Origin of the sequence: Yersinia canariae (assembly GCF_009831415.1) — a bacterium.
Taxonomy (GTDB): domain Bacteria; phylum Pseudomonadota; class Gammaproteobacteria; order Enterobacterales; family Enterobacteriaceae; genus Yersinia; species Yersinia canariae.
Genome location: NZ_CP043727.1, coordinates 4,206,279 through 4,263,949, shown reverse-complemented (window position 1 = coordinate 4,263,949; position 57,671 = coordinate 4,206,279). Strand labels below are relative to the sequence as shown.

The window sequence follows — 57,671 nt, the reverse complement described above, 5'->3', positions numbered from 1 at the left end:
ATTTGGTGGCAACAATTTAACCCGGGATTATATTCAAGTTGGGCGACAGGATGAACTTTGGGCGCGCCGCTCGTTGCTGCGCTTGTCAGGTAAGCCTCTGTTATTGACTGAAGTTTTTTTACCGGCCTCGCCGCTTTATGTAATTTAAGGGGGGGGGAGATTTTGGAGAGTGAGAAATTGAAGGGAAGTCATATTCAGAGCAAATGGCGGGTTTATTGCCGTTTGATGCGGGTCGATAAACCCATTGGCTCATTGTTGCTGTTGTGGCCAACACTGTGGGCATTATGGTTGGCAGGGCAAGGTATTCCTGACACCAAAATACTGATTGTTTTTGTCTTGGGTGTCTTTTTCATGCGCGCCGCCGGTTGTGTTGTCAATGATTACGCTGACCGGCGTATTGATGGTTTTGTGAAACGCACGGCTTCACGACCTTTACCCAGTGGCCTCGTCAGTGAGAAAGAAAGCAAAATTCTGTTTATCGTCTTGGTATTGCTCTCGTTTGGGTTGGTATTAACACTCAATAGCATGACCATATGGCTGTCACTGGCGGCGCTGGCATTGGCTTGGGTTTACCCCTTTATGAAGCGGGTAACACATTTGCCGCAGGTGGTGTTGGGCGCGGCGTTTGGCTGGTCAATTCCGATGGGATTTGCCGCCGTGAGTGAAAGCTTACCTTTGGTTTGCTGGTTGTTATTACTCGCCAATATCTGCTGGACGGTAGCTTATGATACCCAATATGCCATGGTTGACCGCGATGATGATCTGAAGATTGGTATTAAGTCGACTGCCATTTTATTTGGCCAGCATGACAAATTGATTATCGGTTTGCTGCAACTGGCGACATTAGTATTAATGGTGGCGATTGGTTGGTTAATGCATTTAGGTGGCGCATTTTATTGGGCAATCCTGCTGGCTGGCGCACTGTTTGTCCACCAACAGAAGATGATTGCCGGACGTGAACGAGACCCCTGTTTTCGCGCATTTTTGAATAATAATTACGTGGGATTGGTGCTGTTCTTAGGAATTTTTATCAGCTATTTGTAATCAACGCACCGCTAGCAAACAGTCAAAAAAATGGCCAGATTCGTCATCCGGCCATTTTATTTATTACTTTTGCTTAGTGCTGCGAGGCATTAATTCTCTTCTTTATCCTCTGCCTCGGGTTCAGGCAGTAGATTATTGGTTTCAGCCGGCATACTGACACTTTCAATCGTCAGCTTCACTTCCGGTGTCATCAACGCACTCAGCATGTTGTAAACTTCCAGCGTATGTTCTTGAATGGCATCACCGCTATCACTGATATAGCCCTCTTCGCGCAATGTGCCCACCAAGGTTGAGAACACAGCTTTATCGAAGAATTCCGGTGCGTTAATCCCATGCAGAACAGACAAGCGCTGCGCCATAATACGGCTCTCTTTCTCCAGCGCCCCCCGGTTGATGCTGGGGTTTGCACTGAGTAACGACAACGTAATGGCATAGCGTTGCAGAGTTTCGCGTACACCGGCGGCCAGTAATTGCAGTGGGCGAATGCGGGCCGGATTCAGCACCAACTCATTCCCTTTATCGCAAATCAACTGCTGGCGAGCCAGTTCATCCACCAATGTATCCAGTGTTTGTGGTAATTGTTCTTTACTGTAATGCAGGAACAATTCGGCTTTCAACATTGGATAAATCATGCCGATTTGGCGCAATAATTCTGCGCGCGTAATACGGCGATGGTACATCACCATACTGGCAATCAATGATGGCAGCATCAGTAAGTGCTGGATATTATTGCGATAATAGGTCATCAGCACGGCTTGTTCCCGTGGCAGAATGATAATGTCACCGATAGTGTCTTTCTCCACCTCAAACTTATTCATATTCAAGGCGTGATTAAGTAACTCTTCCGGCGTTTTGTCCGGCACAGTGACATCTTTCGCATAAGGCACATTGCGCATCAGTTGCAGGTAGCAATCGAGTTGCTCCAGTAACTGCTCGCGGGTTAGTGAGCGCTGACGTGAGGCTAACAATGCGGTGGAACACAGATTCATAGCATTGGCGGCTGCCGCATTGTTAATTCGGACCATAATCTTACCGGCCAAATCATTCACAGCTGGAGTCAACCAACTTGGGCGCTGTGCTTCAATAGGGTCGATAGCATCACGCCACTGCGGCACAGTAGTGTTGAGATAGGTGGTCAACGGGATTGGTTCACCAAAGTTGACATAGCCCTGACCGAGATTGCGCAGCTTGCGCAAACCACGCAGCATCTGCAATAGACTCTCTTTCTCTTTGGTCGCGCCCCGTAACTCTTTGGCGTAAGTTCCTACTTCCATCACATGCTCGTAGCCGATGTAAATGGGCACTAACGTGATTGGGCGTGAGCCGCCGCGCAACATGGCCTGTATTGTCATCGACAGGGTGCCAGTTTTGGGTTCCAGCAGACGGCCAGTTCGTGAGCGCCCGCCTTCAACAAAGTATTCTACTGAATAGCCTCGGGTGAATAATTCACCCAGATATTCACGGAACACTGTTGAGTAGAGTTTGTTGCCTTTAAAGGTCCGGCGGATAAAGAAAGCACCTAAACGGCGGAAAATCGGGCCAGCAGGCCAGAAATTAAGGTTAATACCAGCAGCAATATGCGGCGGTACCAGCCCTTGGTGATAAAGCACATAGGAGAGCAGCAGGTAGTCCATATGGCTGCGATGACAAGGCACATAGACAATTTCATGACCATCCTGCGCCAACTGCCGCACGCGCTCTGCATTATGGACATTAATCCCTTGATACAAGCGGTTCCATGTCCAACTCAACACTCGGTCGGACAGACGCACTGCTTCGTACGAGAAGTCGGCGGCAATTTCTTCCATCAGTGTAATGGCGTTTTGTTGCGCTTTCTCATGGGAGATTTTCTTGGTACGGGCTTCATCTGCGACCGCTTTTTCAATCGCTTTGGATGTTAACAGCTTTTTGAATAGGTCTTGACGGGCCGGCAGACTCGGGCCAACCGCGGCCAGGCGCTGACGTGAGAAGTGCATCCGCGCTACGCGTGCCAGTTTATGGGCGATAGTTTTGTCAGTACCATGCTCACGGGCCATCCGGCGCAGTGATACTGTGGTCGAAAAACGCACAAAGCTATCGCGCCCCAGCCACAATACGGCAAAGAATTTTTCTACGCCGTTTAGTACGCGCAGATGTGGCGTTCCATGGCCTTCACGGCCCGGAGAGCGACCAAACATCACCGAAACCGGCAGCATTTGGATATCCAGCTCCGGGTTATTGCGATGCAGATCCAAATAATCGTGGAATAGCTTTACTGATTCCTGTTTAGGGGCGTAATAGCGAAACACCCGTGGGCCGTTATCGATAAAGACATGGCTGGGAAGTTGCACGCCATCGATTTCCAATGGAATCAATGGGTCGGGCAAATCCTGCGCCTGACACTGCGCTCGCAAAGTCAGCAAATCAGCCTTAGAATTGTAAGGTAAAACGTACAGAATAGGACGAGACGGGTCTAACCCTAACTCAGTCACAGGATCTGCCGGAATAACCTTACTTTTTACCAGCATTTTTAGCGGTAAATTCAGTAACTTGTAATATATTTTACGCCAACCTGACATAACTACATGAAGCCTCTTGTTAGCAATTCGTCGCAAGGATACCAGAAACTGGTTTTGAGATCTGTGGTGATGAGACAACAGAAAGCGGCAAAAATCATCATTAACTTAAGATAAAGGCAATAAAATATGGCAAATCAATCAACAGGATTAACCCGAGTTTATAAAGCAGCCGGTTATTCTGTGAAAGGCTTAGTTGCAGCCTGGAGAAATGAAGCCGCATTTCGCCAAGAATCTGTGGCTGCCATACTCGCTATCATACTGGCCTTCTGGCTGGATGTAGATGCTATCGCGCGCATTTTATTGATCGCGAGCGTGGTGTTAGTGATCATTATTGAAGTCATTAATAGTGCGATTGAAGCTGTGGTGGACCGCATCGGCAGTGAATTCCATGAATTGTCGGGCCGAGCCAAAGATATGGGGTCTGCCGCTGTGTTTTTGGCCATCATGTTGGCGCTCTTTATATGGATAACCGTGCTCTGGCAATATGTCGGTTAAAAATACGGCTAACAACGCTGTTGATGTAAACAGTGATTAATCCCTGTTTTTATTCACTCTTTGGTTCCCAACACCCGCATAGCTGTATATACTCACAGCAAGACTGTATAAACAAACAGGGGGCGGAATGAAAGCACTTACTACCAGGCAGCAAGAGGTTTACGACCTTGTGCGCGATCACTTATCGCAAACAGGTATGCCACCGACCCGTGCCGAAATTGCGCAGCGTCTGGGGTTCCGCTCTCCTAACGCCGCTGAAGAGCATTTAAAAGCACTGGCCCGTAAGGGTGTTATTGAGATTGTCTCCGGCGCGTCCCGTGGCATCCGTCTGTTGATGGAAGAGGAAGACGGCTTACCACTGATTGGCCGAGTCGCGGCAGGTGAGCCACTGTTAGCGCAGCAGCATATCGAAGGGCATTATAAAGTCGACCCTGCCATGTTTAAGCCGAGTGCAGATTTTCTGCTGCGGGTTAATGGGATGTCGATGAGAGATATTGGTATTCTGGATGGTGACTTGTTGGCGGTGCATAAAACTCAGGATGTGCGTAATGGGCAAGTGGTCGTTGCGCGTATTGATGATGAAGTGACGGTAAAACGCCTGAAAAAACAGGGTAATATCGTACAGCTTCTGCCAGAAAACAGTGAGTTCCAGCCAATTGTCGTCGATCTGCGTGAGCAAAATTTCACTATTGAAGGGCTAGCTGTTGGTGTTATCCGCAATGGCGACTGGATCTGATTTTAATGCTACACATATACCCTTCGACAAGAAGGGTATATGACTCTTTTAACCCTCATAATATTTAGCCTATTTAGTTTGAGAGCATTCCGATAATAAGCTATTACCTACTGTTTTAACTGCATATTATTTATTTTTATTTTTAATTTATTGCCCTAATAGCAGTGATTAATATCAATTAGACTTTAATTGTCAGCATCCTCTGCTATAGTTATTCATACGGTAAGCGAAGCAATAATATTTAAATTATGTCTGAGAATGACTAATATAAATAAAATATTTATAAATTGAAATTACTTGCCGTATTAAATTAAACATATCCAAAAACCAAGTTGACGGAGATATTATGAATAAAGATCAAGCCGACGGTAACTGGAAGCAGTTTAAAGGTAAAGTGAAAGAGAAATGGGGTAAGCTGACTGATGATGACCTGACGGTTATTGAAGGTAAGCGTGACCAGCTGGTGGGTAAAATCCAGGAGAAATACGGCTATCAAAAAGAGCAAGCCGAGAAAGAAGTTAAAGCTTGGGAAGACCACAGCAAATATCGCTGGTAGCAGCGTTAAATGGAATTAACCTAATATCGATATAAATTAATCGAACCTTTCAACTTATAGAATGTGAAGTATTAATATACTTTTTCACATGGTTGTTACGATGAAATAAAAGAGAGTGTTAATGATAAAAACATTCTGTTTATTTATAATTTTATATCGATGTGACACATGGATGTGTCGTATTTAATATGCGTTACTTTTTAAGTATTCTAATTTTTCATATCTTCAGACAATGTATAACCCACCGACTTTCTACCGGTAGTCAGATTATTATCCGCCAGAGTTATTTCTTTTTTATTACAATAGAATGGTCATGATCACAATGATCGTGACTTTCACATGCTTCGACCTTCCCGCATTCAGTACATAAACCATGGGCTTCTACCACGCTATGGCGTAGGGTAAAACCAGATTGTTGTGCTAACAGCGCCAGAGCTTCTTCAATGCCGATCGTGGGGCGTTCAGTCACAATCTTGCAGCGATCACAGATAAATAGCGCAGAGGTATGAGTTGGCTCTTCAAAATGATGACACAATACGTAACTATTGGCTGATTCGACGCGGTGAATAAACCCTTGCTCCAGCAAAAAATCTAATGCGCGGTAAACAGTGGGCGGCTTAGCTTGTGGCTCGGAAACTCGGAGCAGGTCCAATAAATCATAAGCACTGATTGCGCCAGGTTGTTCTGCCATTAAGCGTAATACTTCAAGACGCTGCGGTGTCAGCCGGACGTTACGTTGTTGGCACAGACTTTCAGCCTGAGCAAGCAGCTTTTCCAGGTTGGTTGGCTTCATGATTTCATCCCGCAGTATTTGAATGGAACAGATTTTATCATATTAACCTGTTGCTCAATATCCCTTTATTGACATATTCTGAGATTAAACCACTGGCGTCTGTTTTGAGGTTAAATTAATTAAAAGTAAAACTTTCAAGCAGTGTTAATGCCCACGCCAATAAAAAATCAGGATGTATAAATGACTCAAAGTAATGGTATTTTACAATCTACGTTTGTTAGGATATTGTAAAAGGGCTTTTGCTATGGGAAAATAAATAAACTATTTTTTGTAGAGATGAGAATGTCTTCTGATATCACAAAGTACAGGGCGGAGTTAGATGGTTTAAGGGCTGTTGCAGTGATATCCGTGCTTTTATATCACGTTAAATTTTCACTTTTCGGTTATGAGGTATTCAAGGGCGGTTTCCTTGGTGTAGATATGTTTTTTGTATTATCTGGCTACCTGATCACAACAATAATTTTTTCACAAATGAATACTGGTGTTTTTTCTTTAAAAGATTTTTTTATTAGAAGAATAAAAAGAATACTGCCAGCAATGATTATTGTGTTGTTATTATCTTCTGTTTTGGCCTTTTATTTTTTATTGCCTGATAGTCTTGTTGTTTATGTGAAAACATTATTGGCATCTTTGTTCTTTGTGTCTAATTTATATTTTTTTGGTGAGGATACTTATGTATCAGATTCCAGTGAATATAAACCATTGCTGCATACTTGGAGTTTGTCTGTCGAGTGGCAATTTTATCTTATTTTCCCTTTTTTATGCATCTGGTTATTTAAGAGATTTAAAGATAAAAAACTAACTATAATATGTTTCATTTTTTTGCTCTCATTAGTATTGTCTAACATTTTAGCCTACCGCCAGCCCAACTTTGCATTCTATATGTTACCGAGTAGAATGTGGGAACTGATGGCGGGAAGTATTGTTGCTATTATTATTTTAGAAAACAAGCTTAATATTAGTAAGTTTTATTATAAAACACTCCCTATAGTGGGGTTTATCTTAATAATTTTGTCTATTGTATTTATTGATGATGGAATGCTGCATCCATCCGTCATTACATTAATACCTGTGTTAGGGACTTGCCTAATAGTATTATTCTCTCGTGAGAAAGATGCCGCCTCTTATTTTTTATCACTTAAACCAATGATTTTTATCGGGGCGATATCTTATTCTATTTATCTTTGGCATCAACCATTATTTGTTTTTTATAGAATTAAAATAGGCGAAATTAGCACTTTCATATCCATCATATTGATTTTATTATCAATAGCTCTATCCATATTATCTTTTTATGTCATTGAAAAACCATTTAGGAAAAAACAACTCTCCCGCTGGAAATTGATCTCGATGACCGTATCAGCGATAATTTTAATCGTGTTTTCAGTATTTGTATTAGTTAAGAACAGCTCTGCTGATCAGACCGACAGTTTAATGTCTCCTTTAGCCAAAAAAATGTATGAGGATTTTAAAGTCCCTGAGTTTAGGCGTCTAATGGGAAAGACTAAAGATGCAAATTATTTTTCGGGTGAGAAAACAATTGAGTGCATAAATAGAAGTCCCCTGGAAGCATGTAGGTTTGGTGATGAAAGTTGGGTTGTTCTTGGTGACAGTTATGTCGCATCATTTGAATATGCATTACAGAATAAATTAGCAGCAACAGGCCATGGCATCATATCCTTAACATATGAACAATGTTCATTTGTCTCTGAGAAATTATGGTTTGGTACTGCCCCTGAGTGCCCCGGAATTAATCGTCAACGTTGGCAGGTAATTAATAATTTCACAGATAAAAAAACATTCCTAATTGCAGCTAATTATGCTCAGTTTAAAGATGTTAATGTGGTGGAAGAGGGCGGTCAGGAATTGAATGGCAAGCCTGTTGTTGGTAAGGATTTAGTTTGGGAATCTTTTGCTGAGAATATTAACAAGTTACTTTCTTTAGGGCACCGAGTCGTTGTGATATACCCAATACCTAGCATTAGTACTGATGTAAAAATAGAGTATTTTAGATTGCTAAATATGACGAACTCCCATATTAATAAAGTATATGATAAAAGAACAAAAGGTTATTATGCTGCACTCAGCTTGGGTGAAACACTCGATAGCTATCTCACACCAAACCCTAATCTGATTATTATCAAACCGGTTGATAGTTTATGCCGTGATAACCGTTGTTTAATTATTAATAAAGATGGCGGGCTCTACAATAATGGAAACCACTTGTCTAATGCGGGCGCGAGATTAGTTCTTGAGGACGTTTACCAAAAGCTACCGCGATAAGGCCTTATTAAGGTTTTTCAGGACACAGCGCGCCGGTGGCATCGGCGCGAGGGTGTTTTTCTATGCTATAGTAGGTCATGATTTTCCCTTACCCTCTATCAGTATCCATCTATCAGGGACTGTCTAGGGCTGACATAGAACACGACAAAATGACCCAGAATGCACGAAAATAACACATTCACACATTCAGCCGTAACCGCCGCTACAAGCGAATTTAAAGGCAATTATCCCCTACAGCGTTTTTCCGTCGCGCCGATGCTCGATTGGACAGATCGCCATTGCCGTTACTTTCATCGTTTGTTAACCAAACAGACTTTGTTATATACCGAGATGGTCACCACGGGTGCAATTATCCATGGTAAAGGCGACTATCTGGCTTACAGCGAACAAGACCATCCGGTTGCATTACAGCTCGGTGGCAGTGATCCGCATGCTTTAGCTCATTGCGCCAAATTGGCGGAACTTCGCGGCTACAATGAAATAAACCTCAATGTCGGTTGCCCCTCTGATCGGGTGCAAAATGGCCGTTTTGGTGCCTGTTTGATGGCGGAAGCCAGCTTGGTCGCTGATTGTATCAAAGCTATGCGCGATGTGGTTTCTATTCCGGTAACGGTCAAAACCCGTATTGGGATTGACCAGTTGGATAGTTATGAGTTTTTGTGTGAATTCGTGCAAACCGTGGCTGAACAAGGTCAGTGTGATATTTTCACTATTCATGCCCGCAAAGCCTGGCTTTCAGGATTGAGCCCAAAAGAAAACCGCGAAGTCCCCCCGCTGGATTATGAGCGAGTTTATCAGCTAAAACGTGATTTTCCGGCCCTGACTATCGCGATTAATGGGGGTGTAAAAACACTGACCGAAGCTAAAGAACATCTCAAACATGTTGATGGGGTGATGATGGGGCGCGAAGCTTATCAAAACCCGAGTATTTTGACGCAAGTGGATCGCGAACTGTTTGATCCGAATGCGCCAGTGGTCGACAGCGTCAAAGCTATCGAAGCTCTTTATCCTTATATTGAGCAAGAACTGTCGCGCGGTGCTTATTTAGGTCATATAACCCGGCATATTCTGGGTATTTTCCAAGGGATCCCCGGCGCGCGCCAATGGCGTCGTCATCTGAGTGAGAATGCCCACAAACCCGGCGCGGATGTTTCTGTGGTCGAGCAGGCGCTGGCGTTGGTGACCCGTCCTTGAAGTAGCAGGGGGTTAGCTGCGCTAACTTACCCGAATCACTTACTTGAGTAAGTGATTCGGGATGCGCTCACTGGCTGCTGACCTGCAATTCCAATGATTTGGGTATAATAGTGTAGTAAATTAACTAAAAGTTAGTGAGATTGGCCATGTCTGCTGGTTTCCCTGACAAGATTATTTTATCTATAATTAGTAAATTCAATCTGTTAGCTATTTTATTTAAATTGGCACGTTTCTTGTAACACTCTTAATAAACTCTTTGTCTACATCATTGTATTTAATGATGTGATGGCGAGACTTAAACAATTATTAAGGAGCCAGCCATGTTCGAACTTCTCTTTGTTATTGGTTTTTTCATCATGTTGATGGCGACCGGCATCTCCTTGTTGGGCATTTTTGCCGCATTGTTGGTGGCCGCGGCCTTTATGATGCTAGGCGGCTTATTTGTGATGATGATTAAGCTGTTGCCATGGTTGATTTTGGCCGTTGTGGTGGTCTGGATATGGCGCTCAATGCAGAAACCGGCGATTCGACGTTATTAAATTTTTACTTTCTTGCGGGGGCGATCACAGGCTGAAAGTTTAGTGGCGCAAATTGTTAGAAAAACGTGTTTTTTCCTAAATTGGCTTGTTAGGATACTATCCGATACGATTTGGTATCACATTTTCATCCTCTGTTAGAGGAAAATAGCTGTATAAACGGCACGTTCATTTAAGTGAACATAACTCTGACAGAATACTCTGCTGTACCCCTACAAATGTATCAAAGAAACAGTATAATCGGAGCCTCGAATAATAGAGGCTCTGATTATTACTTTTATAGTGTAAGGCGAATGATTAAATATTCATCATTTGTAAGGCTAAATAAGGCGTTATAGAAGTAAAATAGTCAAAGATTAGATATTAGTGAAGAATCTATTATAGTTAGCAATAATATAAGCTATTTGAGCGACAAACGCTTCCTTGATGATTTTACTTTCCTCTTCGTCTTTACATTTCTTTTTTAGATCAAAAAAGCTTTGTTGCATTAATTGGACAGTAACGTCGGCAGATTTTTGAAATGCAGATAAGTTATTGTTTTTACCGAATTCATTCAGTAACAAATCAAATCGTTCGTCGGCAAAATCCCGCAGTATCTGTACTTCTTCATTGCTTATTTTATTGTCACAATAAAAAGCGTTCAAAAGTGTTTTTATATCTCTATTAGTTTCTGAATTATGCATAATTAAAACCTCAATGAATGTAATGTATGTAATGAATAACGTTGCTGAAATATTACAAATTGAGGATATATAGATAGTGTGGTGAGAGCAATCAGGATACTGCTGTCAATTGTCCTAAAGTAATAGTAAATAACTTTTTTAATAAGAATTAATTTAAATAATGGATAGCCATATTAAGCTATCCATTATTAGTATGAAAATTATGGGATCAATAAACTAGAACCGGTTGTTTGGCGGCTTTCTAATATTTCATGGGCGCGGCGCGCGTCACTCAGTGGGAACTGCTGAGCTTGAGCCACATCCACCTTAATTGCTCCACTGATAATCAATGAAAATAGCTCATGACTGGCACTTTCCAGCTCTTGTCGATTCGTGACATAGACGTTAAGGGATGGACGGGTAACATATAACGCGCCTTTTTGGTTCAGTATGGCAAGGTCGACCCCAGTCACTGGGCCGGAAGCATTGCCAAAACTGACCATTAAACCCCTGCGTTTAAGGCTATTTAATGAGTCCAGCCAGGTGCTTTTCCCCACTGAGTCATACACCACGCCCACTTTCTCGCCGTGGGTCAGCTCCACCACTCGCTCGGCGATATTTTCTTTGCGATAGTTGATGGTGGCCCAAGCCCCGTTAGCTTTGGCTAATTCGGCTTTTTCATCGGAGCCGACGGTACCAATCAGTTTCGCCCCCAGTGCTTTTGCCCATTGGCAGGCAATCAACCCGACCCCTCCCGCGGCGGCATGGAATAAGAAGACTTCGCCGGGTTTGATTTCATGGGTTTGGCGTAATAAATATTGGACTGTCAGCCCTTTAAGGAATGAAGCTGCCGCTTGCTCAAAAGATATTTGCTCAGGAAGTAATGCAATTTTTTCTGCGGCGACATTATGGATTTCACTGTAAGCCCCAAGGGCTGATTGGGCATATACCACCCGATCCCCAACTTTGATGGTGTTAACTGCGGAACCAATTTTAGTCACCACCCCTGCGGCTTCGGTGCCCAGGCCACTTGGAAACTGCGGCGGTGGATATAGGCCGCTGCGAATATAGGTATCAATGTAGTTAATGCCGATGGCTTTATTTTCGACCTGAACCTCATGTGCCGCGGGATCTACAGGTGTGAAATCGAGATATTGCAACACTTCCGGCCCGCCAGTGGTGCTAAATTGAATATGTTTTGCCATGCTAGCTCCTAGGAATAGGTGTATTTTTACCTTATAGAGTTCTACATCAGGAGTCAGTATCTTGCTAATACCGATAAGTAATAGGGAATTCATAATTACCCGTCGGATATCATCGCGTATACTAAGCCACTGTATTTTTTATTCGTCATTTTCCTCTTCGCAACAAAGGTAAAGAACACTTTTCATGGCAGCAAAAAAACCAACCAACAATATGACAGAGCCACGAGACCGCCAGATGGAAGGGCTGAAACTCCCGCCTCATTCGCTGGAGGCAGAGCAGTCCGTGTTGGGCGGTTTGATGCTGGATAATGAGCGCTGGGATAACGTCTCTGAGCGCGTTGCCAGCAAGGACTTTTTCAGTCGCCCACATCGCCGGATCTTTACTGAAATGCAGCGCTTGCTGGAAAACAGCAAGCCGATCGATTTGATCACTTTATCCGAGTCACTGGAACAAAAAGGTGATTTGGAATCGGTAGGCGGCTTTGCCTATCTGGCAGAATTGTCCAAAAATACGCCAAGTGCTGCGAATATCGGCGCTTATGCAGATATCGTTCGTGAACGTGCAGTTGTCCGCGAAATGATCTCTGTCGCCAATGAGATAGCCGATGCCGGTTATGATCCCCAAGGGCGCAGCAGTGAAGATCTACTGGATCTGGCCGAATCTAGAGTGTTCCAGATTGCAGAAAGTCGGGCAAATAAAGATGAAGGGCCGAAAAGTGTCGATCAGATCCTCGAAGCCACTGTTGCACGCATTGAGCAGCTCTATCAACGGCCACATGATGGTGTCACCGGGGTTTCAACCGGTTTTACTGATTTAGATAAAAAGACGGCCGGCTTGCAGAAATCAGATTTAATCATTGTCGCGGCGCGTCCATCGATGGGGAAAACCACCTTTGCGATGAACTTATGCGAAAACGCCGCGATGATGCAGGAAAAACCGGTGTTGATCTTCAGTTTGGAGATGCCAGGTGATCAGATAATGATGCGTATGTTGGCATCTTTATCACATGTCGATCAGACCCGCATTCGTACTGGTCAATTGGATGATGAGGATTGGGCGCGTATTTCCAGCACCATGGGCATATTGATGGAAAAACGCAATATGTATATCGATGACTCATCCGGCCTGACCCCAACTGAAGTGCGCTCCCGCGCGCGGCGTATTTTCCGCGAACATGGCGGCTTGAGTCTGATTATGATCGATTACCTGCAATTGATGCGGGTGCCGTCGCTTTCGGATAACCGCACCTTGGAAATCGCCGAAATTTCACGTTCTTTGAAAGCCTTGGCGAAAGAATTACAAGTGCCCGTGGTGGCGCTGTCTCAGCTTAACCGTAGTTTGGAGCAACGTGCTGATAAGCGGCCAGTAAACTCCGACTTACGTGAATCGGGTTCTATTGAGCAGGATGCTGACTTAATCATGTTTATTTATCGTGATGAGGTTTATCACGAAAACAGTGATGAGAAAGGGATTGCACAGATTATTTTGGGTAAACAGCGTAATGGCCCGATTGGCTCAGTGCGGTTGAAATTTAATGGTCAATGGTCACGCTTTGATAACTATGCTGGCCCACAATACGACGACGAATAGCGAGTCATAAATATCCCCTTCGAGTTTGATGCTGCCTTCCGGCAGTACCCATTTTTTTGGGTATTAAATTGATAATTAAGGATAAGAAATGAAAGCGGCAACAGCAGTCATCGACCGCCGCGCTCTGCGACATAATTTGCAACAGGTTCGGCGCATGGCACCGCAAAGCCGCCTGATTGCAGTTGTGAAAGCAAACGCTTATGGCCACGGATTATTAGAAACAGCGCATACCTTGCAGGATGCCGATTGCTACGGGGTGGCGCGGATTGGTGAAGCGCTGATGCTGCGATCTGGCGGAATTGTCAAACCGATTTTGTTGTTGGAAGGTTTTTTTGCTGCCGAAGATTTGCCTATTCTGGTGGCCAACCGCATTGAAACTGCAGTACATAGCATTGAGCAACTGGAAGCGCTGGAAGCCGCTAATCTCTCCGCCCCAATTAATGTTTGGATGAAACTGGATACCGGTATGCACCGTCTGGGAGTTCGCCCAGAACATGCGGAGGCTTTTTATCAGCGCTTAAGCGCGTGCCGCAATGTCATTCAGCCAGTCAATATCATGAGCCACTTTAGCCGAGCGGATGAACCGCAAGTGGACACTACCCGCCAGCAGCTTGATTGCTTTGATACTTTTGCTGCCGATAAGCCCGGTAAGCAATCTATTGCGGCGTCCGGCGGTATTTTACTGTGGCCAGAATCGCACCGTGATTGGGTTCGCCCCGGTATCATTCTGTATGGTGTTTCACCGATGGATGAGCCCTATGCCAGCCATTTTGATCTGTTACCCGCGATGGCACTGAAATCCAGTCTGATTGCTGTTCGTGAGCACAAAGCCGGTGAACCTGTGGGCTATGGCGGCACTTGGATTAGTGAGCGGGATACCCGGCTGGGTGTGGTGGCGATTGGTTATGGTGATGGATATCCGCGTAGCGCCCCTTCAGGTACACCAATGTGGCTCAATGGCCGTGAGGTCGGCATTGTTGGCCGGGTTTCAATGGATATGATTTCCGTTGATTTGGGGCCAGATGCCACGGATAAAGTCGGTGACGAAGTGTTGCTGTGGGGGGCTGAATTGCCGGTTGAGACAATCGCCGCGCGCACCGGTATCAGCGCCTATGAATTGATTACTAAGCTGACCTCCCGTGTTGCGATGGAATATCTGGGGGAATAAGGTAAGCTGCTAACTATACTCATCGTAATTCAAATTGCAGATGTGCTGGCAGCTTTCGCTCATTTGAGTCACTGACTATGCCCGTGACCCAATGGCTGAGTTGCCGTCTCCCTGGAACGCGAATGATTTAGGGTGTAGACAATAATTATCGATAAAGGAGAGCAGCACCGTGTTCCAAAATGTTGACGCCTATGCAGGTGACCCGATCCTGTCGCTGATGGAAAGTTTTAAAGCCGATAACCGCGCACATAAAGTGAATTTGAGTATTGGGCTTTATTATAATGAGCAGGGTGAGATCCCATTGATGCAGGCAGTCAAAGCTGCCGAAGCGCAATTAAGTGCTCAGCCACATGGAACACCCGTCTATTTGCCGATGGAAGGTCTGCAACCTTATCGTAGTGCTATCCAGCAGCTGTTATTTGGCGCAGAACATCCCATATTGCAACACAAGCGGGTGGCGACAATCCAAACCGTGGGTGGCTCTGGTGCATTGAAAGTCGGTGCTGATTTTCTGAATCATTATTTCCCCGATTCACAGGTTTGGGTCAGTGATCCCACTTGGGAAAACCATGTTGCTATTTTTAGTGGCGCAGGTTTTAAAGTGAATACCTATCCGTATTTTGATAACGACAAATTGGGCGTGAAGTTTGACCAAATGCTAGCGACACTCCAGCAGTTACCGGCCAAAAGTATCGTGTTATTACACCCTTGTTGCCATAACCCAACGGGGTCGGATCTGACAAATACACAATGGGATCAAGTGATTGAAGTGGCTAAAGGCCGGGATCTTATCCCATTCTTGGATATCGCCTATCAAGGTTTTGGTGCCGGATTGAATGAAGATGCCTATGCTATCCGCGCGATGGCGGCAGCAGAATTGCCCTGCTTGATCAGTAACTCCTTCTCTAAAATCTTCTCCTTGTATAACGAGCGGGTCGGCGGTTTGTCTGTCGTGTGTGAAAGTGAAGAAGCTGCGGGCCGTGTATTAGGGCAATTGAAAGCAACTGTCCGCCGTAACTATTCCAGCCCACCAAACTTTGGTGCGCAGGTTGTTGCTAAAGTGCTGCATGACACTGAATTACGGGCACAATGGCAGGCTGAAGTGGAGCAAATGCGCCTGCGTATTATTGAAATGCGCAGCACTTTGGTCGACGCGTTGAAAGCCTCATTACCGAATCGTAATTTCGATTACTTGCTGCAACAACGCGGCATGTTCAGTTATACCGGTTTTAGTGCCGCTCAGGTGGAGCGCTTGCGTGAAGAGTTTGGTGTGTATCTGATTGCCAGCGGCAGGATGTGTATGGCGGGTGTTAATCACAGTAATGTTCAGCGCGTTGCCGCGGCTTTTGCTGCAGTGCAGTAATCTGGATGTCGTATTATTTACATTAAGGCGATAGCAATATCGCCTTTTTCTATTATTTTTTTCCCCACTTTTCCGCGACTTATCTCCACATCCCGCTAGTTTTTCCCACGGCTGATGGCTGTAAATTGATTAAAGAATATACTAATTGATGTGGTAGATACATGCCAAACGATCATTCATCGCTCACAGTAAATCTATTGTTATAGGCGCAAGCTAGCAATTCAGTATGTTGCTGTAACTGATGAAATGAAGTTTTTATGGAATAAAAAACTTATGAGGCCCTTTCGCGAGACGGCATCGGCCTATGATAGGAGATATCCCCATGAATAATTCGGCATTACTGGAATACTGCATGTCCAAACCGGGGGCAGAGCAGAGCGACCATGAGGAATGGCAGGCAAATCAGATTAAAGTGGCAGATGTGATGTTTGCTATGGTGGGTGAGACAGGCGGACGCCCCTCTATTTCATTGAAAACCAGCCCTGAATTGGCCGAAAGCCTACGAGAGCAACATCCGGAGATCGTGCCGAGTGAACACTTGAATAAAGCGCACTGGAACACGGTGTTTCTGGATGGCAAATTACCGAACTCACAGTTCTATTCGTTAATTGACCGCTCTTATCAATTGGTATTCCAAGGGTTACCAGAGCACAGAAAACAGGAGTTGGTGGTCTGAGGGCTAAAAAGAGCCTCTGGGACAGATAATTTCCTGCCCCAGAGTGCTAGCCTGATATTCTATTTACGTTTTAACATCGGTTTGAGGAATCGAGCCGTATGTGATGCTGCGCATTCGGCAACGGTCTCAGGAGTGCCGGAAACCAAAATTTCACCCCCGCCACTGCCACCTTCTGGCCCCAAATCGACAATCCAGTCTGCGGTCTTGATAACATCCAGATTATGCTCAATAACCACAATAGTATTGCCCTGATCGCGCAGCTGATGTAACACCGCCAAGAGTTGCTGAATATCAGCGAAGTGCAAACCGGTGGTGGGTTCGTCCAGAATATACAGCGTCTGGCCAGTGCCGCGTTTTGACAGTTCGCGTGACAATTTGACGCGCTGCGCTTCCCCACCTGACAAGGTGGTGGCTGACTGGCCCAGACAAATGTATGACAGGCCAACATCCATCAAGGTTTGCAGCTTACGCGCCAATGCTGGAACAGCATCAAAGAACTCGCGCGCCTCTTCGATTGTCATCGCCAACACTTCGTGAATACTCTTACCTTTGTATTTAACTTCCAGCGTCTCGCGGTTATAGCGCTTGCCTTTGCATTGGTCGCAAGGCACGTAAATATCCGGCAGGAAGTGCATTTCAACTTTAATCACCCCGTCGCCCTGACAGGCTTCGCAGCGGCCGCCTTTGACGTTAAAGCTGAAACGGCCCGGTGTATAACCGCGAGTGCGCGATTCGGGTACGCCGGCAAATAGCTCGCGAATTGGCGTAAAGATACCGGTATAGGTCGCCGGGTTAGAACGCGGAGTCCGGCCAATCGGGCTTTGGTCGATATCGATAACTTTATCGAAATGCTCCAGTCCTTGAATCTCGCGGTAGGGTGCGGGTTCGTTGGTGGTAGCGCCGTTCAACTGGCTTTGGGCGATGGAATATAAGGTATCGTTGATCAGGGTCGATTTCCCGGAGCCAGAAACACCGGTAATGCAGCTAAATAGCCCGACAGGCAGTGTTAACGTGACATCTTTCAGGTTGTTGCCGCTGGCCCCAATCAGTTTCAATACTTTGCTCGGATCACCGGCGACCCGTTGCGCCGGAATCGCGATTTCCCGCTTGCCGCTGAGGAACTGGCCGGTCAATGACTCAGGGGCGGCCATAATGTCGTCAACCGTGCCCTCTGCGACCACTTCACCACCATGTACGCCCGCACCTGGGCCGATATCAATCACATGGTCGGCGGCACGGATAGCATCTTCATCATGCTCCACCACAATGACGGTATTACCCAGATTTCGCAGGTGAATCAATGTTTCCAGCAAACGCTCATTATCACGCTGATGCAAGCCAATGGATGGCTCATCCAGCACATACATCACGCCAACCAGCCCCGCACCAATCTGGCTGGCTAAGCGGATACGCTGCGCCTCGCCGCCGGACAGGGTTTCTGCCGAGCGCGACAATGACAGGTAATTTAGCCCAACGTTAACCAGGAACTTCAGCCGGTCGCCAATCTCTTTCAGTATTTTCTCGGCAATCTGCGCCCGCTGACCGCTCAGTTTCATATTCTGGAAGAAGGTCAGTGCGTGGCCAATGCTCAGTTCGGAAATCTCTGGCAACGTGGTGTTTTGGACAAAAACATAACGCGCTTCTCGGCGCAGACGCGTGCCGTGGCATGAGGCACAGGAGCGATTGCTGATAAATTTCGCCAGCTCTTCGCGCACCGCACTGGATTCCGTCTCTTTATAACGGCGCTCCATATTGTGCAGCACACCCTCGAAAGGATGGCGGCGCACGGTGGTATCACCGCGGTCATTAATGTATTTGAATTCAATGGTGTCTTTGCCGGAACCGTAGAGCACGGCTTTCTGTATCGCCGTATCCAGCGAGTCAAATGGCGCTTCGATATCAAACTTATAATGATCAGCCAGTGAGCGCAGCATTTGGAAGTAATAGAAGTTACGGCGATCCCAGCCACGAATCGCGCCACCCGCCAGTGACAGTTCGGGGTTTTGCAGCACACGGTCTGGATCAAAAAACTGCTGCACGCCAAGGCCGTCACAGGTTGGGCAAGCACCGGCTGGGTTGTTAAAGGAGAACAGACGCGGTTCTAACTCACTCATGCTATAGCCGCAAATTGGGCAAGCAAAGTTGGCGGAGAATAACAGCTCTTCGGCGTGAGGATCGTCCATATCGGCGACCACGGCAGTCCCGCCGGATAGCTCCAATGCAGTTTCAAATGATTCTGCCAGGCGCTGCGCCAGATCTTCGCGAACTTTAAAGCGGTCGACCACCACTTCTATGGTGTGTTTCTTTTGCAGCTCTAATTTTGGCGGATCGGACAGATCGCAAACCTCACCATCAATCCGCGCCCGGATGTAGCCCTGCATCGCCAGGTTTTCCAGCGTTTTGGTATGTTCGCCTTTGCGATCTTTTACCACCGGGGCCAGTAGCATCAAGCGGCGGCCTTCCGGCTGGCTGATGACGTTATCCACCATCTGACTGACGGTTTGCGCCGCCAGCGGCACATCATGATCCGGACAGCGCGGCTCACCGACACGGGCGAACAGCAAGCGCAGGTAATCATGGATTTCAGTGATGGTACCCACGGTGGATCGCGGGTTATGAGAGGTCGATTTTTGCTCAATGGAGATAGCCGGGGAGAGACCTTCAATATGGTCGACATCCGGTTTTTCCATCAGCGATAGAAATTGGCGCGCATAGGCGGAAAGAGACTCAACATAACGGCGTTGCCCCTCGGCATACAGGGTATCAAAAGCCAGTGAGGATTTGCCTGAACCCGATAGACCGGTGACAACAATCAGTTTGTCGCGCGGGATAATCAGGTTGATATTCTTAAGATTATGGGTGCGAGCGCCCCGAACTTCGATATTATCCATTCAAACACTTCCCGGATGTAAACTGAGCCTCTCACCGTGTCTTTCTCATTTTTTTACCTTAAAAAACAAAGGTAAAAAGCAATAAATCGGCGTACTTTGTCACGCCAAAAAAGGACACAGCCAGTACGAAACGAATAATTATGACACAAAAAAACCTGAATGGATATCCAGTATCTGAGTGCAATCAAGACTGTTATTACGATAAATCTGCAATACATTTCGCACTTATGATCAGTTGTGTCGTTTGGTCGTTAGCGTGTTAAACTTAGTCGTTTATACTGCACAAAATTTATTTCATCAGGAGAGTTCACATGGCCAGCAGAGGCGTAAACAAAGTGATTTTGGTCGGGAATTTGGGCCAAGACCCGGAAGTCCGCTACATGCCGAATGGCGGAGCTGTTGCCAATATCACCCTGGCCACTTCCGAAAGCTGGCGTGATAAAGCAACCGGCGAGCAGAAAGAAAAGACGGAATGGCACCGTGTCGTGCTGTTCGGCAAACTGGCAGAAGTTGCTGGTGAATATCTGCGTAAAGGTTCTCAGGTTTATATTGAAGGCGCATTGCAAACCCGTAAGTGGACAGATCAGGCTGGTGTTGAGAAGTACACCACTGAAGTTGTTGTGAACGTTGGCGGCACTATGCAAATGCTGGGTGGTCGTCAAGGCGGCGGTGCTCCGGCAGGTGGTGGTGCGTCACAAGAGGGCGGCGCGCAGGGCGGTTGGGGTCAACCTCAACAGCCACAAGGTGGCAACCAGTTCAGCGGCGGCCAGACTTCACGCCCGGCTCAATCTGCACCAGCAGCACAGCCGCAAGGCGGCAATGAGCCACCAATGGATTTCGACGACGATATCCCGTTCTGATCCCATTAGGGCTAAGAACCGCAATAGTATCGGCGATAAAAATCAAACCCTGCCTCGGCAGGGTTTTTTATTGTCCCGTTAAATCCCTCCCAGTGGGCGGTGATTTTAAATCCTCTGTTATCATTGGGTTGCCTGCTTCATATACCGTTGGCAACCTCATAAACCAAAATATTCTTTTATCACTATAATCAATACTCTGATGTTCATCATATGGAGCTTGATATGGTCATTGTTCACCATCTGAATAATTCGCGTTCACAGCGTATCTTGTGGATGCTGGAAGAGTTGCAAGTCCCGTATGAGTTGAAGCGCTATCAGCGCGATCCCGGTAGCTTGCTGGCACCACCTGAATTGAAAAAAATCCATCCATTGGGGAAATCACCCGTGATTACTGATGGAGATCTGACCCTGGCGGAGTCGGGAGCTATCATTGAGTATTTGCAGGAAACCTATGATGCACAAGGCTTGTTTAAGCCCACCGGCCACTATGACCGCCAGCAGTTCCGTTACTGGATGCATTACGCTGAAGGTTCATTGATGCCGCTACTGGTAATGAAACTTATCTTCAGCCGCTTCGGTGGGCCGCCAGTCCCGTGGATCATCCGCCCAGTCGCCAAGGCATTAGGTGATGGAGTGCAGAAAAGTTATCTGAATAAGCAAATCGCCACCCATCGAGATTATCTGGAACAGCATTTAGCGAAAAATCAGTGGTTTGCGGGTAGTGATTTTAGTGCCGCAGATATTCAGATGAGTTTTCCTATTGAGGCCATAAATGCACGTGGCGGCCTCGAGGGGTTCCCAAAACTACAAGATTTCTTAGTGCGAATTCATCAGCGCCCAGCTTATCAACAGGCGGTTGAAAAGGGCGGTGCCTTCAAGTTAGCAAGCTGATACCCCAGCCAAGAAAACGAGTGTGAGGCTGCTCACACTTTCGTTTCGCCCCACAATAAATGCGCCCAGACAAATTAATGTAAGAAAATGCATTAAATATCGCTTTCTGATGTTGATTAGTCGCTGTGAATAGCTAGATAATCGTTTGCCTTGAATTTCATCTGCCCTAAACTTCGATTTTTTTCAGTCATGCGTGTTTCCAGCTAATCGTTTGCTATTTTCTCCGTCATATCGGCGTTGGGGGAATTGACGAGTTAATCGGCAGGGACGGAAACGATTACGTATTGGAAGGGCGTGTGGCTTATTGACTACTTTAAATTGACACACAGGGGACATAACCATGTCTAGCACCAATCCTCAAGCGAACCAGGCAGTCAAGCCGAAGGGTTCGCTTGATGCGTTTTTCAAGCTTAGTGAACGTGGCAGTAATGTACGCCAGGAAGTGCTGGCCGGTCTGACGACTTTTCTGGCGATGGTCTATTCGGTCATCGTCGTGCCGAGCATGTTAGGTAAAGCCGGCTTCCCGCCAACCGCTGTGTTTGTTGCGACTTGTCTGGTTGCAGGCTTAGGCTCTTTGCTGATGGGCTTGTGGGCAAATTTGCCGATGGCGATTGGTTGCGCCATTTCATTGACGGCGTTTACTGCTTTTAGCTTGGTATTGGGCCAACACATCAGTATTCCTGTGGCATTGGGTGCAGTATTCCTGATGGGGGTACTGTTTACCATTATCTCCGTCACGGGTATCCGCTCATGGATATTGCGTAATCTACCAATGGGCGTAGCACACGGCACCGGTATTGGTATCGGCTTGTTCTTGCTGCTGATTGCCGCCAATGGTGTCGGCTTGGTTATCAAAAACCCAATTGAAGGTTTGCCGGTAGCGCTGGGCGCATTTACCTCCTTCCCCGTCATTATGACGTTATTGGGCTTGGCGGTGATTTTCGGTCTGGAGAAGCTGCGGGTGCCGGGCGGTATTCTGTTGGTGATTGTCGCCATCTCTATTATTGGCCTGATTTTTGACCCAAGTGTGACTTACCAAGGGCTGTTCGCCATGCCAAGTCTGGCAGATGCTAATGGTAACTCATTGATTTTCAGTCTTGATATTATGGGCGCGCTGAAGCCTGTGGTATTGCCAAGTGTGCTGGCGTTGGTGATGACGGCGGTCTTTGATGCCACCGGAACCATCCGTGCGGTCGCGGGGCAGGCAAACTTGCTGGATAAAGACGGCCAGATTATCAGTGGCGGCAAAGCACTGACTTCTGACTCCGTCAGCAGCATCTTCGCCGGTTTAGTGGGCGCGGCTCCTGCGGCGGTTTACATTGAATCTGCGGCCGGTACTGCGGCAGGCGGCAAAACCGGTCTGACCGCGACTGTCGTCGGTATTCTGTTCTTGCTGATTTTGTTCCTTTCGCCGCTTTCCTATTTGGTTCCGGTGTATGCGACGGCTCCCGCATTGATGTACGTCGGTTTGCTGATGCTGAGCAATGTTTCTAAATTGGACTTCGACGATTTTGTTGATGCGATGTCCGGTTTACTCTGTGCTGTGTTTATCGTGCTGACCTGTAATATTGTTACCGGTATTATGTTGGGCTTCAGTTCACTGGTGATTGGGCGTATCTGCTCCGGTGAATGGCGTAAATTGAACCTTGGTACTGTGATTATTGCCGTGGCGCTGGTGGCATTCTATGCTGGCGGTTGGGCAATTTAAGTTGTGAGTCTTTACCGGCATCGGGATTAATCTGCTCCCGATGCCGTCACTCTTTTTAATATCCCTACTTTCTTTGTTTTCCTGCAATCAGTAACTGATTTTTTCCCCGTTTCATAAAGAATTGATCTACTATCAGAAGCTACGCTCCGACCCTATCTACGGGGGGAGGCGGTCAGGTTTATGTTGAGTTGAGTTGAGTTGAGTCTAAGGAAAGCATGGAAATCTTTTTTACAATCCTCATCCTTATTTTGGTGGTGTCGCTTTCCGGCGTTGTCACCCGGATGTTGCCGTTTCAAATCCCCCTCCCATTGATGCAAATTGTTTGTGGTGCCTTATTGGCTTTCCCCCACTTTGGTTTGCATGTCGATTTTGACCCAGAATTATTCTTGGTGCTGTTTATTCCACCGCTGCTGTTTGCCGATGGTTGGAAAACACCGACACGGGAGTTTATTCATCATGGGCGGGAAATCTTTGGTCTGGCCTTGGCCTTGGTATTGGTCACGGTTGTCGGTATCGGTTACCTGATTTACTGGATGGTGCCGGGCATCCCGCTGGTTGCCGCCTTTGCTCTGGCGGCAGTATTGTCGCCCACCGATGCCGTGGCGCTGTCCGGTATCGTGGGGAAAGGGCGAATCCCTAAATCAATTATGGGCGTACTGGAAGGGGAGGCATTGATGAACGATGCTTCTGGTCTGGTGGCGCTGAAATTTGCTATTGCCGTTGCCATGGGCACCATGGTGTTTACGGTTTCCGGTGCTACGCTGGAATTCCTGAAAGTCGCCATTGGGGGCTTGTTGGCCGGTGTAGCTGTTACCTGGCTATACAGTAAGTCGCTGCGCCTGATGAGCCGCTGGAGTGGTGATGACCCGGCAACACAAATTGTGTTGCTGTTGTTATTGCCGTTCGCCTCTTACTTGATTGCAGAGCATATTGGTGTGTCCGGCATTTTGGCCGCCGTTGCTGCGGGCATGACTATCAGCCAGTCTGGTGTGATTCGTAATGCCCCACTGACGATGCGGTTACGCGCCGACAGCGTATGGTCGATGTTGGAGTTTGTGTTCAACGGCATGGTGTTTATCCTGCTAGGTCTGCAATTGCCGGGGATTCTTGAAACCTCGATTGTGCAGGCTGAATTAGACCCGACTATCCAAACCTGGAATCTGTTTGCCGATGTTGCCATTATTTATGGCGCACTGCTGGTGTTGCGCTTCGGCTGGCTGTGGTCGATGAAGAAAATCAGTAAGCGCTTGCTGATGAAGCGGCCATTAGAATTCAGTAACTACACGACTCGTGAACTGTGGGTCGCGTCATTCGCTGGGGTTCGAGGGGCAATTACGCTGGCAGGTGTACTGTCCATTCCGTTATTCCTCAGTGATGGCTCGGCCTTCCCATCCCGCTACCAATTGGTGTTTATCGCCACTGGCGTGATTTTACTGTCGGTCATTGTCGGGGTTATTGCATTGCCACCCTTATTGCGTGGTGTGATTGTGGCCGATAAGAGTGTCAGCCGCGAAGAAGTTCGTTTGGCGCGAGCGGCAGCGGCGGAAGTGGCGATTGTCAGCTTGAATAAGATGGAAGAGCGCCTGGCTGCCAGCAGTGAGGAGAATATCGATCCGGAATTGCTGAAAGAGGTTAGCTCTCGCGTCATTGGGACTTTACGACGACGCACAGGCAGTAAAGATGAAATTGAAAACACATTACTCATCGAAAATCTGGAGCGGCGCTTTCGCTTAACGGCCCTGCGGGCGGAGCGTGGCGAACTGTATCACTTGCGCGCCACGCAGAAAATCAGTAACGAAACCCTACAAAAATTGCTGCATGATTTGGATTTGCTAGAAGCGCTATTGATTGAAAAAGAAGGTTAATTCCCCCTTAATCCGGCCACTACTGCGTGGCCGGTTTTATCTCCACCAATGAACCATTGGGCCAAAACTCCCGACAGCGGCTTATCCATGCCTGTGCGCTGTGAGAAAGATAACTTCCCTGACGCCAGATCAATCCTAACTGCCATGGCATCAGTGGCTCTAATGGCAGCCATAACAGCGCATTTTTATCCAGCCGCTGGCAAATAGGTTCTGGCAAAATAGCGATACCAATATCGGCTTGCACCATTGCGGCGAGAAAGTCCCATTGACCGCTGCGGACAGCAATTTGGGGGGTGAAACCACCGGTGGCGAAAGCATCCATTAACTGGCGGTAGAGCGCAAAATCCTCGTTATAAATCAAGATAGGCAAGTCCGCCAGCTCAGGAATACTCATGGTCGTGCGGTTAAGCCAAAACGCGGTACGCGGTACAACCACACAAAGCGGATGGCTGAACAGTGGCAATGATGTCAATGGCAAATCGCTATCGGCCGGCAGGGCGGTCAGGGCTAAATCCAATTCGCCGGATAACACCGCCTGTTGTACGGTTAAGCCGCCAAATTCGGCAATTTGCAGTTCTACTCCGGGGTAACTTCGGCGAAATTCGCTGATAAGTACGGCCATTTGCGTGCCGACCATGGGGGGGATGCCCAGCCGCAACTTGCCCTTTTTCAATGAACCAATATCATCCAATTCCGCTTCCAACTGCTGAAATTGGTCGAGGATAGCCAGCCCGCGCTGATAAACCGCCTGTCCGCTGTCGGTCAAATGTAGGCGTCGTCCTTCGCGAGTCAATAAGCTGCACTCCAATTCACTTTCCAGATTGCGCAGCATTTTGCTAATCGTGGGCTGGGTAACAAACAATTTCTCCGCTGCCCGAGTGAAGCTTTGCTGGCGCACCACTTCGACGAAATAACGTAAGGTTCTGATGTCCATTATTTTCCTGGTAGTGAGTGAAGCCATGAGCATTGGGAAGTATGCCATTTAGGCATGATTACAATGATTTTAATTCATTTTTTGCAACGTTGTCTGCGGCCTATACTGAGCACTGGTAAAATTTCCCACTGGGGTTTCTCATGTCATTGGCGTTACGCAATTTTGCGCCTTCAGTTCTTACGCGGCTACAGGTGCCCGTCCAGGTGGCATTGTATGCTGGGTTATTTGTTATTGCTGACCAACTGGTGAGGGTTTTCCACCTGCCATTGCCTGCCAATATTGTCGGCATGTTATTGCTGCTGGCTATGATTATGCTGCGAATCATGCCGGTGCGCTGGGTTCAGGCTGGCTCGCGCTGGCTATTGGCTGAAATGCTGTTGTTCTTTGTTCCCGCAGTGGTCGCCGTGGTGAATTATGCGCAATTGATCATGGTGGATGGCTGGAAGATTTTCGCAGTTATCGCCGTCAGCACCTCGCTCACCCTCGCGGCAACGGGCTTGGTAGTTGACCGGGTTTACCGTTTTGAGGTGTGGCTACAACGTCGCAAATCTAATCATCATGAATGATTTTATTATCAGCATCGCGTGTTTCCTGGCCACGCTGGCACTTTACTTCGCCAATAAAAAGCTTTATCGCCGTCGCCGGTCATTATTATTGATGCCCTTGGTGCTAACCCCCATGGTATTGGTGCTGTTGCTGGTGGTCACCCATATCTCTTATCAGGATTATATTGGTGAGACGCATTGGTTATTGTGGCTGCTGGGCCCCGCAACCATCGCGTTTGCCGTGCCGGTGTATGAGAATCTCTCGATTATCCGCCGCCACTGGCTGTCTCTCACTGCTGGTGTTATCACCGCGATTACCGTGGCAGTGGTCAGCTCGGTGTGGCTGGCGAAGTTATTGACCCTCTCGGAAGAAGTGCAACGCAGTTTGGCGGTGCGCTCTATTACCACACCTTTTGCTCTCGAGGCCGCGAAACAGTTGGGTGGGCAGCCGGATTTGGTCGCGCTGTTTGTGGTGATTACCGGGGTGTTTGGCATGGCGGTCGGGGATTTGCTGTTCCTGCGCCTTTCTGTGCGCAGCGGTTTGGCAAAAGGCGCGGGCCTTGGGGCTTCCTCTCATGGGGCCGGTACGGCTAAAGCGTATGAAATGGGGCAACAGGAGGGGGTGGTATCCAGCCTGGTAATGATGTTGGCGGGTATTATTACGGTGATTGGCGCGCCCTTAATCGGCCATTTGCTGTGGTAGTTGGTATAAAAATGGGTGAGGAAACCTCACCCGAAAATATTCAATGAAAACACCCAACGTAATGAATTTAATGAATAACCTGTGCTAAAAATGCCTGTGTCCGTTCTGATTTCGGATGAGAGAAGAATTCAGCCGGTGGCGCTTGCTCAACAATTTCGCCGCGATCCATAAAAATAACCCGGTCGGCAACGGTGCGAGCAAAGCCCATTTCGTGGGTGACGCACAGCATGGTCATCCCCTCGTGTGCGAGACTTATCATGGTATCCAGCACTTCTTTCACCATCTCCGGATCCAGTGCTGACGTCGGCTCGTCGAATAACATAATTTTGGGTTTCATACACAAAGAGCGGGCAATCGCCACCCGTTGCTGCTGCCCGCCGGATAACTGGCCGGGGAATTTATGCGCATGTTCAGCAATGCGCACCCGCTCTAAATAATGCATTGCCAGCTCATCGGCTTCTTTCTTCGGCATTTTCCGAACCCAACTTGGGGCCAAGGTGCAGTTCTGCATGACGGTTAAGTGCGGGAACAAATTAAAGTGCTGAAACACCATGCCGACTTCGGTGCGAACTCGCTCAATGTTGCGTAAATCGTCATTAAGCTCGATACCATCAACTCTGATTTTTCCTTCTTGATGCTCTTCCAAGTGATTAATACAGCGAATAGTGGTGGATTTGCCAGAGCCAGAAGGGCCGCATAACACGATGCGTTCGCCGGGACGCACAAACAAATTGATATCTTTCAATACGTGGAATTGCCCATACCACTTATTAACATTTTCCAATGTAATCATCATTTTATCGTTCTGGATTAGCGGGTTGTCGCTCATGTTAGGCCTCAATGTGTAGAACGTCCGGTGTGAAAGCGCTTCTCCAGATGCTGGCTATAGCGCGACATGCTGAAACAGAAAATCCAATAAACCGCCGCGGCAAAGACATAGCCTTCGGTTGACATCCCCAGCCAGGCGGGGTCGACAGTGGCTTGCTGCACACTGCTGAACAAGTCAAACAGGCCAATGATGATAACCAGACTGGTGTCTTTAAACAGCGCGATAATAGTGTTCACCAACCCTGGGATCACCATCTTCAGGGCTTGTGGCAAGATAACCAGCCCTTGAGTTTTCCAATAGCCCAGACCCAGTGACTCAGCCGCCTCGGTTTGGCCTTTGGGTAAAGCTTGTAAGCCGCCGCGCACCACCTCCGCCACATAAGCTGACTGGAATAGCACCACCCCCACCAACGCGCGAATGAGCTTATCGATACTGGTGCCTTCGGTCATAAACAGCGGTAGCATCACCGAGGACATAAATAGCACAGTGATTAATGGCACTCCGCGCCAAAACTCGATAAAAACCACTGACAGAATACGCACGACGGGCATGCTGGAGCGGCGGGCCAGTGCCAGCAATATACCCAGTGGTAAGGCACCGGCAATGCCTACTGCGGCGATAATCAGGGTGAGAGTCAGGCCACCCCATTGGCGGGTTTCAACCACGGCCAGCCCGAATAAACCGCCGTATAGCATCACCCACACCAATAATGGATAGGTTACCGCCCAAACAGCCAGATACCGGCCACGGCGTGGCATACCGTGGTAAAACAATGGTATGAGTGTGAGTAACCCAATGATTAGCGAGGTGTTTATCCGCCAGCGCTGATCTATGGGATACAGGCCATACATAAACTGGCCAAAGCGTGCATGAATAAATACCCAACAGGCACCTTCGCGGGTGCAATCAGCGCGTGTTGTACCCAGCCAATTGGCGTTAAAAATTGCCCAATTGAGTAAGGGCGGAATTAACTGCCACATTAGCCATAAGCACAATAGAGTCAGTAAGCTATTGGTCCAACTGGAAAATAAATTCTTTCTGGCCCAAAACACCATCCGACTTAATGGATTTCCCGGTCGCACAGTGCTGGGTGGTTCGCGAGTTAATGTCATTGTCATTCGCTTCCCTTAGCGCTCTACCAGCGCAATACGCCGGTTGTAGAGATTCATTAAAAATGAAATGGACAGACTGATAACCAAATAGACCGACATGGTAATGGCAATGGTTTCTATCGCCTGGCCGGTCTGGTTCAGTACCGTACCGGCAAACAGCGACACCATATCGGGATAGCCAATTGCCGCCGCCAGCGAAGAGTTTTTGACAATATTGAGGTATTGGCTGGTCAGCGGGGGGATGATGACGCGCAGCGCCTGCGGCAGAATCACCTGGCGCAAGGTCACGGTATTAGGCAACGCCAATGAGCGCGCGGCCTCGTGCTGACCATGCGGAACTGACTGAATACCTGAGCGAATGACTTCGGCAATAAAGGTTGAGGTATAAACTGACAGCGCCAGTGTTAAGGCCGCCAATTCAGGAATCAGCACCAGCCCGCCTTTAAAGTTAAAACCCCGTAACTGCGGTAAATCCCAGTGTAACGCCGGGCCATATAGCCAATGAGTCAGTGTCGGCAGGGCTATCAATAGCAATAAGCCCAAAGGCCAGGTGCGGTGGAATCGGCCTGTATGTAACTGACGAAAATGGTTATAGCGATATAGTGCAATGATGGCGATGGCGGCCAGTAGCAAGGCTATCAGCGCTGGCATAAAACCCGCGGCGAGCTCCGGGGATGGCAGATACAAACCGCGATTACTCAGGAATGCTACTCCGAAAGCATCCAAACTCTGTCTTGGCCCCGGAAGATTGCGCAATACTGCAAAATACCAGAAGAAGATTTGCAGTAGCGGCGGAATATTACGAAATGTCTCAATGTAGATTGTCGACAATTTGCGTAATAACCAGTTGTCAGACAAACGCGCCAAGCCAAGAAAAAAGCCTAATATTGAGGCAAAGAAAATACACAATACGGACACCAGCAAGGTGTTGAATAGCCCGACCAGAAAGACTCGGCCATAGGTATCGCCCTGCTCATAGTCGATAAGATGCTGAACAATGCCAAAACCGGCGCTGTTATTCAGGAAAGCAAAACCGGAGGTGATACCTCGGGTTGATAGATTGGTAATCGTGTTATGGATCAGGTACGCACCGCATCCGATCAGTATCAAAAGCGCGATAATTTGATACATCCAGGCGCGCACCGCTGGGTTAGTCAGCGAAAAGGCACCTTTGGCGGTTGGGCGTTGTGACATAGTGTGGGCCTCGGTCTGGATCATTCATCCGGCAGGACAGGCCTGCCGGAGTGGTGTCTGTTATCAACGAACCGGAGGCGCGTACTGAAGACCGCCATTGTTCCACAGCGCATTTTGGCCGCGTTTGATTTTCAGCTCACTGCCCATACCCACATTACGATCAAAGCTTTCGCCGTAGTTACCCACTTGTTTGACGATTTTAACTACCCAATCATTAGGAACTTTAAGATCCTTCCCATAATTGCCTTCGTGACCTAACAAATGTGCCATATCAGGTGTTGTCGGCTTGGCCGCCAATTCCTCGACATTTTTCGAGGTCACACCCATTTCTTCGGCGTTCAGCATGGCAAACAATGTCCAGCGAACAATGGCAAACCAATCTTCATCGCCACGGCGCACAACTGGCCCCAGAGGCTCTTTGGAAATGACTTCTGGCAGCACGATAAAATCGTCTGGTTTACCTAACTTGATGCGCAGTGCGTACAGTTGAGATTGGTCGGAGGCCAGGGTGTCGCAGCGGCCAGAGTCCAGTGCTTTGGCACTCTCATCAGAGCGGTCGAAAGTCACCGGCGTATATTGCATTTTATTGGCTTTAAAGTAGTCAGCAACATTGAGCTCGGTGTCAGTGCCGGCCTGAATACATACGGTGGCGCCATCCAGCTCTTTAGCACTTTTCAGCCCGGCTTTATGGTGGGTCAGGAAGCCGATGCCGTCATAATAGTTCACGCCGGTAAATAACATGCCCATACCGGCATCGCGGGAGGACGTCCAGGTCGTGTTACGTGACAAAATATCAACTTCGCCAGATTGCAGAGCTGTGAAACGCTCTTTTGCCGTCAGCGGTGTGTATTTTACTTTTTCTGCATCACCAAAGATGGCGGCGGCAACACTACGGCAAATGTCTACATCAAGCCCGGAGAATTTGCCGCTGGCATCTGCATAAGAAAAACCAGGCAACCCATCACTGATACCGCATTGCACAAAACCTTTTTTCTTCACCGCATCCAAAGTGGTGCCCGCCTGGGCTTGACCCGCTAATGCCACTAACGAGGCAGCAGCAACCAGCGTTGAAATCATTATTTTTTTCATGAAAGCGTCCTGTGAGGCAAAGTCGTGCCTATTGTCATTTTGTAGCGCACCCGTGATGCACCTTCGCTGTCTGTTGGCGTGTAGCCAGTTTGGTATTAGCAAATGGGATGCCAGAGTTACATTCCATTGATCCTCTGAGTAATTACTTGGGATTAACTCTTTGTAGGTAAAAATGGAGAGGGGGGATTGCACCGTAATAGAGCGTTTTAGGGCCAGTTGATATTTTTTAGGGCAGAAAATTCTTATGGTTTTGGCGTATAGGAGGGCTGAGGCTGTCTCGTGAGTTTACCGGCTGAGTTTTGTGCGCCGCGTAATATAAAAAACGGCATATACAGGTGAAATTCGGATTTTTTGAACTCTCAATTCGTCATCTAATTCCTGTGTGAAAGTTTTCACCTAAATACATTAGATAAAAGGATAGGGATTATGCCTCATTATTTAACGGCTTTGATATGTGGATTGCTTTGGTTGCTCACGGCCAGTTGCTTGGCACAAGCGGATGTTGAATCAACCAAGTGCGATGATACTGATTTTTCTCAGGTTTTGTCCTGCTACAAGGATAAATTAGCTACAGAACCGCTCATCTACAACTTACTCAGTCAGGAGAATTTACCGGGGCTTGAATGGCGTCGCTACCAACTGACTTCTCAACATTGGGCACCCGAGAATTTAGTCTCTCCTGCCGCCTGGCAGCACGAGGTCGAGATCTTTATTCCGAGTAGCAGCACTTCGACGCAAGCGCTGGTGGTGATTAATAATGGGATTAACTATGCCACTGATACAGTTCCTGCTTCTGGCCCGACTGATTTTTCCCTTGATGAATTGCAAAATATTGCCCGCGAAACCAACACTGTGGTGATAGCAATTAGCACTATTCCCAATCAATATCTTGAATATCAACAAGATGGCGAACCACGAAAAGAAGATGTCAGTGTTGCCCGTAGCTGGGCTCTATTTATGGCGGCCCCGGAGTCCCGTTCTACATTGCCCTTGCAAGTCCCCATGGCGGCAGCCGTTTCTCAGGCTATGACCATGGCCCAACAAGCTTTGCCGGAAAAAGCATTAGACGGTTTTATTGTCACCGGATTATCCAAACGAGGTTGGACAACTTGGCTTACGGCGATTGCTGACCCCCGTGTTAACGCGATAGCGCCCTTTGTTATTGATCTGCTGGATACCCGCGCCGCATTGGAACATATGTATCAATCTTATGGCGGCAACTGGCCGATTGCTTTTGCCCCTTATTATCTGGATGAAATTGATAAAAAGCTGGATACAGATAGCTTTGCCAAATTGATGCAAATTATTGATCCCCTACAGTATATGGGAACGGCGTATCAGTCCCGGCTGAGCATTCCAAAATATATTATCAATGCCAGCGGCGATGATTTCTACGTGCCTGATAACACAGATTTTTATTACGAAAAATTACCAGGAGAGAAAGCCCTGCGAGTTGCCCCCAACTCTAGCCACTATGGTATTAAAGCGTTTAGCGAACAGTCACTGATTCCATTTGTTAATCGCCTGCGACAATCCATGGCCATACCACAAATGAATACCAGTATTGGCACGAAAGATAAGGTGCAAACATTGACGGTGACGTTGTCCGAGACCCCGGATAAAGTATTGCTTTGGACTGCCACAAACAGTGAAGCGCGTGATTTTCGCTATGCTTGTGATGTGCGATATAGCGCATTCCCACTGGCGGTAACAGCGGAAAATACCTTTGATATTGCGCTGACGGAACCCACTTCTGGCTGGCAGGCCACTTTTGTTGAAGCGACTTTCAGTGATGGTTTTGTCGCCACCACGCCGGTTTATGTCTTACCCAAAGAGAGCTATCCCGCGACGGCTCCACCTGCCAGCGGGGCGGCCTGCAAAACATTACCGGGGCGTAATCTCATTGTTATAGAAGATACAGCACAGACCGATAGCTCAGCACAGGTCGGGGAGCAACTCTAACCCAGCCACATTGGGCGGGCTTCAGGTAATAAAAAACCCGGTATAAACCGGGTTTTTGCGTGCGTTGCATTTAATAGAGTGATGGTTCACCCGCGGGGCGAGTTTTAAAGCGGCGGTGCAACCAAAGATATTGCTCAGGAGCACGCATGATTTCTTTTTCAATCACTTTGTTCATGTAACGGGCGGCCGCTATCTCGTCATCAATAGGATAATCTTCCAACGCGGGCTGGATAAGCAGGTCATAACCACTGCCATCTGTTTTACGCAGTAGCACTAATGGCAGTAATGCCGGTTTTGCTAAGCGAGCTAACATAAAAGTACCACTGGTAGTGGCGGCTTGACTGACCGCAAACAAAGGCGCAAAAACACTGCCACGTGGGCCGTAATCCTGATCCGGGGCGAACCAAACGGCTTCACCTTTTTTCAGGGCTTGCACCATGCCACGCAGATCTTTACGGTCCAACATCGCCTTATTGGAGCGCATACGGCCCCAAGTCTGCACCAGCTCCATCACTTTATTATTATGTGGGCGATACATTGCCATCATCGGCTGACATTGGCCCATGACTCGGCCGCCCAGCTCCAGCGACATAAAATGAACGCCAATCACCAAGACACCGCGATTGCCTTCTTGTGCCTTTTTCAGGTGATTCAGGCCGGAGACGGTAAACCAGCGCTTAACGCGCGCATCGGGCCAAAACCATGCCATACCGGTTTCCAGCAACCCCATACCCAGAGATTCGAAATTACCGACAATCGTCCGCTCGAGAGTGGTTTTATCCATATCAGGGAAGCAGAGTTCGAGGTTACGCCGGGCAATGGAAACCCGCCGTTTGAGAAAACGCATTGAAGTGCGCCCGAGCCAAACCCCTAATTTGTTTATCAGCGGGTAGGGTAATTGGACTAACAAAAACAGGACGCCCAAGCCAAACCAAGTTAGCCAATAGCGGGGGTGGAGCAGGGAAATATGGAATTTCTGCGGCTTTATCATATTAACTCTATCGTTATGCGTTAAGTGCGAGCGTGTAACGCATAAGGAAATAACTCGATAGCGGTACATATCTTCAGACACCGTAGGTCGACTATCGTTTTCGTGAACACGATAATTGACGCAATATTTACATTAAAAGCGGGGGTCGCGTAGTGAATGGTCACAAAAGAGGGCTATCGATAAGCGAGGCTAGCTTTTGGTGAATTATATCATAACCGTGGTAAATGGAATCATAAGATAAATGTCGGAGGCGGCCAATGGTTAGCGGAACGTGGGCATTGAAAGAACCTATTGGCGATTAAAAACACCGCGTCCGTATGACAGCGCGGTGTCTTGGTTTGATTTACTCGGAGACTTACCAGAAACCTAACACTTTCCACCAGGCGCTACCGATGATCAGCCAGATAGGAATGACCACCAAACTGATCAGGAAACCTATTTTCCACCAGGTCGCCAGCGGGATAAAATTACACCCAAATAGAATAGGTGCCGGGCCACCGGAGTAATGGGTTGTCGCCATATACAAGTTACTGAACATACCAAATACCAGTACCGTCAGCATTGGCGGCGCTCCTGCAGCAATAGCAATGGAAACAAAAATTGCATACATGGCACTGATATGGGCAATGGCGCTGGCCATCATATAGTGACTGTAATAGTACGCCAGCAGCAAAATCCCCATCATCGGTACCCAATTCATGCCCTGTACCGAACCCGCAATTGAGGCGCCAAACCAGGAAATAAATCCCAGTTTATTCAGTTGGCTGGCCAATGTTAACAGCACTGCAAACCAAATCACCGTGTGCCATGCTTCTTTCTCGGCAATGACATCATCCCAAGTTAGCGCGCCGCTCAGCAACAAGATAGCCAGGCCAATAAAGGCGGTCATTGTGGCATCAATATTCAGCGCGGCACCACATACCCACAGGGTCACCAGCCCAATGAAGACCGATAACACGATCCATTCATTGCGGCTCATTGGCCCCATCTCTTTCAGTTTCACGATGGCCAAGGCGCGCATTTCCGGGGTTTTCTTCAATTCCGGTGGATAAAAGCGGTACAGCAGCAAAGGAATGACTGCCAGAGAAATTAACCCCGGGACAATCGCGGCCAGTGCCCAACTGGTCCAGGTAATGGTTATCCCCATTTCGCCGGCCAACTTACCTATCATCGGGTTACCCGCCATCGAAGTTAGGAACATTGCGCAGGTAATGGCGTTGCATTGGAAAATACATTGCACCAGAAAAGCCCCGATTTTGCGCTCGGTTCCCCGGTCTGGTGTGGATTCATAAGCTTCAGATATTGAGCGAAACAGGGGGGTGATGATGCCACCACAGCGAGCGGATGTTGATGGCATTGCTGGGGCAAACATCAAGTCAGTCAATACTAAGCCATAAGCAAGGCCCAGTGAGCTGTGACCTAACTTACTGATAAATAAGTACCCGACCCGACGACCAAAGCCTGTTTTGATGAAACCGCGTGAAATAAAGAAGGCGCAAGCTATCATCCAGATGGTCGGATCGGCAAAACCGGCGAGCACTTCTTTAATGCTTAATAAACCGGTGGCGGCGACTACCGTCAGGCTGAAAACTGCCATTGCACCTAACGGATAGGGCGAGAGAATCAGACCAATAACGGTGGCGGCAAAGACTGCCATAAGATGCCAGGCACGCGGATCAACAGATTCCGGTACTGGACTAAACCAGATACTTATCCCAATAAATAGGATGATTAGCATTCTTTCTATACGTGTTTTGAATATCGACATGATTATTTACCCTGATGCTATTTTATGTGCAGTGTTAATCATCGCCAGCAGTAGTCGGGGATAGTTAAATTATTAAGGCTGTGATTATATGAAATAACTGTATAGGGAAAATAACGCCATCATTTTGATCAAAGTCATTCTTATATTGCACGGCGCGGGGAAGTGCGGTGGGATAAATATATTATTCTGATCTAAGTAATTCATGCAAAATTTGTCGATTACTTTACTTTATTAATTATATGGGGTGGGATTTTATCTGTTAAAACAACATAATTTTGCATTAATAGACGAGGTGGCAGGGCGCAGGAAGGGAATGCAATCTGAGCGTGTAGATTAAATGCATCCGTTAAGAAATAATGTATAAATTTTACTGATTAAATATTTCTCTCTGGATTGGACTGGGATTTATATTATTAGGGATGAGACCATGTTCTCAGTAACAAAAAACCCGCACAAAGGCGGGTTATTTTATTCAGAATGATTTAACTGCTCAGGGCTATCACCTTCATCGCTATCGTAAATCATCCCGATATACCTTAATCATTGGAGCCGTAGCTACTTTTGATTTAGGTTTTAATTATTGACTCTTACAGAGCAATAACATTTACCGCTGCTGGGCCTTTAGCGCCGCTCTCGATAGAGAACTCAACTTTCTGACCTTCATCTAACGTTTTGAAATCATTGCTCTGGATAGCAGAGAAGTGTACGAATACATCTTTGCTGCCGTCAGCAGGAGTAATGAAACCAAAACCTTTATCAGCGTTAAACCATTTTACTAAACCAGTCATTTTATTAGACATAGAGATACTTCCTTCAATTATTTTTGATTGCCGCCATAGGCGAGCGAATAGGCTTGGGCACAACTTATGGGGCACTTAGAAGGAATTTCGCGGAGAAGAGGTATCTATCTGATAACGCTAATACGGGGAACTGCTTTACTAAAACTGCTTGCATAAATGTTACTGTCAACCGGGTACTACTTTACTTATTTGGGGAGCCGCTACTCTGCTCGGGTCTAGCCGTCATCGCTATTGGCAGCCAGCCCCCCTAATCACACTGAATTACAGAGCGACTACGTTTACCGCTGATGGGCCTTTAGCGCCGTTCTCAATAGAGAACTCAACTTTTTGACCTTCATCTAAGGTTTTGAAATCATTGCTCTGGATAGCAGAGAAGTGTACGAATACATCTTTGCTGCCGTCAGCAGGAGTGATAAAACCAAAACCTTTACCAGCGTCAAACCATTTTACTAAACCAGTCATTTTATTAGACATAGAGATATTTCCTTCAATTATTTTTGCCACAATAATGTAGCGAACGTGGTCTGTTTTTCAGAGGATAACTTATTGGGCACTTAGGAGGAGACTCACGGAGAAGGGATATCTATGGATAACGCTTGAACTGAGGACTGCTTTACTAAAACTGCTTTCATAAGGTCTGTGTTCCAAACCGATGACGCTATTTAACCACAACACATTTCCTGTGGCAACCTAATATTTGACTGCTATAACTAATATCAATGGTTTTTTCATCTATTGTTGAATGTAATTTTCTATTTTTGTGTTAGTAAACAGCAAATTAGATCGACAAAAAAATGGTGTAATTTTTTTACGTTGAGGCAAAATGCCGGGAGAGATCTCCCGGCGCTCGCGTTTAACGTGGAGAAACGGTCACAGTGCCGCTGCGATCACTCGCAATGATGACACGCTGGCCGGCGCTGAAGCGGGTTGGCCCCTGAGCCTGCACGACGACAATACTGCTACCATCATCACGACGGATTTCCAACTGTACACCTTCGCTGCGGTTCATAGCACTTTGCACACCTTGACCTGCCATGCCCCCGGCAACGGCACCACCGGCTGTTGCCAGGCTATTACCACGGCCACCGCCGATAGTATTCCCCAGGAAACCACCGACTACGGCCCCGCCGATAGCGCCAGCCACATTGTTTTCACTACCGCCTTGAATAGTAACCGGGCGTGCAGAAATCACCGTACCATAGGTAACCGTCTGTACTTGCCGTGCCTGAGCAGCAGTGAAAGTATCACCAGACGCCGTTCTATTGTTGGCGCATCCACTTAATACAGTAGCCGCGAGTGCTACAGCAATGACCATTTTATTCATAATTAACCCCTCATTGTCAGTACAAGTCAGACGTCAGCTAACAATCACCAAAGCCATAGATAACTGTTAATAATGACTATAGCGTGATAATGATTCATTTGAAGAGATAAATAATGAGCAGATGCATATATAGGCGAGTTCCTATTTTCTTTTCATGCTACCGTCAATGCTAAATATGGCCTTTTTACAGTTTCAGGAATGTCGTCTTGTTACGCTTGATGATTTCAACCAAAATTTTTCGCCTCGACCTAGGTCGCTTAATCCTTATTCTGGCTGTAATGAGTGCATTTGTGACGCTGGCAAACAGCTTCTATGCCAGTTATCGAGTTCAACGGCAGCTGCTGATTGATAACACACTGGAAGCTAACCGCGTTTATGCCACTAAACTGGCGTCCAGCGCTGAAATTTTCCTACGAAGTGCACAAAAGCAGCTTCACTACAGCAGTATGATTGCCGCAAAGCATTTTGACGATAATGACGTTCTACAAGCAGAAACCGCGCGGCTCAAATACCAGACTGACAGCTTCAACTCGGTGGTGATAACCGACGCACACGGCATCATCCGCGCCACATCGCCAGATAACCTCCAACTCTTGGGTCACACCCTGACATCACCAGGGTCTGCGGAGGCACTAAAGCTACGCCGCCCTCTTATCAGTAAGCCATATGTGTCTGCGGCTAATAATCTGGTTATCAATATATCCTCACCTATTATCACGCCGGATGGGCGCTATCGTGGATACATCGGCGGGACTATTTATCTGCGAAAGCAAAGTATTTTAAATGAATTATTGGGTGAACATTACTATCGCGATGGTTCTTACATCGTGGTGCTTGATGCTGATCGGCGCATCCTTTATCACCGCGATGTTAGCCGTATCGGGGAGGTTCTGGAGCCGAGGCCAATTACCGAGGCTACCAAGAAAAGTGACAATGGCAGCTTAATGATGATCAACACCCAGGGTGAATCGATGCTGGCGGGCTATTCCGTGGTGAACCCATCGGGTTGGGAAATTATTACCCTACGGCCAGAGTCGTCCACTTTGAAGCCCCTGGAAGGGCTAATGCTGAAAGGATTGGGCCATATAGCGCCGCTGGCTTTACTGACATTGTTGGGTGTTTGGTTCTTATCCCGGTTAATTGCTCGCCCGCTATGGTTACTGGCAGGCAGTGCCAATGATATGGATAAATCGGATATTGCCAGCAGCATTAAAGAAATTCCTGCATGGTATTTCGAAGTCACACAGCTTAAGCGGGCATTGCTGATTGGCATTAGTTTATTGCAAAAGAAAATCGGCAAACTGAAGTTTGAGGCCCAAACTGACCCCATGACTGGCCTGTATAACCGACGCGGACTGGCGATCATGCTTGAGCCTATCGCCCAGCTCGGACAGCATTTTTCTGTCATCGCCTTAGATATTGACCACTTTAAATTGATTAATGACTCTTATGGCCATGATGTCGGCGATGAAGTTATCAAGCAATTAGCAATACAAATCCGTGATAGCTCGCGCGACAGCGATATTCTGTGTCGCAGTGGTGGTGAAGAGTTTCTGATATTGCTACCCGGCACTTTGCCCAATATTGCTATACAGGTCGCTAATCGGCTGCGCCATAATGTCGAAATGATGGTGATGGCGGAAATCAGACCTATCACGATTTCATTAGGTGTGGCGTTCTGGAATGGCGAAGGAATACCAGAAGATGCACTGAAACGGGCCGATGAAGCTTTATATCGTGCGAAGCAGCGGGGGCGTAATCGGGTAGATATTGCCTAATAAAAAAGGCGCGCTCCGTGTGGAGTACGCCTTTTTAAACAACAACTTAACTGACTAGTATCAGTTCATGCCGTATTTTTTCAATTTCTTACGTAGCGTGCCACGGTTGATACCCATCATCAGGGCAGCACGGGTTTGGTTGCCACGGGTGTATTGCATCACCATGTCCAACAATGGCTGTTCAACTTCAGCCAGTACCAACTCATACAGGTCACTTACATCCTGACCATTCAGTTGAGCAAAATAGTTCTTCAGTGCTTGTTTTACCGAGTCACGCAAAGGCTTTTGAGTCACCTGATCTTGTGAGTTTACGGTTGCAACGGTCAGTACGTCAGAATTTACGCGTTGTTCGAACATAGTTCTGTCAGCTCTTTTTTCTGTTTACGCAAGATTTTCGAAATATGCCTCCAACGCCTCCAGCTGTTCGCTGGCATCCTCTATGGCGTTGAATGTGCGCCGAAACTGGTCGTTAGGGGCGTGCTCCTGGAGATACCAAGAGACGTGCTTACGTGCAATACGAAATCCCTTGCCTGGACCATAAAAGTCGTGCAATTCCCGTATATGCCCGTCCAACAAGCGCTGTACTTCGCCAAGTGGCATCGGTGGCAGCAACTCCCCAGTGTCCAGATAATGCTGGATTTCCCGGAAGATCCAAGGTCTTCCCTGAGCGGCACGTCCTATCATCAGGGCATCAGCCCCAGTGTAGTCGAGCACCGCTCTGGCTTTATGCGGGTCAGTGATGTCACCATTCGCGATAACGGGAATGGAAACAATCTGCTTAACTGCCCGAATACTGTCGTATTCCGCCTCGCCATTAAACAGACAAGAACGGGTTCGGCCATGAATCGTCAGGGCTTGTATACCACAATTTTCAGCCAGTTGGGCAATTTCTATACAGTTACGGTGTTCGGCAGACCAACCAGTCCGGATCTTCAACGTTACCGGCACATCTACCGCATTAACCACTGCGGAGAGGATCTGTTTGACCAGATCAGGATGTTGCAATAATGCAGATCCTGCCAGTTTGCGGTTCACTTTCTTGGCCGGACATCCCATATTGATGTCGATGATTTGTGCACCATTCGCCACATTGATTTTGGCGGCTGCTGCCATCTCATCCGGATCGTTACCGGCAATCTGCACGGTACGAATTCCTGGCTCATCACTATGAACCATGCGCAAACGCGACTTATCCGTCCGCCATACCTCTGGATTAGAGGAGAGCATTTCAGATACAGCCATCCCAGCCCCCATGCCGTGACATAGCGCTCTGAAGGGGCGGTCTGTTATACCGGCCATCGGGGCGGCAATCAGGCAATTTGTAAGCTGGATGTGTCCAATACGCATAGACAAAGAATGACCACACTGTGTCCGTAAGGGCGCGTATATTACGCATTTTTGCGCCCAGATGAAAGGCCAAACTTTGACCAATTGATGAAAAAAGAGTGATAAATTACCGACTAATCTTGGCTAATTAATTATTTATCTATATATAACATTAAGTTAAGTCAATATGGTTAAATTGTGCGCTTTAGTATTTTCTACTAAACAACATACTTATCAACTTTCGGCATAACATAATTGTGGTCGAAAGTGCTGATTTATTCATCAAATCAATGATAAAGAGCAGATATAAATGAGTTTGACATCTCATTTTAGCTAAAAATAATGCCTGATGGATTGCTAGCTGCTGTCAGAAAATGCTAGCCAAACTTGGCGTTACAACCGCGAGTGTTGCAACGCCTATAACATGAGCAGCCATTATTGGCGGGCGGCTATGGCTTTTTGGTGCCAGTGATGCGGCACCACTCTTCTTTCTCAGCTACCGGGTCGAGAGTGAATTGACCCTCATAGGCTTGGGCGACACCAGCCGCTTGCGTTGCTAACACGCCTGACAAACCAAGATGGCCGCCAGCAACTGGCAAGACGCTAATCAATGGCGCGAGTTCCCGTAATGGGCCGGCCAGGATATTGGCGACCACCACATCAGCAGATAAGTTTGCTGGTTGGTCTTTGGCCAGATAGAGCTCCAAACGCTCTGAGACGCCGTTACGCTGTGCGTTATCTCGACTGGCCTGAATAGCCTGCGGATCGATATCGATGCCAATAGCGCGCGCTGCACCGAGTTTTAGCGCAGAAATAGCCAAAATGCCTGAGCCGCAGCCGAAGTCGATAACCGTTTTACCTTCGAGACTCAGACCATCAAGCCATTGCAGACACAATGCGGTGGTCGGGTGAGTACCGGTACCAAAAGCCAAACCGGGGTCGAGCATCACGTTAACGGCGCTAGGATCGGGCACATCACGCCAGCTTGGGCAGATCCACAGGCGCTCACCAAAGCGCATTGGATGGAAGTTATCCATCCATTCGCGTTCCCAATCCTTATCTTCCAACTGCTCAATTTTGTGGATAAAACCTTTACCGATCTGTGGGTTATATTCCAGCATGGCAATCACTTCCGCCATATCGGTTTCTGCATCATACAGACCAATGACGTCGGTATCGCCCCATAGACGAGTTTCCCCCGGCAGCGGTTCAAACACAGGATTATCATGGGTATCTTGAAACGTCACAGAGACTGCGCCACTTTCTATCAGTGCATCACCCAGAGATTCGGCCTGATTACCGGTGGTGTTTAACTTAAGTTGGATCCAAGGCATAGCTTTTCTCTTCCAAAACCGATCCTCAACTTGTGAGTTTAGATCGGTTTTTATCAATAAGGTTTTGGTCAATAATCGCTATCTATAATTAGCGATTCTATTCAGTAGTGGCGATGACAGGTTGTCGCGCTCTTGCCCTGTCGCCAAACTGATTACCGATATAAAACGCCAGCAGGTTAAGTATCAGCGATGGCACAATCGGGTGCAGACCGGCAATCTTAATGTCGAAACTGGCCAGGACGGTATAGCATATAGCACCAACAACCATTGAGCTCAGAGCACCATGGGCATTGGCTCGCTCCCAATACAGCCCTAACACTAATGGCCAAAGGAATACCGCCTCCAGGCCGCCAAAGGCTAGCAGATTTAGCCAGATAATCATTTCTGGTGGTCGCCAGGCGGCAAGCAGCAGTAATAGCCCGAGTATCAGTGTCGACATACTGGAAATACGTGTCAATTTACGTTCATTCTTCAGCTCTTCTGGCCGCAGATTGAGGTATAAATCTTTCACAATGGTCGCCGAAGATTGCAGTAACTGGGCATTGATGGTCGACATAATCGCCGCCATCGGTGCTGCCAGAAAGATCCCTGCGGCAAATGGCGGTAACACGGTGATCATCAAGGTTGGGATCACTTGATCCGGGATCTTTAGATCCGGTAAGACGGCGCGACCCAATGCACCAGCCAAATGCATACCAAACATTAAGATTGCCACAACAATGGTGCCGAGAATAATACCGCGATGCACGGCTTTACTATCACGATACGAAATACAACGTACCGCAGTATGCGGCAGACCAATAACACCAAAGCACACTAGGATCCAGAATGATGCCATAAACGGCAGATCGAGGATCTGATCACCGCCCTGAGGAGAGACCAGTGCCGGATCAATATGCTGTAGTGTTTCGACGGCTTTATGTAGCCCACCTGCGGCATGGATAACCGCCACCAACAGTAATATGGTGCCTACCAACATGACCAGCCCTTGCATGGCGTCGTTGAGCACACTGGCGCGGAAACCACCAAAAGAGGTGTATAGCGCGATACTGATACCGAAAATCAATAAGCCAGTGTCATAAGGAATCCCGGCTGCGGTTTCCAGCAAGCGGGCGCCTCCGATGAACTGCACTGTCATGGCACCAATAAACGCCACCAGCAAGCTGAGGCTGGCTAACCACACTAATAAGCGGCTCTGATAGCGCGCATACAGCATGTCATTGAGTGTCACGGCATTATAACGGCGTGCCAGAATAGCAAACTTCTTGCCCAATACCCCCAATGACAACCACACCGCAGGCAATTGAATCATTGCCAACAATACCCAACCAAGGCCGTATTTATAGGCAGCACCCGGCCCGCCGATAAATGAACTGGCGCTGATATACGTCGCAGTCAGGGTCATTGCCAGGACGAATCCCCCCATCGAGCGGTTGCCAATGAAGTATTCGTTAAGAAAATTCCCGGTTTTGCGGCGAGTGTAAGCATAAATAGATAAGCCAAATACCATGGCCAGATAGCCGACTAATGGCAGGATGACATCAGTTTGCATTGTCGTCCTCCAAGGAGATATCGCGGAATATCATGCGCACCATTAACCAGCACAGCACAATAAACAGCAGTGGCAGTGCAATACAGGCCGCTTCGAACCAAGCTGGCAGGCCGCTTATGCCGGGAATATTGCCCGGTAAATAAGCCGTTATTACCCATCCAACCAGATAAGCCAGTGTTAAGCCAAAGGCCCAACGCGCTTCTTTATTGGCCTGTAGAAATCTTGTATCCATGTCTTTTCCCCATACCCTTGTAACTTGGCGCTACAGTGTTGCTAGCCACTCTCATTCACCCGAACCCATTCATTGGGAGAGGTGAGTTTGTTGCCTGGCTGTAGCACCAATGAATATGGGTAACTTCTCTTTGGCACTACAGCATTGTTAGCTGCTCTCACGTACCCGAATTAACTTATCGGATTTCATTAGATTGCCGCTGGGCTACAACGCCAATGACTTGGGTATAAAAGCCTAAAGAAAGTTTAAAAAGAAAAAGGCCGATGATTAACCGGCCCTGATATAAAAGGTAAAGCGCATGAAAGGCGAAATATCAGGTTTCTTGCATCCCGAGTTTTTTCTCCAGATAGTGGATATTCGTGCCACCGTGTTGGAAATTTTCGTCGTTCATGATGCGCTGCTGTAACTCAACGTTGGTTTTGATGCCATCGATAATGAGTTCTGCCAGCGCATTCTTCATGCGGGCAATAGCAACATCACGGTTTTCACCGTAAGTGATCAGCTTACCGATCATGGAGTCATAATATGGTGGCACGGTATAACCGGCGTAAATATGAGACTCCCAACGCACACCAAAACCGCCCGGCGCATGGAAACGGGTAATTTTACCCGGACTTGGCAGGAAGGTATTCGGATCTTCGGCGTTGATACGGCATTCTACTGCGTGACCCTGTACTTTCACGTCATCTTGTTTGATGGAAAGAGGTTGGCCCGCGGCGATACGCAGCTGTTCTTTAATCAAATCGACACCGGTGATCATTTCGGTAACCGGGTGCTCAACCTGAATACGGGTGTTCATTTCGATGAAATAAAACTCGCCGTTTTCATACAGGAACTCAAAAGTCCCCGCGCCACGATAGCCGATTTCCACACAGGCTTTCGCACAGCGCTCACCAATATAACGGCGTGTTTCGCTGGTGATACCGGGTGCTGGTGCCTCTTCGACGACTTTCTGGTGGCGGCGCTGCATAGAACAGTCGCGCTCAGCCAGATAGATAGCATTACCCTGACCGTCAGCCAAAATCTGAATTTCGATATGGCGTGGGTTTTCCAGGTATTTCTCCATGTAAACCATGTCGTTATTGAAAGCTGCTTTTGCTTCCGCACGCGTCATGTTAATGGATTGCTCAAGATCTTTATCGTGACGAACCACACGCATACCACGACCACCACCACCACCTGATGCCTTGATAATGACCGGATAACCGATTCGTTTGGCAAAGGCTTTATTCTTGGCAGTATCGTCATCCAGTGGGCCATCAGAGCCAGGTACGCAAGGTACACCGGCTTTCTTCATGGCATTTATCGCAGAAACCTTGTCACCCATCAGGCGAATGGTTTCGGCGCGAGGGCCGATAAAGATGAAACCAGAACGCTCTACCTGTTCGGCAAAATCAGCATTTTCAGACAGGAAACCATAGCCGGGGTGAATAGCCACCGCGCCGGTGATCTCAGCAGCAGAAATAATTGCCGGGATGTTCAGATAGCTTTTGACAGACGGCGCGGGACCAATACAGACAGTCTCGTCAGCCAGTAATACGTGTTTAAGATCACGATCCGCAACAGAGTGAACTGCGACAGTTTTGATCCCCAGCTCTTTACAAGCTCGCAGGATACGTAGCGCAATCTCACCGCGGTTAGCGATTACGATTTTATCAAGCATGGAACGCCTCGTTACTCGATGACGACAAGAGGCTCGTCGAATTCAACCGGTTGACCGTTTTCAACCAGAATGGCTTTTACAGTACCGGATTTATCTGCTTCGATTTGGTTCATCATTTTCATCGCTTCAACGATGCAAAGAGTGTCACCAGCAGAAACTTTCTGACCTACTTCAATGAAGGCTTTGGCATCCGGGCTCGGGGTGCGGTAGAAAGTACCGACCATTGGGGAGCGCACGATATGACCACTGATAGCAGCCGGTGCAGCAGGTTCAGCAGGTGCTGGAGCGACAGCGGCTGCCAGAGCAGGCTGTGGTGCAGCGAAAGCATACGGCTGTTGCATCATTGGGTAGTTTGGTGCGGCGGGAGCACGACTGATACGTACTGACTCTTCGCCTTCTGAGATTTCCAGCTCTGAAATGCCGGACTCTTCAACCAGTTCGATCAGTTTCTTAATCTTACGAATATCCATGAGTGTGATTCCGTACTCTTTTTGTGTTGCAATTAGTTGGATTTTGACAAGCGATTTACCGCTGCCTGTAAAGCAAAGTTGTAGCCATCTGCGCCAAGTCCGCAGATTACGCCAACCGCGATATCAGAGAGATATGAATGATGACGGAAAGGCTCTCGAGCATGCACGTTAGATAAGTGGATCTCGATAAATGGGATCTGCACACCTAACAACGCATCGCGCAGTGCAACACTGGTATGTGTAAACGCTGCCGGATTGATCAGGATAAAATCGGTATTACCCCGTGCCTGGTGAATTCTATCGATCAGCACATGCTCTGCATTTGACTGCAAATGGGATAGCGCCACATCCATTACCTGAGCTTGAGTCTCTAATTGACTGACAATATCAGCCAATGTCGTGTAACCGTACTTTTCGGGTTCACGCGTTCCAAGCAGATTCAAGTTAGGGCCATTCAGAAGCAAAATGTGAAACTTATCCGACATTGTGCTGGTATCTCCGGCAATTAGTACATCATCGTAAAAAATAACCTGATGTCACCGATTTGTCACCTTTTTACGACGAATTTGACACTGCGATCAGCATTAAGGTCGAGCATTATAATGATATCGTAGCAATTAGCAGCTAAATACTGGTCTTATCAGCGAAGATATTCAATCGAAAAGATGAAGACTGATGAAAAGCTCTGATTTTTAGCGGCACCATTGTCGAAATTTTTTATAACGTAATGCTAATAATATTGCTGCCGCCACTGCGTAAATAATTGGTAGTGGTGATAGGGTTTTCACCGACCAAAGATAATGAATTGGCGCAAGAATGGCGACAACATACACCAGATTATGCAATTTTTGCCAGTTGGCTCCCATTTTTCGTTGTGCCCATAAGGTGGAAGTCACGGCCAGCGACAGTAACAATAGCCAACTTATTATGCCGAGTGTCAGGTAAGGGCGGGTCACCAGTTCACGCCCCAGCAGGCTAAGATTACTCAGCCCCAGTTCCAATACCGAGTAGCTGACCAAATGCAATGTTCCCCAGGCAAAACACCATAGACCTAACAACCGGCGACAGCGGATCAGCAGCGGTTGCTTGCCATAGCGTGCCAGTGGCGTGACCAGCAGTGTCGCCAATAACAATTTAAGAGTCATGCGGCCGGTAAAGTGTTGAATATCTTTGGCGGGATCAGCACTGAACCAGCCTTGGTCCACGGATAAAATTAGCCATAGAAAAGGCAGTGCGGCTGCTAGCCAAATAGCGACTTTTAGCCACTTAATTTGTCGTAAACTAAGCCGCATCAGAAATTCTCCCGCAGATCCAAACCGCGATAGAGTGAAGCAACTTGATCGGCATAGCCATTAAACAACAGCGTCGGTTGGCGCTGAACATCTAAGATTCCGCCGGCGCCAATAAAGCGTTCGGTTGCTTGAGACCAGCGCGGGTGATCGACATGCGGGTTCACGTTGGCATAAAAACCATATTCGTTGGGCGCGCTCAGATTCCAGGTTGTCGGCGGCTGGTCATGAGTCAGGCGAATATGAACGATAGACTTTATACCTTTAAAACCATATTTCCACGGGGTGATGAGGCGCAGTGGCGCACCATTCTGTGGTGGCAGAGCTTTGCCATAAACCCCCAATGTCATGAAGGCCAAGGGGTGCATAGCCTCATCCAGTCGTAATCCCTCGACATAAGGGTATTTCAGACCGCCGCCAATAAAGCGATCTTCTTGCCCCGGCATTTGATCCGGTGCATAAAGTGTCTGGAACGCGACGTAACGGGCATTGCTGGTGGGTTCAACCAGCTTGAGCAGTTTACTCAATTCAAAGCCAATCCACGGCACCACCATTGACCAGGCTTCCACGCAACGCATACGGTAAATTCGCTCCTCCAGTGGGAAGCGTTTTATTAGGTCATCAATATTGAGTGTCATTGGTTTGGCGACATCACCGTCGATTTTTATCTGCCAATCATCGGTTTTCAGTGTTCCGGCATTGGCTGCGGGGTCTGCTTTATCCAAGCCGAATTCATAGAAATTATTATAGCCAGTGACTTTATCTTCTGGCGTCAGCGCCAAATCAGGGTGGTAAACCGTTGATTTGGTGAAATCCAGTGGTTTGCCCGAAGGGGCTTTGGGGCGGCCATTCCCTTTAAACCATGCCAGTAAGTCAGCCTGTGCAGATGTGGGCAACGCCAGCGTAGCAGCAGTGATCCCCAATGCTTGTAACACCTTACGGCGCTGATAAAAAATGCTTTCGGGGGTTACATCCGCTTCGGTCAGTTTGCGCGCAATGGCAGTATTACACAGGGAATGGGATAAAAATTTGCGCATAAAATAGCTCCGTCAAACAGGGGGAATCAGACTAACCTAATTGATATTAATCATGGCGGCTTATGTAGATAAGTGCTAGAGAGGCGGAGGGAAATTTGAAAATCATTACAATACGAATGATAAGCCGGGGAGCATGATGCCCCCGGCGGAGCTAAATCAGCGGACTTTCACCAAGGTTCTACCGGTGACTTCATTTACTAGCAGGCGTTCAGCGATAGCTGGCGCATCGGCGAGCGTGATGGATTGTGATGCTTGCTGATAGAAACTTTCGGGCAAAATTTTCTGTAATCTTTGCCAAGCTTGCAGCCGCCGCTGTTGCGGGGTCATCACTGAATCTACCCCTTGCAAACGCACATTGCGCAAAATAAATGGCATCACGGTCGTGGGTAGCGAATAACCGCCCGCTAAGCCACAAGCGGCAACCGTGCCGTTGTAATTCATTTGTGCCAGCACTTTAGCCAGCAATTTATCGCCAACAGTATCAATGGCCCCTGCCCACAATTGTTTCTCTAATGGGCGTGACGCGTCAAGATAGTCGTTGCGTGAGAGCACCCGATGAGCTCCGAGGCTTTTGAGGTATTCGCTGTTACTGTCACGGCCAGAAATAGCCGCGATTTTGTAACCCAGAGCAGCAAGCAAAGCGATCGCCGTGCTGCCAACGCCTCCGCTGGCACCAGTGACTACCACTTCACCGCTTTCCGGTGTCACGCCACCTTCTTCTAATGCCATGACACACAACATTGCGGTGAAACCTGCGGTCCCGATGATCATCGCCTTGCGAGGTTCCAACCCTTCAGGCATTGGAACCAGCCAGTCGCCATTGACGCGAGCTTGTTCTGCCAAACCGCCCCAATGGTTCTCGCCAACCCCCCAGCCGGTCAGTAAAACCGACTGGCCGACATGAAAGCGCGGATCTTCGCTACTGTGGACTGTGCCCGCAAAATCAATACCTGGAACCATGGGGAATTCGCGGATGATTTTTCCTTTACCCGTGATAGCCAAAGCATCCTTATAATTCAGGCTAGACCAATTAACATCCACCGTGACATTACCGGCTGGCAACTGTGACGGGGATATTTCACGCACTTCTGCGGTAGTACGGCCTTCAGTTTGCTCAAGTACAAGCGCTCGCATATGGCACTCCAAAAATTCAAAGGAAGTATGAGTTAAGAGTGAGTCAATATAGCGACAACATCAACCTTCTAGCCTGATCAAGAACAAAAATCAGGCCGTTGATTTCGTCCGTGACTATCCTTGAAAGAGGATTAAGCAGAAGTTCTGGGAAAAAGGCTGAGTTATTGTCTTCTGGTCGCATTATGAAGTAAAAAATCAGCGTTATGGCGGTATTTTGTCATATAGTGTTTTTCCTCGAAGGAACTGAGGTATTTTTTTCACTGAATTGCGCTTCGCAAGGTTAAGGGATGCGATTTACAACCAAACTTTCTGTATTTATGACTTTGCTGGTCGTATTAGCGATGTGTTTAGTGCTACTGGGTAGCACGGCAAGCTTTTTTTATTTGTGTCAAAAAAAGATGGAGCACCGCCTTCAGAGTATTGTGACAGCTTATGATCAGTCATTGCTGTTGCACCCTGCTGATAAAGAACGCGAATGGTTGCCGGTAATGATGCGGACGTTGGGTGTTTTGGAAGTAAGCATCCAGAATGAAGACAGCACGTTATATCAACTAAAACTCCCTGCTATTTATACCCCTTGGAACGGCCAAATCCGCCATCGCAGTTTGGTTGTTCCCATGCTGCACCAGCCGGGGGCATCAATGCATTTTACCTATATTGACCCCTTAAGCAGCTATGCCCGATCTCTTTATGCTGCCGCTATTTTGTCGTTGGCGGTGGTGATTATCGCGCTGACACTTCTATTAAGTTTCCGTTGGCTACGTGAACAGACCGCAGGCCAGGAAAAACTGGAGCGGCGGGCCAAACGTATTCTTAATGGCGAACGTGAATACGCTATTAATAGTGATGGCCACGAATGGCCCCCTTGCGCCAGTCGCGCTATTGATCATTTATTGGCAGAGCTTATAGAAGCTAGGGAAGAGCGTAATCGTGTTGATACTTTAATTCGCACATTTGCTGCACAAGATGCCAAAACAGGATTCAGTAACCGCCATTTTTTTGATAACCAACTGACGACTCAAATGGAAGAGTCCGGTGCCCATGGGGTCGTTATGATGGTGCAGTTACCGGATTTTGACAGTTTAATTGAAACGGATGATCACCAGCAGGTGCAAGAACTGATGCATTCGCTGATTAATCTGCTTTCTACTTTTGTTACGCGTCATCCCTCTGCATTATTGGCGCGTTATCATCACAGTGATATTGCGATTTTACTCCCTCATAAAACGCTTAAAGATGCCGATGTCATGGCTGCACAGTTAGTACATGCAGTTGGGTCATTACCCGAGCCGCATGTTATTGACCGAGAGTCATTACTGCACATTGGCATTGTGGCGTACCGCAATGGCGATTCAGCTGAGCAGATAATGGATAATGTTGGACAAGCGACCAAAAATGCGGCGATGTATGGGGGAAATGGTTGGTATGTTTACGACACACAAGTTGCAGAAAAAGGGCGTGGTAGCGTCAAGTGGCGCACTTTGCTGGAACAAACTTTGGTTAATGGTGGCCCACGGCTTTACCAGAAACCTGTTGTTACAGTTGACGGTAAAATTCACCACCGTGAAATAATCAGCCGCATATATGATGGCGAGCAAGAGTTGCTGGCCGCTGAATTTACGCCGCTGGTGCAATTATTTGGTTTGGGTGAGCTTTATGATCGCCAAAAAATTGATCGGATAATTCCTTTATTAGCTTTATGGCCGGACGAAACTCTGGCATTTTCTATCAGCGTTGATTCATTATTACAGCGTCCTTTCCAGCGCTGGCTGCGGGATACGTTGTTGCAATGCAGAAAATCGGATAGAGAGCGAATTATCTTTGAACTTGCAGAGGCAGATGTGTGTCAATATATCAGCCAAATCCGTCCGATGATGCGTTTGTTACTGGGTGTCGGTTGCAAGGTCATGGTGTCACAGGCCGGATTGACGGTTGTCAGTACGTCATATATTAAGTCTCTCCGGGTTGAAATGATTAAACTTCATCCGGGATTAGTAAGAAGCATTAATTTACGTTATGAAAATCAGTTGTTTGTCGAGAGTCTAACGGGGGCTTGTGCAGGAACGCATGCGAAAGTTTTCGCAGCAGAAGTTCTTACCCGTGAAGAATGGCAAACTCTGAAGGCGAAAGGTGTTTACGGTGGACAGGGCAATTTTTTTGCTCCGCCGACGCTTTTGAGCCCCGGAAAGAAAAAATATTCGTATTAGGGCTATGTTTAGCCTGATCGTTGAGCAAAAATTAACGTAGAATGTGCCAGTCATTTCCGTAAATCGTTGGTGGGCGCTTACTTCCGACGAGAATCAGGTTAAATGTTAGATTTTATGTGCTGTGTTACGCCGGTCGTTGCGCAGAATCTGTCTTGTGCCGAGGGTTTATTCAACCTTTTCAAACAAGATGGGTTCGTGATGGAACGAGATGTGAATAACGCAGCTACTTTTTCACCGAATCAGGACGTTTTTGCGCCTTGTCGCTGCTTCGTGTGGTTGGTAAAGTAGGCGGATTTTATTTTCCGCCCCCAGCTTGCAGGATTATCCTTTCGTTATGTTTAAGAAATTTCGTGGCATGTTTTCCAACGACTTGTCCATCGACTTGGGTACCGCCAATACCCTTATATATGTTAAAGGACAAGGCATTGTACTGAATGAACCTTCAGTGGTTGCTATTCGCCAGGATCGTGCCGGTTCACCGAAGAGCGTTGCTGCTGTGGGCCATGATGCCAAACAGATGCTGGGGCGTACCCCCGGTAATATCGCAGCTATTCGTCCGATGAAAGACGGCGTTATCGCCGATTTCTTTGTCACCGAAAAAATGCTGCAACACTTTATCAAGCAAGTTCACAGCAACAGCTTTATGCGCCCAAGTCCGCGTGTATTGGTGTGTGTACCGGTCGGGGCAACTCAGGTTGAGCGCCGTGCGATCCGTGAATCTGCTCAGGGCGCGGGCGCCCGTGAAGTGTTTCTGATTGAAGAACCGATGGCTGCGGCAATTGGCGCAGGTTTACCGGTTTCTGAAGCGACCGGTTCTATGGTTGTGGATATTGGTGGCGGTACCACAGAAGTGGCCGTTATCTCTCTGAACGGTGTGGTTTATTCCTCTTCTGTACGCATCGGTGGTGACCGCTTTGATGAAGCCATCATTAATTATGTGCGCCGTAACTACGGTTCATTGATTGGCGAAGCAACCGCTGAACGCATCAAGCACAGCATCGGTTCTGCTTATCCGGGTGATGAAGTTCTGGAAATTGAAGTCCGCGGCCGTAACCTTGCAGAAGGTGTGCCACGTGGCTTTACTCTAAACTCCAATGAGATCCTGGAAGCGCTGCAAGAGCCGCTGACTGGTATTGTTAGCGCCGTGATGGTTGCGCTGGAACAGTGCCCGCCAGAACTGGCTTCTGATATCTCTGAGCGCGGTATGGTGTTGACCGGCGGTGGCGCATTGCTGCGTAACTTGGATCGCCTGCTGATGGAAGAAACAGGTATCCCGGTTGTGGTTGCAGAAGATCCATTGACCTGCGTCGCGCGCGGCGGTGGTAAAGCGTTGGAAATGATCGACATGCATGGCGGCGATTTGTTCAGCGAAGAATAGTTAGCCAAAAAAGGAGAAGGGTCGGTCGGATAAATCTATACCCAAGCTAATCAGTAATTGGCGTTGCAGCCAGGCAAAGAAGTGAATTCCAACGTACTGACTTAGGTCAGCCGTTGGTGTGAGCGAATGCCGCGAATACTGCTGTAACGTCAAGTACGAAGGGGTGATTCAGATTTGGCGCTTCCTCCTTCATGCCGCCAAGGAATACGCATAATTTATGAAGCCGATTTTTAGCCGGGGTCCATCCCTGCAACTGCGGTTGTTCTTTGCCGTTCTTGCAGCCATTATTTTGGTTATAGCGGATAGCCGATTAGGTACATTTGTTAAAATACGTACCTATATGGACACCGCCGTTAGTCCTTTCTATTTTCTGGCCAATGGGCCACGTAAAGTTCTCGACAACGTTTCTGAGACTCTGGCTACCCACCAACAGTTGGAGCTGGAAAATCGTGCGTTGCGCCAAGAGCTATTGCTGAAAAACACTGACCTACAGTTGCTGGGGCAATTTAAGCAGGAAAATAACCGCTTACGTGAATTGCTCGGTTCTCCCCTGCGTCAGGATGAACAGAAAATGGTTACGCAGGTGATGTCCAGCGGGACAGATCCCTATAGTGATCAAGTCGTTATCGACAAAGGTTCTAACAATGGGGTGTACGAAGGCCAGCCGGTTATCAGTGACCGGGGTGTCGTAGGCCAGGTTGTTGCGGTGAGTAAGTTAACCAGCCGCGTATTATTGATTTGTGACACCTCCCATGCGCTTCCTATTCAGGTACTGCGAAATGATATTCGGGTGATTGCCGCCGGTAGCGGTTGCACCGATGACTTATTATTAGAGCATTTGCCTAGCAATACAGATATTCGTGTTGGTGATGTATTAGTCACGTCCGGTTTGGGCGGCCGCTTCCCTGAAGGTTATCCGGTCGCGGTGGTTTCATCGGTCAAAGTTGATAACCAACGGGCTTATACCGTGATTCAGGCGCGCCCAACCGCTGATTTACAGCGTTTGCGTTACTTGTTGCTATTGTGGGGAGCAGATCGCAACGGCGATATTCCGTTGCCACCTGATGAAGTTCGTCGCGTGGCAAATGAACGTTTGGCTCCTATGATGTCGCAAGTCTTGCCTGCCGCGGATGCTATGGGCCCTCCGGCGCCTCCAGCAACCACGGCACCCACAGCAGCGACTGCTCCGGGAGTATCACCATGAACCGTTACAGCAGCAATGGCCGTTGGGTTATCTGGTTATCCTTTCTGATTGCCATGGTGTTGCAAATTATGCCGTGGCCTGAACAAATTTATATGTTCCGGCCTTCATGGCTGGCATTAGTCTTAATCTATTGGGTGATGGCATTACCGCACCGCGTGAATGTGGGTACTGGTTTTATTCTCGGGCTGATTATGGACCTTATTTTGGGTTCGACTCTCGGGGTGCGGGCGCTGGCGCTCAGTATTATTGCTTATCTGGTGGCGTTTAAGTTTCAGCTATTTCGCAATATGGCACTGTGGCAGCAGGCACTCATTGTGATGTTGTTATCGCTGACGATGGATGTCGTGGTGTTTTGGTCTGAGTTTTTAGTCAGTAATGTCTCATTCCGCCCCGAAGTATTCTGGAGTAGTGTGGTCAACGGCATTCTATGGCCTTGGCTATTTTTGTTAATGCGCAAAATTCGCCGTCAATTTACGGTGCAATAAGGATTTAAGACTCATGACCGCCCTGTACCTCGCCTCTGGCTCTCCGCGTCGCCGTGAATTACTGACCCTGCTTGATGTCCCTTTTGAGGTACTGAAAACAGTGGTTGAAGAGCAGCGTAAACCTGAGGAAAGTGCACAAGAATATGTCCGGCGCTTAGCACAGGACAAAGCACTGGCTGGGGTGAGTGTCGCACCACAGGATTTGCCGGTATTAGGTGCAGATACTATTGTGGTGTTAAATGGGCAAGTATTAGAAAAACCAAGGGATAAAGCGGATGCACAGCAAATTCTGAGTGCATTGTCCGGGCAGCAGCATCAAGTGATTACTGCGGTGTCTATTGCTGACCGACAAGATGTATTATCTGCCATGGTTGTGACAGATGTGACATTTCGCGTGTTATCCCAGTTGGAAATCAGTGACTATATTGCTACCGGTGAACCCATGGACAAAGCGGGCGCTTACGGTATTCAGGGGAAAGGTGGTTGTTTCGTCAGGTCCATTACAGGCAGTTACCATGCCGTGGTGGGGCTGCCGTTGGTTGAAACCCATGAATTACTAAGTAATTTCATTGCGCTACGTAATGTGAGAGGAATACATGACAGCTGAATTACTGGTCAATATTACACCGTCTGAAACGCGGGTTGCCTACATTGACGGTGGCATCCTGCAAGAAATTCATATTGAGCGCGAAGCGAAAAGAGGGATTGTCGGCAATATCTACAAAGGTCGCGTTAGCCGGGTTCTGCCGGGCATGCAAGCAGCTTTTGTCGATATAGGTCTGGATAAGGCCGCTTTCCTCCATGCTTCCGATATCATGCCCCACACCGAATGCGTGGCTGGGGATGAGCAGAAAAACTTCAATGTGCGCGATATCGCTGAACTGGTCCGCCAGGGGCAGGATCTTATGGTGCAAGTGGTGAAAGATCCGCTCGGCACGAAAGGCGCACGTTTGACCACTGATATCACTCTACCTTCCCGCTACTTGGTCTTAATGCCAGGGGCTGCCCATGTTGGCGTTTCTCAGCGTATTGAAAGTGAAGCTGAGCGCGAGCGCTTGAAGAAAACCGTGGCAGAGTATTGTGATGAGCAAGGCGGTTTCATTATCCGCACTGCCGCGGAAGGGATTGGTGAAGAGGAATTGGCCGCTGATGCCGCTTTTCTCAAACGTTTGTGGACGAAAGTTCAAGAGCGTAAAAAACGCAATATCACCAAATATAAACTGTATGGTGAAATGGCACTTGCACAACGTGTCCTCCGCGATTTTGCCGGGGCGGCGTTGGATAAAATCCGCGTCGATTCTAAATTGACTTATGATTTACTGGTGGAGTTTACCAGTGAATATATTCCAGAAATGACCGAAAAACTGGAACTGTATGCTGGCAAGCAACCCATTTTTGATCTCTATGATGTCGAAAATGAAATACAGCGATCATTAGAGCGCAAAGTTGAGTTAAAATCAGGTGGTTACCTGATTATTGATCAGACCGAAGCCATGACGACCGTGGATATCAATACTGGCGCTTTTGTCGGGCATCGTAATCTTGACGAGACTATCTTCAATACCAATATTGAAGCCACCCAAGCCATTGCCCGCCAGTTGCGGATGCGGAATCTGGGTGGGATTATCATTATTGATTTCATTGATATGAGTAATGAAGAACATCGTCGGCGTGTATTGCATTCACTGGAACAGGCACTGAGTAAAGATCGAGTAAAAACCAGTATTAACGGTTTTTCTCAGCTAGGTTTAGTCGAGATGACACGCAAGCGCACGCGGGAGAGTATTGAGCATGTGCTGTGCAATGAGTGCCCGACCTGTCGTGGCCGTGGCACGGTCAAATCGGTAGAAACCGTGTGCTATGAAATTTTGCGCGAGATTGTCCGTGTTCACCATGCTTATGATTCTGACCGCTTCCTGGTTTATGCTTCTCCGGCCGTGGGGGAAGCGCTAAAAGGCGAAGAGTCTCATGCACTGGCTGAAGTGGAAATCTTCGTCGGTAAGCAAGTGAAAGTGCAAATTGAGCCGCTGTATAACCAAGAGCAGTTTGATGTGGTGATGATGTAAGAGCCTACGGGCTTTACAGCTTGCAGCGGATGGCAAGGAGAGAAGTGTGAGGCGACTGCCCAGGATAATATTTGCGACAGGCGCCACAATGATTGTTGTGGTGGCACTGTTGGTCAGTGGGCTACGCATGATGCTGCCTCTCATCAACGACTATCGTCCGCAAATCGTGGCCAAGGTTCAGTCCATCAGC

53 protein-coding genes (2 of these 53 cut by a window edge) are annotated in these 57,671 nt (G+C 47.8%); 27 read left to right on the top strand and 26 right to left on the bottom strand.

Annotation, left to right across the window (positions count from 1 at the left end; all coding sequences use genetic code 11):
* Positions 1–148: the end of a chorismate lyase gene (gene ubiC, locus F0T03_RS19520; protein ID WP_145555899.1), read on the top strand. It extends 359 nt beyond the left edge of the window; 148 of the gene's 507 nt are visible here — the last part of the coding sequence; the start codon falls outside the window, past its left edge; it ends in the stop codon at positions 146–148.
* 29 nt (positions 149–177) lie between these two features.
* Positions 178–1,044 carry a 4-hydroxybenzoate octaprenyltransferase gene (gene ubiA / locus F0T03_RS19515; RefSeq protein ID WP_145555909.1) on the top strand — a complete coding sequence of 289 codons (867 nt, stop codon included), beginning with the start codon at positions 178–180 and terminating at the stop codon, positions 1,042–1,044.
* 89 nt (positions 1,045–1,133) lie between these two features.
* On the opposite strand, the gene plsB is transcribed toward ubiA, so the two are convergent.
* On the bottom strand, positions 1,134–3,602 hold the full coding sequence (gene plsB / locus F0T03_RS19510; RefSeq protein WP_145555900.1) for a glycerol-3-phosphate 1-O-acyltransferase PlsB: 2,469 nt from the start codon (positions 3,600–3,602) through the stop codon (positions 1,134–1,136).
* A 126-nt stretch (positions 3,603–3,728) separates the two neighbouring features.
* Here plsB and F0T03_RS19505 point away from each other — a divergent pair, with 126 nt between their 5' ends.
* The 3 genes from F0T03_RS19505 to F0T03_RS19495 all read left to right on the top strand — a co-directional run bounded on the left by F0T03_RS19505 (position 3,729) and on the right by F0T03_RS19495 (position 5,389).
* Complete coding sequence (locus tag F0T03_RS19505) at positions 3,729–4,097, top strand: diacylglycerol kinase (protein ID WP_159680193.1); 369 nt, start codon at positions 3,729–3,731, stop codon at positions 4,095–4,097.
* Between the two features lie 127 nt (positions 4,098–4,224).
* The gene (gene lexA / locus F0T03_RS19500; protein WP_145555902.1) at positions 4,225–4,833 is read left to right on the top strand and encodes a transcriptional repressor LexA; all 609 of its coding nucleotides are present in this window, start codon (positions 4,225–4,227) and stop codon (positions 4,831–4,833) included.
* Positions 4,834–5,179: 346 nt separating this feature from the next.
* Complete coding sequence (locus F0T03_RS19495) at positions 5,180–5,389, top strand: CsbD family protein (RefSeq protein WP_004391853.1); 210 nt, start codon at positions 5,180–5,182, stop codon at positions 5,387–5,389.
* 283 nt (positions 5,390–5,672) lie between these two features.
* Here the strand turns inward: F0T03_RS19495 and zur are convergent, their stop codons facing one another.
* Positions 5,673–6,182: a zinc uptake transcriptional repressor Zur gene (gene zur, locus F0T03_RS19490; protein ID WP_159680191.1), complete on the bottom strand. Its 510-nt coding sequence runs from the start codon at positions 6,180–6,182 to the stop codon at positions 5,673–5,675.
* A gap of 282 nt (positions 6,183–6,464) precedes the next feature.
* On the opposite strand from zur, the gene F0T03_RS19485 reads away from it, so the two are divergent.
* From F0T03_RS19485 to pspG, 3 genes are all read left to right on the top strand, one after another.
* Positions 6,465–8,465, top strand: a complete 2,001-nt coding sequence (locus F0T03_RS19485; protein ID WP_159680188.1) for an acyltransferase family protein — start codon at positions 6,465–6,467, stop codon at positions 8,463–8,465.
* 159 nt (positions 8,466–8,624) lie between these two features.
* A complete protein-coding gene (gene dusA / locus F0T03_RS19480; RefSeq protein ID WP_159680185.1) occupies positions 8,625–9,659 on the top strand; it encodes a tRNA dihydrouridine(20/20a) synthase DusA in 1,035 nt (344 codons plus the stop codon).
* Positions 9,660–9,979: 320 nt separating this feature from the next.
* On the top strand, positions 9,980–10,198 hold the full coding sequence (gene pspG / locus F0T03_RS19475) for an envelope stress response protein PspG (protein ID WP_145555906.1): 219 nt from the start codon (positions 9,980–9,982) through the stop codon (positions 10,196–10,198).
* Between the two features lie 353 nt (positions 10,199–10,551).
* On the opposite strand, the gene F0T03_RS19470 is transcribed toward pspG, so the two are convergent.
* Positions 10,552–10,878, bottom strand: a complete 327-nt coding sequence (locus F0T03_RS19470) for a hypothetical protein (RefSeq protein ID WP_159680182.1) — start codon at positions 10,876–10,878, stop codon at positions 10,552–10,554.
* A gap of 200 nt (positions 10,879–11,078) precedes the next feature.
* Positions 11,079–12,062: a quinone oxidoreductase gene (locus F0T03_RS19465; RefSeq protein ID WP_159680180.1), complete on the bottom strand. Its 984-nt coding sequence runs from the start codon at positions 12,060–12,062 to the stop codon at positions 11,079–11,081.
* A gap of 184 nt (positions 12,063–12,246) precedes the next feature.
* On the opposite strand from F0T03_RS19465, the gene dnaB reads away from it, so the two are divergent.
* The 4 genes from dnaB to F0T03_RS19445 all read left to right on the top strand — a co-directional run bounded on the left by dnaB (position 12,247) and on the right by F0T03_RS19445 (position 16,860).
* Positions 12,247–13,653, top strand: coding sequence for a replicative DNA helicase (gene dnaB, locus F0T03_RS19460; RefSeq protein WP_145554679.1), 1,407 nt, complete (start codon positions 12,247–12,249; stop codon positions 13,651–13,653).
* An 88-nt stretch (positions 13,654–13,741) separates the two neighbouring features.
* Positions 13,742–14,821 carry an alanine racemase gene (gene alr, locus F0T03_RS19455; protein ID WP_159680178.1) on the top strand — a complete coding sequence of 360 codons (1,080 nt, stop codon included), beginning with the start codon at positions 13,742–13,744 and terminating at the stop codon, positions 14,819–14,821.
* A 169-nt stretch (positions 14,822–14,990) separates the two neighbouring features.
* A complete protein-coding gene (locus tag F0T03_RS19450; protein ID WP_159680176.1) occupies positions 14,991–16,184 on the top strand; it encodes an amino acid aminotransferase in 1,194 nt (397 codons plus the stop codon).
* A gap of 322 nt (positions 16,185–16,506) precedes the next feature.
* Complete coding sequence (locus F0T03_RS19445) at positions 16,507–16,860, top strand: MmcQ/YjbR family DNA-binding protein (protein ID WP_159680173.1); 354 nt, start codon at positions 16,507–16,509, stop codon at positions 16,858–16,860.
* 59 nt (positions 16,861–16,919) lie between these two features.
* On the opposite strand, the gene uvrA is transcribed toward F0T03_RS19445, so the two are convergent.
* Positions 16,920–19,751 (bottom strand): excinuclease ABC subunit UvrA, encoded by a 2,832-nt coding sequence (uvrA, locus tag F0T03_RS19440; protein WP_145554683.1) that lies wholly within the window; start codon positions 19,749–19,751, stop codon positions 16,920–16,922.
* A gap of 311 nt (positions 19,752–20,062) precedes the next feature.
* Between uvrA and ssb1 the strand changes: the two genes are divergently transcribed.
* From ssb1 to F0T03_RS19420, 4 genes are all read left to right on the top strand, one after another.
* Entirely contained in the window at positions 20,063–20,611 is a 549-nt protein-coding gene (gene ssb1, locus F0T03_RS19435; protein WP_004876410.1) for a single-stranded DNA-binding protein SSB1, read from the top strand.
* Positions 20,612–20,833: 222 nt separating this feature from the next.
* Positions 20,834–21,502 (top strand): glutathione S-transferase family protein, encoded by a 669-nt coding sequence (locus tag F0T03_RS19430; RefSeq protein WP_145554684.1) that lies wholly within the window; start codon positions 20,834–20,836, stop codon positions 21,500–21,502.
* Positions 21,503–21,842: 340 nt separating this feature from the next.
* The gene (locus F0T03_RS19425) at positions 21,843–23,210 is read left to right on the top strand and encodes an NCS2 family permease (RefSeq protein ID WP_145554685.1); all 1,368 of its coding nucleotides are present in this window, start codon (positions 21,843–21,845) and stop codon (positions 23,208–23,210) included.
* Positions 23,211–23,425: 215 nt separating this feature from the next.
* Entirely contained in the window at positions 23,426–25,075 is a 1,650-nt protein-coding gene (locus F0T03_RS19420; protein WP_145554686.1) for a Na+/H+ antiporter, read from the top strand.
* Positions 25,076–25,094: 19 nt separating this feature from the next.
* On the opposite strand, the gene F0T03_RS19415 is transcribed toward F0T03_RS19420, so the two are convergent.
* Entirely contained in the window at positions 25,095–26,009 is a 915-nt protein-coding gene (locus F0T03_RS19415) for a LysR family transcriptional regulator (RefSeq protein WP_145554687.1), read from the bottom strand.
* A gap of 140 nt (positions 26,010–26,149) precedes the next feature.
* On the opposite strand from F0T03_RS19415, the gene F0T03_RS19410 reads away from it, so the two are divergent.
* Entirely contained in the window at positions 26,150–26,575 is a 426-nt protein-coding gene (locus F0T03_RS19410; protein WP_145554688.1) for a CidA/LrgA family protein, read from the top strand.
* Complete coding sequence (locus tag F0T03_RS19405; RefSeq protein WP_049634503.1) at positions 26,568–27,257, top strand: LrgB family protein; 690 nt, start codon at positions 26,568–26,570, stop codon at positions 27,255–27,257. The genes F0T03_RS19410 and F0T03_RS19405 overlap by 8 nt, the downstream gene beginning before the upstream one ends.
* Positions 27,258–27,324: 67 nt before the next feature.
* On the opposite strand, the gene F0T03_RS19400 is transcribed toward F0T03_RS19405, so the two are convergent.
* The 4 genes from F0T03_RS19400 to F0T03_RS19385 all read right to left on the bottom strand — a co-directional run bounded on the left by F0T03_RS19400 (position 27,325) and on the right by F0T03_RS19385 (position 31,481).
* Positions 27,325–28,086 carry an amino acid ABC transporter ATP-binding protein gene (locus tag F0T03_RS19400; protein ID WP_145554689.1) on the bottom strand — a complete coding sequence of 254 codons (762 nt, stop codon included), beginning with the start codon at positions 28,084–28,086 and terminating at the stop codon, positions 27,325–27,327.
* An 8-nt stretch (positions 28,087–28,094) separates the two neighbouring features.
* Complete coding sequence (locus tag F0T03_RS19395; protein ID WP_162527061.1) at positions 28,095–29,198, bottom strand: amino acid ABC transporter permease; 1,104 nt, start codon at positions 29,196–29,198, stop codon at positions 28,095–28,097.
* 15 nt (positions 29,199–29,213) lie between these two features.
* Positions 29,214–30,392, bottom strand: coding sequence for an amino acid ABC transporter permease (locus tag F0T03_RS19390; protein ID WP_159680167.1), 1,179 nt, complete (start codon positions 30,390–30,392; stop codon positions 29,214–29,216).
* A 63-nt stretch (positions 30,393–30,455) separates the two neighbouring features.
* Positions 30,456–31,481 (bottom strand): amino acid ABC transporter substrate-binding protein, encoded by a 1,026-nt coding sequence (locus F0T03_RS19385; RefSeq protein ID WP_159680163.1) that lies wholly within the window; start codon positions 31,479–31,481, stop codon positions 30,456–30,458.
* Positions 31,482–31,907: 426 nt separating this feature from the next.
* Between F0T03_RS19385 and F0T03_RS19380 the strand changes: the two genes are divergently transcribed.
* The gene (locus F0T03_RS19380) at positions 31,908–33,443 is read left to right on the top strand and encodes a PhoPQ-activated pathogenicity-related family protein (RefSeq protein WP_159680159.1); all 1,536 of its coding nucleotides are present in this window, start codon (positions 31,908–31,910) and stop codon (positions 33,441–33,443) included.
* Positions 33,444–33,513: 70 nt separating this feature from the next.
* Here F0T03_RS19380 and lpxP read toward each other — a convergent pair whose 3' ends face one another.
* The 5 genes from lpxP to F0T03_RS19355 all read right to left on the bottom strand — a co-directional run bounded on the left by lpxP (position 33,514) and on the right by F0T03_RS19355 (position 38,326).
* The gene (gene lpxP / locus F0T03_RS19375; protein ID WP_145554694.1) at positions 33,514–34,434 is read right to left on the bottom strand and encodes a kdo(2)-lipid IV(A) palmitoleoyltransferase; all 921 of its coding nucleotides are present in this window, start codon (positions 34,432–34,434) and stop codon (positions 33,514–33,516) included.
* A gap of 355 nt (positions 34,435–34,789) precedes the next feature.
* Entirely contained in the window at positions 34,790–36,202 is a 1,413-nt protein-coding gene (locus F0T03_RS19370) for an anion permease (RefSeq protein WP_159680155.1), read from the bottom strand.
* Positions 36,203–36,789: 587 nt separating this feature from the next.
* Positions 36,790–37,002, bottom strand: a complete 213-nt coding sequence (gene cspG, locus F0T03_RS19365) for a cold shock protein CspG (protein ID WP_025376799.1) — start codon at positions 37,000–37,002, stop codon at positions 36,790–36,792.
* 261 nt (positions 37,003–37,263) lie between these two features.
* Positions 37,264–37,476 carry a transcription antiterminator/RNA stability regulator CspE gene (cspE, locus tag F0T03_RS19360; RefSeq protein WP_005163090.1) on the bottom strand — a complete coding sequence of 71 codons (213 nt, stop codon included), beginning with the start codon at positions 37,474–37,476 and terminating at the stop codon, positions 37,264–37,266.
* A gap of 379 nt (positions 37,477–37,855) precedes the next feature.
* On the bottom strand, positions 37,856–38,326 hold the full coding sequence (locus tag F0T03_RS19355) for an outer membrane lipoprotein (protein ID WP_145555145.1): 471 nt from the start codon (positions 38,324–38,326) through the stop codon (positions 37,856–37,858).
* Positions 38,327–38,544: 218 nt separating this feature from the next.
* Here F0T03_RS19355 and F0T03_RS19350 point away from each other — a divergent pair, with 218 nt between their 5' ends.
* Positions 38,545–40,104 (top strand): sensor domain-containing diguanylate cyclase, encoded by a 1,560-nt coding sequence (locus F0T03_RS19350; RefSeq protein ID WP_159681017.1) that lies wholly within the window; start codon positions 38,545–38,547, stop codon positions 40,102–40,104.
* Between the two features lie 60 nt (positions 40,105–40,164).
* Here the strand turns inward: F0T03_RS19350 and fis are convergent, their stop codons facing one another.
* The 11 genes from fis to acuI all read right to left on the bottom strand — a co-directional run bounded on the left by fis (position 40,165) and on the right by acuI (position 50,141).
* The gene (gene fis, locus F0T03_RS19345) at positions 40,165–40,461 is read right to left on the bottom strand and encodes a DNA-binding transcriptional regulator Fis (protein WP_002210061.1); all 297 of its coding nucleotides are present in this window, start codon (positions 40,459–40,461) and stop codon (positions 40,165–40,167) included.
* Positions 40,462–40,485: 24 nt separating this feature from the next.
* The gene (gene dusB, locus F0T03_RS19340) at positions 40,486–41,451 is read right to left on the bottom strand and encodes a tRNA dihydrouridine synthase DusB (RefSeq protein WP_145555146.1); all 966 of its coding nucleotides are present in this window, start codon (positions 41,449–41,451) and stop codon (positions 40,486–40,488) included.
* Between the two features lie 428 nt (positions 41,452–41,879).
* Positions 41,880–42,764 (bottom strand): 50S ribosomal protein L11 methyltransferase, encoded by an 885-nt coding sequence (gene prmA / locus F0T03_RS19335; RefSeq protein WP_159680153.1) that lies wholly within the window; start codon positions 42,762–42,764, stop codon positions 41,880–41,882.
* A gap of 97 nt (positions 42,765–42,861) precedes the next feature.
* Positions 42,862–44,316, bottom strand: coding sequence for a sodium/pantothenate symporter (gene panF / locus F0T03_RS19330; protein WP_159680150.1), 1,455 nt, complete (start codon positions 44,314–44,316; stop codon positions 42,862–42,864).
* Positions 44,306–44,548: a YhdT family protein gene (locus F0T03_RS19325; protein WP_145555149.1), complete on the bottom strand. Its 243-nt coding sequence runs from the start codon at positions 44,546–44,548 to the stop codon at positions 44,306–44,308. Before F0T03_RS19325 ends, panF begins: the two co-directional genes overlap by 11 nt.
* A gap of 313 nt (positions 44,549–44,861) precedes the next feature.
* Positions 44,862–46,211, bottom strand: coding sequence for an acetyl-CoA carboxylase biotin carboxylase subunit (gene accC, locus F0T03_RS19320; RefSeq protein ID WP_159680148.1), 1,350 nt, complete (start codon positions 46,209–46,211; stop codon positions 44,862–44,864).
* A gap of 11 nt (positions 46,212–46,222) precedes the next feature.
* On the bottom strand, positions 46,223–46,681 hold the full coding sequence (accB, locus tag F0T03_RS19315) for an acetyl-CoA carboxylase biotin carboxyl carrier protein (protein ID WP_145555151.1): 459 nt from the start codon (positions 46,679–46,681) through the stop codon (positions 46,223–46,225).
* Positions 46,682–46,713: 32 nt separating this feature from the next.
* The gene (gene aroQ, locus F0T03_RS19310; protein ID WP_145555152.1) at positions 46,714–47,166 is read right to left on the bottom strand and encodes a type II 3-dehydroquinate dehydratase; all 453 of its coding nucleotides are present in this window, start codon (positions 47,164–47,166) and stop codon (positions 46,714–46,716) included.
* Between the two features lie 207 nt (positions 47,167–47,373).
* The gene (msrQ, locus tag F0T03_RS19305) at positions 47,374–47,973 is read right to left on the bottom strand and encodes a protein-methionine-sulfoxide reductase heme-binding subunit MsrQ (protein WP_145555153.1); all 600 of its coding nucleotides are present in this window, start codon (positions 47,971–47,973) and stop codon (positions 47,374–47,376) included.
* Positions 47,973–49,007, bottom strand: coding sequence for a protein-methionine-sulfoxide reductase catalytic subunit MsrP (gene msrP / locus F0T03_RS19300; RefSeq protein WP_159680145.1), 1,035 nt, complete (start codon positions 49,005–49,007; stop codon positions 47,973–47,975). Before msrP ends, msrQ begins: the two co-directional genes overlap by 1 nt.
* A gap of 156 nt (positions 49,008–49,163) precedes the next feature.
* Positions 49,164–50,141, bottom strand: a complete 978-nt coding sequence (acuI, locus tag F0T03_RS19295) for an acrylyl-CoA reductase (NADPH) (protein WP_159680142.1) — start codon at positions 50,139–50,141, stop codon at positions 49,164–49,166.
* Positions 50,142–50,428: 287 nt separating this feature from the next.
* Between acuI and csrD the strand changes: the two genes are divergently transcribed.
* From csrD to yhdP, 7 genes are all read left to right on the top strand, one after another.
* Positions 50,429–52,348 (top strand): RNase E specificity factor CsrD, encoded by a 1,920-nt coding sequence (csrD, locus tag F0T03_RS19290; protein WP_159680140.1) that lies wholly within the window; start codon positions 50,429–50,431, stop codon positions 52,346–52,348.
* Positions 52,349–52,682: 334 nt separating this feature from the next.
* Positions 52,683–53,726 carry a rod shape-determining protein MreB gene (mreB, locus tag F0T03_RS19285; protein ID WP_002228205.1) on the top strand — a complete coding sequence of 348 codons (1,044 nt, stop codon included), beginning with the start codon at positions 52,683–52,685 and terminating at the stop codon, positions 53,724–53,726.
* 217 nt (positions 53,727–53,943) lie between these two features.
* A complete protein-coding gene (gene mreC, locus F0T03_RS19280; protein WP_145555157.1) occupies positions 53,944–54,930 on the top strand; it encodes a rod shape-determining protein MreC in 987 nt (328 codons plus the stop codon).
* On the top strand, positions 54,927–55,415 hold the full coding sequence (gene mreD / locus F0T03_RS19275; protein ID WP_025376835.1) for a rod shape-determining protein MreD: 489 nt from the start codon (positions 54,927–54,929) through the stop codon (positions 55,413–55,415). Before mreC ends, mreD begins: the two co-directional genes overlap by 4 nt.
* A 13-nt stretch (positions 55,416–55,428) precedes the next feature.
* The gene (locus F0T03_RS19270) at positions 55,429–56,022 is read left to right on the top strand and encodes a Maf family protein (RefSeq protein WP_145555158.1); all 594 of its coding nucleotides are present in this window, start codon (positions 55,429–55,431) and stop codon (positions 56,020–56,022) included.
* Positions 56,012–57,481 (top strand): ribonuclease G, encoded by a 1,470-nt coding sequence (gene rng, locus F0T03_RS19265; RefSeq protein WP_032911560.1) that lies wholly within the window; start codon positions 56,012–56,014, stop codon positions 57,479–57,481. Before F0T03_RS19270 ends, rng begins: the two co-directional genes overlap by 11 nt.
* A 46-nt stretch (positions 57,482–57,527) precedes the next feature.
* Positions 57,528–57,671, top strand: the 5' portion of a protein-coding gene (gene yhdP / locus F0T03_RS19260; protein WP_159680137.1) for an AsmA2 domain-containing protein YhdP. The gene runs 3,714 nt beyond the window's last position; 144 of the gene's 3,858 nt are visible here — the first part of the coding sequence; it begins with the start codon at positions 57,528–57,530; its stop codon lies beyond the right edge, outside the window.

Coding starts and splice junctions, on each gene's coding strand:
- plsB (WP_145555900.1), bottom strand. CDS start 3,602: ATGTCAGGTTGGCGTAAAATATATTACAAGTTACTGAATTTACCGCTA.
- F0T03_RS19505 (WP_159680193.1), top strand. CDS start 3,729: ATGGCAAATCAATCAACAGGATTAACCCGAGTTTATAAAGCAGCCGGT.
- lexA (WP_145555902.1), top strand. CDS start 4,225: ATGAAAGCACTTACTACCAGGCAGCAAGAGGTTTACGACCTTGTGCGC.
- F0T03_RS19495 (WP_004391853.1), top strand. CDS start 5,180: ATGAATAAAGATCAAGCCGACGGTAACTGGAAGCAGTTTAAAGGTAAA.
- zur (WP_159680191.1), bottom strand. CDS start 6,182: ATGAAGCCAACCAACCTGGAAAAGCTGCTTGCTCAGGCTGAAAGTCTG.
- F0T03_RS19485 (WP_159680188.1), top strand. CDS start 6,465: ATGTCTTCTGATATCACAAAGTACAGGGCGGAGTTAGATGGTTTAAGG.
- dusA (WP_159680185.1), top strand. CDS start 8,625: ATGCACGAAAATAACACATTCACACATTCAGCCGTAACCGCCGCTACA.
- pspG (WP_145555906.1), top strand. CDS start 9,980: ATGTTCGAACTTCTCTTTGTTATTGGTTTTTTCATCATGTTGATGGCG.
- F0T03_RS19470 (WP_159680182.1), bottom strand. CDS start 10,878: ATGCATAATTCAGAAACTAATAGAGATATAAAAACACTTTTGAACGCT.
- F0T03_RS19465 (WP_159680180.1), bottom strand. CDS start 12,062: ATGGCAAAACATATTCAATTTAGCACCACTGGCGGGCCGGAAGTGTTG.
- dnaB (WP_145554679.1), top strand. CDS start 12,247: ATGGCAGCAAAAAAACCAACCAACAATATGACAGAGCCACGAGACCGC.
- alr (WP_159680178.1), top strand. CDS start 13,742: ATGAAAGCGGCAACAGCAGTCATCGACCGCCGCGCTCTGCGACATAAT.
- F0T03_RS19445 (WP_159680173.1), top strand. CDS start 16,507: ATGAATAATTCGGCATTACTGGAATACTGCATGTCCAAACCGGGGGCA.
- uvrA (WP_145554683.1), bottom strand. CDS start 19,751: ATGGATAATATCGAAGTTCGGGGCGCTCGCACCCATAATCTTAAGAAT.
- ssb1 (WP_004876410.1), top strand. CDS start 20,063: ATGGCCAGCAGAGGCGTAAACAAAGTGATTTTGGTCGGGAATTTGGGC.
- F0T03_RS19430 (WP_145554684.1), top strand. CDS start 20,834: ATGGTCATTGTTCACCATCTGAATAATTCGCGTTCACAGCGTATCTTG.
- F0T03_RS19425 (WP_145554685.1), top strand. CDS start 21,843: ATGTCTAGCACCAATCCTCAAGCGAACCAGGCAGTCAAGCCGAAGGGT.
- F0T03_RS19420 (WP_145554686.1), top strand. CDS start 23,426: ATGGAAATCTTTTTTACAATCCTCATCCTTATTTTGGTGGTGTCGCTT.
- F0T03_RS19415 (WP_145554687.1), bottom strand. CDS start 26,009: ATGGACATCAGAACCTTACGTTATTTCGTCGAAGTGGTGCGCCAGCAA.
- F0T03_RS19410 (WP_145554688.1), top strand. CDS start 26,150: ATGTCATTGGCGTTACGCAATTTTGCGCCTTCAGTTCTTACGCGGCTA.
- F0T03_RS19405 (WP_049634503.1), top strand. CDS start 26,568: ATGAATGATTTTATTATCAGCATCGCGTGTTTCCTGGCCACGCTGGCA.
- F0T03_RS19400 (WP_145554689.1), bottom strand. CDS start 28,086: ATGAGCGACAACCCGCTAATCCAGAACGATAAAATGATGATTACATTG.
- F0T03_RS19395 (WP_162527061.1), bottom strand. CDS start 29,198: ATGACATTAACTCGCGAACCACCCAGCACTGTGCGACCGGGAAATCCA.
- F0T03_RS19390 (WP_159680167.1), bottom strand. CDS start 30,392: ATGTCACAACGCCCAACCGCCAAAGGTGCCTTTTCGCTGACTAACCCA.
- F0T03_RS19385 (WP_159680163.1), bottom strand. CDS start 31,481: ATGAAAAAAATAATGATTTCAACGCTGGTTGCTGCTGCCTCGTTAGTG.
- F0T03_RS19380 (WP_159680159.1), top strand. CDS start 31,908: ATGCCTCATTATTTAACGGCTTTGATATGTGGATTGCTTTGGTTGCTC.
- lpxP (WP_145554694.1), bottom strand. CDS start 34,434: ATGATAAAGCCGCAGAAATTCCATATTTCCCTGCTCCACCCCCGCTAT.
- F0T03_RS19370 (WP_159680155.1), bottom strand. CDS start 36,202: ATGTCGATATTCAAAACACGTATAGAAAGAATGCTAATCATCCTATTT.
- cspG (WP_025376799.1), bottom strand. CDS start 37,002: ATGTCTAATAAAATGACTGGTTTAGTAAAATGGTTTAACGCTGATAAA.
- cspE (WP_005163090.1), bottom strand. CDS start 37,476: ATGTCTAATAAAATGACTGGTTTAGTAAAATGGTTTGACGCTGGTAAA.
- F0T03_RS19355 (WP_145555145.1), bottom strand. CDS start 38,326: ATGAATAAAATGGTCATTGCTGTAGCACTCGCGGCTACTGTATTAAGT.
- F0T03_RS19350 (WP_159681017.1), top strand. CDS start 38,545: ATGATTTCAACCAAAATTTTTCGCCTCGACCTAGGTCGCTTAATCCTT.
- fis (WP_002210061.1), bottom strand. CDS start 40,461: ATGTTCGAACAACGCGTAAATTCTGACGTACTGACCGTTGCAACCGTA.
- dusB (WP_145555146.1), bottom strand. CDS start 41,451: ATGCGTATTGGACACATCCAGCTTACAAATTGCCTGATTGCCGCCCCG.
- prmA (WP_159680153.1), bottom strand. CDS start 42,764: ATGCCTTGGATCCAACTTAAGTTAAACACCACCGGTAATCAGGCCGAA.
- panF (WP_159680150.1), bottom strand. CDS start 44,316: ATGCAAACTGATGTCATCCTGCCATTAGTCGGCTATCTGGCCATGGTA.
- F0T03_RS19325 (WP_145555149.1), bottom strand. CDS start 44,548: ATGGATACAAGATTTCTACAGGCCAATAAAGAAGCGCGTTGGGCCTTT.
- accC (WP_159680148.1), bottom strand. CDS start 46,211: ATGCTTGATAAAATCGTAATCGCTAACCGCGGTGAGATTGCGCTACGT.
- accB (WP_145555151.1), bottom strand. CDS start 46,681: ATGGATATTCGTAAGATTAAGAAACTGATCGAACTGGTTGAAGAGTCC.
- aroQ (WP_145555152.1), bottom strand. CDS start 47,166: ATGTCGGATAAGTTTCACATTTTGCTTCTGAATGGCCCTAACTTGAAT.
- msrQ (WP_145555153.1), bottom strand. CDS start 47,973: ATGCGGCTTAGTTTACGACAAATTAAGTGGCTAAAAGTCGCTATTTGG.
- msrP (WP_159680145.1), bottom strand. CDS start 49,007: ATGCGCAAATTTTTATCCCATTCCCTGTGTAATACTGCCATTGCGCGC.
- acuI (WP_159680142.1), bottom strand. CDS start 50,141: ATGCGAGCGCTTGTACTTGAGCAAACTGAAGGCCGTACTACCGCAGAA.
- csrD (WP_159680140.1), top strand. CDS start 50,429: ATGCGATTTACAACCAAACTTTCTGTATTTATGACTTTGCTGGTCGTA.
- mreB (WP_002228205.1), top strand. CDS start 52,683: ATGTTTAAGAAATTTCGTGGCATGTTTTCCAACGACTTGTCCATCGAC.
- mreC (WP_145555157.1), top strand. CDS start 53,944: ATGAAGCCGATTTTTAGCCGGGGTCCATCCCTGCAACTGCGGTTGTTC.
- mreD (WP_025376835.1), top strand. CDS start 54,927: ATGAACCGTTACAGCAGCAATGGCCGTTGGGTTATCTGGTTATCCTTT.
- F0T03_RS19270 (WP_145555158.1), top strand. CDS start 55,429: ATGACCGCCCTGTACCTCGCCTCTGGCTCTCCGCGTCGCCGTGAATTA.
- rng (WP_032911560.1), top strand. CDS start 56,012: ATGACAGCTGAATTACTGGTCAATATTACACCGTCTGAAACGCGGGTT.